This is a genomic window from Pedobacter sp. UYP30 (assembly GCF_040547165.1).
GTDB lineage: Bacteria > Bacteroidota > Bacteroidia > Sphingobacteriales > Sphingobacteriaceae > Pedobacter.
In genome coordinates, this window is the sequence record NZ_JBEPPD010000001.1 from 346,029 (window position 1) to 403,699 (window position 57,671).

Sequence of the window (57,671 nt, forward strand, 5' to 3'; positions counted from 1 at the left end):
CTGTTGCTTAGTAAAAATGTACGGTACTTTTCGCCCATCTTTAGCAGCACCCTGTGGTTCTCTTCGAATGAGCCAATAAGCAAATTGTTCCAAGCTTGGTCTATTTGCGCATCGCTTAGATTGGGCGTATTGGCTTTCTCTCTAATTCCCGCTCTAAATTCAGCAGGAGAAATTTTTGCTGTTTCTAAGTCGTCAAAAAGGGTTGTGTGACCTTTGTGCGCAAAAAAATCATCGACATTGGTTACTCCTAAATCAGCAAAAGATTGCTGTGCCTTTTTAAAATCTATCTCGAAGATAACGTTACCGAAATCGAATATTACGTTTTTTATTTTTTGCATTTAAAGCATTCTTACCTTAAATTATAGAGATTCAAACTTCACAGATTTAATTGATACTTTGGATTTATCAGCATTTATAGAAAGCTGCTTGAACACTATAAAAAGTGTATGGAATTTACCATCTGTTATTTTATTTATGTTAATGATATTTCCATTGGTACTGCCAACAACCGTTCCATTAACATCATCTAACCTAATTTCGGTTTGTATAGATCCATCTACAAAGTTCTCATAAGCTATGCTTAACGATTTAATATTTGTTAGATCAACATTTTTCAATTTTAGCCAACCTTCTGTTTTGCTGAGTTGAAGCACCTGGCTTTGTGCCATTTCTTTCAGGTCGAAATTATTAAATTCCTTTATGTCGCTTGACTCAATTGTGCTATTTCTTAAATTCAATACATAGGTACTGCTTAGAGGCGCTAATCCTGCGGCTCCATTATCGGTATAACTTGCTTTTAGGCTTAAAACCGTATTCTTCTTATTACTAGGAACTTTTGCCTCAAGCTGTCCTTTTAAAGGCAATGATGGCGCAACCGATTTTTGATCGTCCAAGCTTAATACCCATTTGGCTATTTCCTTTAAATCTGCGTCCTTCATTGTAGGATGTGCAGGCATAGGAACTTCTCCCCAAACACCAGCACCGCCTTTTTTAATTTTATTAGTTAAATACTCTACTGCCTTGGCATCACCCTTGTATTTTTGGGCTACCTTAATAAATGCTGGGCCTATAGATGTGGTGGTCTCTTTATGGCATGTACCACAATCTGATTTGAGCATTAATGCTTTTCCGATCATGGCTTTGGCCGCCTGCTGATGGCCTAATTGTGCACCGGCCATATCAAAACCGTCTACATAACTTTTAGATACAAATATTTTGCTTTTATCTACTGTAGCGCCCTTATCGGTAACTACTACGCTATAGTCTATTGGTTTATCGGCAAAATAAAAACTTTTGTTGCCAGCTAAATCTATCGCCACATTTGGATATTCGTTGCCAGCAAAAACCTTAATGGTGTTGCTTTTTGAACTTGCTTTTAATGGGTCCATTACCGTAACACTTACAGGGTATTCTCCAACCTTGGTGTAGCTGTACGTTAACGAAGGGGTTGTAGTGGTTTTCTTAATGCCATTGCCCAAATTCCATACATAGGTTAGTGCATCGCCATCGGGGTCTTTTGCTTTTACTGTAGCATTTAATTTGTAAGGCAACAAGCCGCCGGGCTTGGCAATTGTAAGATCGCCAACTACTGGCGGGCGATTGCCTTTTAAATAGTCTATACGAACAAGTGCTGCATCAGGATTGCTCGCAAACCATCCTTTTCCATATTCCAAAACGTATATTTTTCCGTCTGGACCTTGCTCCATATCTATTGGCGCAGATAACGACATATTGCCCATAAACGGCTCCATGCCAACATAATCACCGTTTGGCGCCATTGTTACCGCTTTAACCCATCCACGTACCCAATCGTAGATAAGCAGTTTGCCATTATAGTAGTTAGGGTAGGGAGAAGCGCCTGGTTTTGAATAATAAACCGGCCCAGCCATTGCTGTTCTGCCACCAGCGCCTAGCTCTGGAAACTCTTTAGAATCGCCGTAAGGATACCAGATAAAAGCAGGTTGTGCGGCGGGTAGTTCGGTAAGCCCGGTATTGTTAGGCGAATTGTTTATTGGCTTTGCGGGATCAAAGTAAGCTCCACTTTTGCCTGTGGTATAATCGAAAGCTCGATATGGATAGTTGTTCGCAATAATTAGTGGCCAACCAAAGTTCCCCGCTTTTCTTGCCTGGTTTACCTCATCATAACCCATTGGCCCACGTAAAGAATCGTTGGCATTGGCATCGGGTCCAACTTCTCCCCAGTACAAATAACCCGTGGTTTTGTCTACAGCTATCCTATATGGATTTCTGTCTCCCATTACATAGATTTCTGGACGTGTTTTCGCTGTTCCCTTCGGAAAAAGATTGCCTTCTGGTATGCTGTAGGTCCCATCAACGTTCATTTTTATTCGTAAAATTTTGCCTCTTAAATCATTGGTATTCCCGGCAGAGCGTCGGGAATCATATTGCTCGAAACCTTTTCTACTGTCTAATGGCGCGTAACCATTATTTTTATAAGTAGAATTTTCTTGATCGAAAGGAGTTGAATTGTCTCCGGCAGAAACAAATAGCACGTTGTCTTTACCGAACGCAATGGAACCACCGGTATGGCAACAAATATTTCGTTGAGAATAAAATTCTAATACAATTTTTTCTGATGATAAGTCTAATTTATCGTTTACCATTTTAAAGCGAGACAAACGATTAACCGACTTACTTTTTGGACTGTAGAAAAGATAAATGAAATGATTGGTCGAAAATTGAGGGTCTGCAGCTATGCCTAATAGCCCTTCTTCTGCGTTAACGTTTGGAACAGTTGCTTTCCAATAGACATCTAATTTTCCAACTTGGTTTAAAGCTTTAGTTTTGTTTTTATAAAGCAAAAGCTCACCTCTTCGCTGTGCCACCAACACATCGTAATTGGGCAAGACTGCAATCTCCGTCGGTTCTGTAAATTTTCCCTTTACCAATGTGGTTTTAACAAATCTATCTTGATCGGGGGTGTCTATCTTCAATTCTACTTTAGAATTATTTAAGCTATTCGCCGTGGCAGAATAATTAGACATGCGAAAAAACCACAGCAGGGTTAGTGTAATGATAGAGAACAGAAATATGGAAATATTTTTCATGTTTTGGATGGTTATGGTCGAACGGGCGTAAATATAGGATATAAAAAAGAAATCATAAAAATTTTTTGGTTAATTAACAGCAAGTTGCTAGTTCTGTTTAACGCGAAGTTTGCTAGTAATACGGAACTTGACGTTTTAGCAAAAGCTTAAATTTTGTTTCTGCTTTGGTAATTTTGTTAATTTTTAAACGCTATGCGAGCGCTAACGACTGTAACGGCATCTTTTTGGGCTCTGTTGCCCAAAAAACATAGTGGAAGGCGAGCCTGTCCCGATTTTGATTCGGGATTAAAGCGTCCAAATTCTTGCTAACATATTTTGAAGATATTACGCTATTTCTTTTGCGAAGCCAAAGCCAACCACTATTTACTGAGGCAATTTGAAAAGTCTATTAAAGACCTATTTACGTATATTTGGGCATGAGGGGTATTTACTTGTCTGCTTTATGTCTGATTGTTATTTCCATATCAGCGTTTTCACAAGAGAAAACAAGCGATTCAACGCTGCAAAATCCTGTTAAAACTTCTCAAGATTTTTTGTATGCCGCCCGAACGGGTGATTCTACGGCACAGTACATAACAACGCTAAAAAATTTAGATGAAGACATGCTTGCCGCTGATTTAGATACCGATGCGAAAAAGATTGCTTTTTGGCTGAATATTTACAACGGATTTACGCAAGTAATTCTTTCTAAAAATCCAGATCAATACAAAACTAGAGGTGCATTTTTTTCGAGCAAGCAAATAGAGATTGCAAGTAGCTTAATGAGTTTAGATTTTATAGAGCATGGCATTTTGCGGCACTCTAAAGTTAAGTGGGCAGAAGGTTATCTTGGCAAGCTCTTTCCATCTAAACTGGAGAAAAAATACCGGGTTAAAAAATTAGACTACCGCATCCATTTTGCTTTAAATTGCGGAGCGAAAAGTTGCCCGCCGATAGCTTTTTATGAACCAAACAATCTAAACAGCCAACTTAATGTCGCTGTAAAAACTTACCTTAACGGCGAGTGCGAGTACGATAAATCTACCAATACAGTTAAAGTACCTGCATTAATGGGTTGGTTTAGAGGAGATTTTGGAGGAAAGAGTGGAATTAGGAAAATTTTGGCTAAGAATGAAATCATCCCGCAAGGAACAAAGCCAAAAATTACGTTTAAAACTTACGACTGGACACTATATTTAAACAATTATAAATAACAACTTAAATGGCAAACCACTATTACAACTCAGAAGATTTAGGCAAGTTTGGTAACATTGGCGAATACCAAAAACCATTGGCAGATAAATTTTTTGATTATTATGGCGAAGTTTTTAAAGACGCTGAATTAACCGCTAAAGAAAAATCTTTAATTGCATTGGCGGTAGCACACGCCGTTCAATGCCCGTATTGCATAGACGCTTACAGCAGCGATGCGTATGAAAAAGGATATAGCGAAGGGCAAATGATGGAAGCCGTGCATGTTGCGGCTGCCATAAAGGGTGGTGCAGTATTGGTGCATGGCGTACAAATGATGAATAAGGTTAAAGAAATAGGAATGTAAATGATCAAATCTCTGAAAGTATTACAACACCATTTGTCAAAGTCTGAAAACCAGTTGGCTATTTTAGAAGACTCCGGTGAGCATCTCCACGAATCTTTTAAAAAGAAGGCTGACAATATTGGAATGTTACCTTTAAAAGCGACTGGAGTAGAAATTTTCCAGATAAATATGGGGAAAATGTGCAACCAAGTTTGCAAACATTGCCATGTAGACGCTGGGCCAGATCGTAAGGAGATTATGACAAGAGAAGTGATGGAACTTTGTTTGCAAGTTTTGGCACATGAAGACATTAAAATAGTAGACTTAACAGGCGGCGCGCCAGAACTTAACCCCAACTTTAGATGGTTTGTAGAGGAAATTAGAAAGTTGGGCAAACATATTATTGTTAGATGCAATTTGACCATCATTTTAGCCAATAAGCGTTTTCACGACTTGCCAGAATTTTTTAAACTCCATCAGATAGAAGTTGTCTCATCTCTACCAAGTTTTACCCAAGATCGTACCGATAGGCAACGTGGCGATGGTGTTTTTAAGGATTCTATCAAAGCTTTGCAAATGTTAAACGGAGTTGGTTACGGGAAACCAGATACCGATTTGACGCTAAACTTAGTTTATAATCCTGCGGGTGCTTTTTTACCTCCGTCGCAACTGGCGCTACAAAAGGAATTTAAAACAGAGCTATTAAAAACTTATGGAATTGTGTTTAACGAACTGTTTGCCATTACCAATCTGCCTATCAGCAGGTTTTTAGATTACTTGCTTTCCACAGGCAATTACGATGCGTATATGGAGAAATTGATAAACGCCTACAATCCTGCTACGGTTGCAAATGTAATGTGTAGAAATACTATATCAGTTGGTTGGGATGGATATTTGTTTGATTGTGATTTTAACCAAATGCTCGATTTAAAAGTTAATGCTAAAACCTCGCAACACTTAAAAGATTTTGATATAGAACTTTTAAATAATAGAGAAATTATTTTAGGTCAGCATTGTTATGGTTGCACAGCAGGCTCTGGGTCTAGTTGTGGAGGAACAGTTGCAGAATAGAATGGACAATTTATCTCAAAAATCCGTTGCCATAATTATTTTTGTTAGACACCCAGAATTGGGTAAGGTAAAAACTCGTTTGGCTAAATCTATCGGCAATGAGAAAGCGTTGCAAGTGTACACCAAACTGTTGCAACATACCTTAGAAATTACGAAATCCATTGATGCTGCAAAATTTGTTTTCTATACAGAAGAGATTCAAGAAAATGATTTATGGAGCGAAAAGGGTTATTGGAAGTGTAAGCAGAAAGGCACGGATTTGGGCGAGAGAATGAAAAATGCATTTTCTTTTCTGTTTGAGCAAGGTTTTAAACAAGTACTCATCATCGGCAGCGATTGCTATCAATTAACTAGCAAAGCAATAGAACAAGCAATTAAACTACTTGATGAAAGTGATTTAGTATTAGGCCCTGCGGTAGATGGCGGCTACTATTTATTGGGAATGAGTAAATTATACTCTGTATTATTTGAAAATAAAACTTGGAGTACAGACTCTGTTGCTGCGCAGACTTTACAGGATGCGGAGAAATTGGATTTAAAGGTTGTGCAATTACAAGCACTTTTTGATGTAGATGAGTTTGATGACTTAGTGGCGAGCGGAATGCAAATAGATTAGCGCTTTAGCATATTGCGATAAGTAGAAACAAGATCATCTTGCTTGGCTCCGGCTGCATACATTTTAAAAACCTTAAAATTTGCCTTTTGCACTGTTAACCAGCTGTTCTTTTCGTATTTCCTTGCCGAAATGGAAACCGCTTTCCGAATGATTTTATATTTGCCTTCCTTTCTTGCCCGCTTACAAAACTCGAACTCTTCCATAATTTTCATTTCTGAATTGAAGCCACCGCATGCATCAAAATGCTTTTTAGTAATAAATAAAGTCTGGTCACCACCCATTCCGGCAACAGTGTCGAAATTACTTAATAGCGCATTTAACTTTAATAGTAAACTTTTGCTTTGGTATGTCGAACAATATCTACCCAGGTCAAACCCATTTCTTACTGCTAAATAAATGTCGTTAATGAAAGTTTTTACAGGAAATGTATCAGCATGTACAAAATATAAAATTTCTCCTGTTGCTCTGGCCGCTCCATAATTCATTTGGATCGCACGGCCTTTTTGAGGACAGCGCAACAAAAGAACGCCGTAATCTGCTGCCAACTTATTCGTGCCATCTGTACTGCCAGCATCTACAACAATAACTTCTGCAAAATTTTCGGCACAGTTTTTCAGATGCTGCAACAATTTAGGTAGCTCGTTCTGCTCGTTATAAGTTGGAATGATGATACTAATCAACGCGTTTAGATCCTAACTGAAATTATTTACGTATGTTCCTTTAATATAAGATGTTGAAATTATGAAAAATAAATGGATTGCCCTTATGGCATTGATTCTTATGGGATTTGGAGCGAACGCTCAAGTAAAACTGATTAAATTATCTTCTCTAGAAAACAGGTTAAAAGCGGGTGGAGATACCACTTTTGTTATAAATTTTTGGGCGAGCTGGTGCAAACCCTGTGTTAAAGAGCTGCCGGCATTCGAGCAGTTAAAATCGGCTACATCCAGCAAAAAAGTAAAGGTGCTGCTTGTTAGCACCGACTTAAAATCTAAGGTAGAAAGTTCTGTAAAGCAATTTGTAAAAATCCATAATTTAACTGGAGAAATTTATGTGCTAGACGAAACACCCGGAAGTTTTGCCCAAAAAATAGATGCAAATTGGAGTGGAGCTTTACCAGCTACGCTCATTGTAAATACAAAGAAGGGGAGAAGGGATTTTCAAAACAAGCCTTTTACGTACGAGGAACTGCTTACGGCAACCAAATAGGTTAATTCTTATAAGCTTTTTGTTTCAAGCCATTCTAAGGTTTTCTTTAAGCCCGTTTTTAGGGGAGTGACCTTGTAATTGAGTTCGCTTTTTGCCTTTGATGAATCTACCATCCAGTGTTTGTTATACTTACGCACGAACGAAGGGGTAATAAGTGGCTGTTTATTAAAGCAATAGGCCATCATCAATTGCAGCCTGCTTACAAACAACATTACAAACATTGGCGCATTATAAAGCTTTCTCTTCGTGCCTGTAATCTCATCGACCATAATGAAGAAATCCTTGTAGCTAACATCAATTCCGCCAAGCAAATAACGTTGGCAAGGTTTAGCACTTTCCATTGCGCTAAGCATCCCATCAAGTACGTCATCTATAAACACATAATTGCCTATACTTTTTCCGCCAGCGGGATTTATTTTCCAACTGCCATTGATGTACATTTTTAACAGTCTTGTAAACCCATTGCTTTCTGTAAGAAGACCTGGTCCGTAAACCCTGCTTGGATTAACCATAACCGGGCTAAAATCTTCGCTCCAGTAAGATTTAAGCAAGGCTTCTGCTTTCAACTTGCTTTGCTCGTATAAGGTTTCTAGTTTTGGTTGAGTGTTGCTTGCTTCGGCGACTGGCTTTCCGTTCCACGAGTCGCCTATTACGCCTGCAGTAGAGGTAAATAGAAAATTCTTTATCTTTAATTTAATGGCGCATTCTATCACGTTTTTCAATCCGGTTACGTTTACTCGGTCAAACGCTTTTTTGTCTCTATTCCAAACAGAAGCCAAGGCGGCGAGATGATAGACTTCGCTACAATTTTTCATAGCCGATAAGATTGAATCGGTATCAAAAATATCGCCCTTAAATAACACAAGGTTTTTATGTAGAAGTAATTTTTTAGAAGTATCTATATTTCTAACCAGTGCGTGGACTAAAACACCACTTTCAGCTAGCTGTAACGCTAACCGTTGACCAATATAGCCTGATGCCCCTGTAATAAAAATCTGTTTTTTTTCCTCCAAAATGTAAGATGCTCTGTCTCCCAATCTACGTAAAAAAACAGCGATACAGCTAAAGGTAAACGTTTTTTTTTACGCAACAGATGTTAAAATCGGTGTTGACTAATTGCTTTTAGAAGGATATAATTTTAGAAAAGCAGGTAACCGAAAAAATAAGTATTGGATAATTTTAACTTCATCACAACAAAATCACAACGCTACCACCAACAATAAGCAGTCCGCCGAGCAAGGTTTTTCCATCTATGGGTTCTTTTAAAATCAAAAAAGCCAAACCCATTGCAATGGCAACGCTCAATTTGTCTATTGGCGCAACTTTAGAAACTTCTCCAGTTTCTAGGGCCTTGAAATAGAAAATCCAAGAAAGACCAGTCGCTACACCAGATAAACCTAAAAATATCAGGTTATTTTTGGTCAGCGTTTTTATTTGGGCCAGCTCCCCACTTGCCAACACAATACCCCATGCAATAAATAAAACCACTACAGTTCTTATTGCCGTGGCTAAATTCCCATCAATGCCCTTTATACCCAATTTAGCCAAAATGGCTGTTGCAGCTGCAAAAAAAGCCGCTAAAACGGCGTAGAGTTTCCACATGACGATGTATGCTTAAAAAATGAACTATTTTAAATCAAATGTAAAGATAAAAATCTCGTTAACTGTTTATTGCAATAGGCAGATTTTACTAAAAAAAGTAAAAACAAAATTGGCGAGATCAAGTAGAGCCCGCCAATAACAGTTTAAAAGATTTACATCAACTAACTAAAATAATTTAATCTTTTACTGCCTTAATAAATTTGCCCTCTGGCGTAAATAAGTAATCTTTTCCCTTCATTTCTGCCTCATACATAACAGTTCCGTCTGCTTTGGTAATTTTAGCTGCTTCTGCAATTTTAACATTTTTATAGTCTTTTGCTAAAGTTGCTTTAACAGCTGCAGGTAACATGTCTGCCTTCATATCCATTTCGGTTTCTTCTGCCATACCTTTGGCGTTATAAAGCACACTCATATCCATTTTGTCCTTTTTAAAACTAGCTTCGTACTTGCTACCTTCCTTATCCCAGTTTGCCTTAACACCAGGGTAAGCTTTGGCAAATGAACTTTTTACAACTGTTGGGATGTTTTTTTGAGCGCAAGCGCTGACCGTAATTCCTAGAAAAGCGATCAACATTAATAAGTTATTTTTCATACATCAAATGTAATGATGCTTTCTGTTGTAAAATTGAAGTGCTTTTAATTTATACGCTGGCACTGCTCGATAATTTGCAGTCTTTCTTTAAAGTCATTTTGACGAGGAAAAGCAAATAAATAACGTGGAGTTTATCAAAAAACGGCCGTTTTTTGATAGAAATTATGATGTAACTAATAAACGTATACGGTGTCTTAAAGACAAACAAAAGTTTATGAGCAAATATTATTACAGTGCTACACTCGTTTTTCTAATATGCTTTTTAATAGGCTCAAGGACATTTGCACAGAATGATAAAGCGGCATTAATAAATACTTTTTTAGATGAAGCAAATAAATCAGGCGTTTTCAATGGAAACATATTAATTGCAGATGGTGGGAAAGTAATAGTTAGAAAGGCTAAAGGATATGCGAATGCATCAAAAAAAATTCCTCTTACCATACAGTACCGCTTTCATATCGGGTCTGTGGCAAAAGAATTTGATGCAGTGGGGATCATGATACTTCAGGAACAAGGTAATCTAAGTACAAATGATAAGGTATCTAAATTTTTCCCAGAGTTACCTGCTTGGGCAAACAAAATAAGCATAAAGAATTTATTGCAGTATACTAGCGGATTACCCGATATAAAATACCAGACGGTTCATAGTGATGCGGATAACTGGAAAAACCTCCAATCCTTAAACAAACTGGATTTTGATCCCGGAAGTAGTTATGCTTATAATAATAACAACACTTTTTTGCGTAGACAAATAATTGCAAAAGTAACGAGTATTTCATTTAACCAATTTGTAAAACAAAACATACTCAAAGTAGCCGGTATCAAGAATGGTGTGGTTGATCCGACTGACAACGATTCTTTAGTAGCCAGATCTTTCAATAATGATTTCAAGCAGGACGGCCTTGAAGTCCCAATTTCGGGTTGGACTTGTTTAACCATCGATGATTTTTACAAATGGTCGCAATGCATCAATAACTTTTGCTTGATTAACCCAATATCTACAAGTGAAATTATTACTCCGGTTACCGCTGACAAGCAATCTGGCTTAGGTAGCGGTAGTATGAAATGCAACAAGGTTACAACACACATACACGATGGTACCGCTTTACATTACCAAGCACTAGAATTAACTGACGCTACCAAAGGAAGGACGATCATTATCCTCTCTAATCAGAGGCAGGGGAATGTTTACGACATTGCAGCTGCCATACAGGCAATTTTAGATAATAAGCCTTATCAAGCATTGTCCAAAATTGGCTCTAAATAGGTGGCATTCGTTTTCACAAGGTTTTCTCTTCATATTAAGACGAAAGTTTCTATTTCCCAAATGATTCAAAAAACCCCCGTTTCTTGAAAAACTAAATCGAAAAAAGCATACAGTATTTAACTCTCAGCCTAACATGCTCCAGAAGTTGCTAAAGTATAATTCGATGTTTACGGGATTATCAAAAACCCATTCCATTAATCAAATTAGATTTTCTATTTTTGATTAATGGAATGGGTTTTTGATAATTAAAAAGTTTGAAAATCGCTATGTTAAGATGCGTAATGGAGACCAAAATTTAGACTTGCAGTTAAACAAGCTGGCAATTATAGATTTTCCATTCCTTTTCACGAAAAGTTAACAAATCAATTAAGCAAGAATATGAATTAGAAATAAAACCTAGCCAAATAGGACTAAATCTGCAAAATAGACTTAATGCGTTTAATTAGTTCATTGATAGCGTTCACACATTTATCATTAATAGCAGAACTACAGTTTCTCTTCAGACTTTTTTAATAACATCGTAAAGAAAACTGAGAATAGGATTAAAATGAATTTCGTTAATTTAGGGTTTTCATGCCGAATTTTATTATTGGAAACGTTAGTTTTAGTTTATGAAATTATTAATTGTTGAAGACGAATTGCCACTTTTAAACAGCATACAAAGTTATTTTATGCAAGCTGGGAACATTTGCGAATCGGCAACTAGTTTTTCTATGGCATCAGAAAAAATTGCCCTTTATAATTACGATTGTATTCTGCTTGATTTAGGTTTGCCAGATGGCGATGGATTGACTTTGCTAAAGGAACTAAAATCTACAAATAATAAAACCGGTATACTCATTGTCTCCGCAAGAAACTCTCTCGACGATAAATTGGACGGCCTAAACTTGGGCGCTGACGATTATTTGGTAAAGCCTTTTCATCTTTCTGAATTGATGGCAAGGGTTAGCGCAATTGTTAGAAGAAAACATTTTGATGGAGATAATGTCATTCACTTTAACGAGATACACATAAATACCGCTGCAAAAACGGTAAACGTAAACGAAATTACCTTGACCTTAACTAAAAAAGAGTTTGATCTTTTGGTATATTTTTTGGCAAACAAAGGCAAAGTGGTAAGTAAGAATGCCATTGCAGAACATTTGTGGGGAGACGAAATGGACATTGCAGATAATTTTGATTTTATATACACGCACATCAAAAATCTTAGAAAGAAATTACTGGAAGCAGGCTCAGAAGATTATATGCATTCGGTTTACGGCGTCGGCTATAAATTCTCTGCCTTTTGAAACTCTCTAAAAAATATAATCAAGTAAATTTGCTTGTGTCTTTGGCTGTGCTGCTGATTACTGGCATTGTGTACTATGTAGTTATCAGCCTTATTTTAAGAAATAAATTAGATGCAGATTTATTAATAGAGGAACAAGAAATTTTTCAGTATGCCAAAAAATTCCAAGAGCTTCCGCTCAGTTCAAATTATATTGATGAAGAAATTAATTATCATAAAATCAGCTCAATTGAAAAACGACAGCGGATTTTTTCTGATACCGATATTTTCAATGTTAAAGAAGATGAAACGGAACCGGCTAGGAAACTTACCACCTTTTTAGCGATTAAAGATCAAGGTTATCAAGTAAGCATCATTCGGTCAAAGGTAGAGTCAGAAGATTTGTTACACATTATTTTATTGATAACCTTAGGTATTACCGGCGTTTTGCTTATCAGTTCTGCTTTCATCAACCGCTTAATTTTAAATAAGTTGTGGCAGCCCTTTTATACCTTATTAAGGCAACTTAAAGATTTTAATCTAAGCAATGCCGGTACATTATTGGTAGAGCCAACAAATATCTCAGAGTTTGAAGAGCTGGGACATTCTGCCAGCGAAATGGCACAACGCGTAAACCACGATTATAAAGAATTAAAATCTTTTACAGATAATGCTTCGCATGAAATGAATACGCCAATTGCGGTAGTGCTTTCCAAGTTAGATCTTTTGCTGCAAACAAACCCGATAAACGAAGAGCAGGGAATTATCTTAAACGATATTTACGATGCATTGGGCAAACTTTCAAAATTAAATCAGACGTTATTGTTGCTCACCAAAATAGAAAACAACTTAATGCCCGATGCGCAGTCGATTAGGCTAGACCAGGTTTTGGAAGCTAAAATAAGACAGTTTGAGGGGCTTTTAGAACAAAAGAAAGTTACGGTATCAGCTAGTTTAGTGCCAAAAGAGCTGGTAATGAGTAAATTTTTGATGGATATTTTGTTAAACAATCTGCTTAGCAATGCCATCAAACATAATGTTTCTAATGGTTTGTTAGAAATTTCGCTCACTTCATCAATGTTAACAATAGCCAATTCTGGCCAGGAAAGCGAAATTCCAGATTTCTTTTTCAACCGCTTTAGTAAATCGCAGTCATCAGATGGTTTAGGGCTTGGCTTGGCACTTATAAAACAGGTTTGTGCGCTATACCATTTTGATTTTTCATACTTTTATCAAAATAACAAACACTTTATTAAAATTGGTTTTGGCTTGTAGGGAAAAACAGATTTCCTACAGATTTCAAATTTAATTTAGAAACAAAAAAAACTTTTGAAAGAAAAACTCCTAGCCATCCTTTTTTTGTGTCTTGCCAGTGTTGCCAGTGCACAACAATTTAACAAGCCAAACAATAGCTATTTAGATTCTGTAACATTGTTGCACCCGGTAGCAAAACAAAAATTTAAGGTTGCTCCATTTATTTTGCCTACTATTTTTGTTACCTACGGCTTTATAGCGGCAAATACAAAAGGTGCGCTTAACAAGTTAGATCTTAGCACCAAAGCCGAATTACAAGAAGACCATCCACTTTTTGCAGCACATGTAGATGATTATTTGCAGTTTGCTCCTGTAGTTGCCTATTATGCGTTAAATTTTTCTGGTGTAAAAGGAAAACACAGCCTTGCCGATGCGAGCTTGCTTTATATTACTTCTGCCACAATTATGGGAGGGAGCTCTTTTTTGGTTAAAAAGCTAGAAGGTAGATTACGTCCAGATAGTTCGGGAAACAATTCTTTTCCTTCTGGCCATACGGCCTCTGCATTTGCGGCTGCAGAATTTCTGCACCAAGAATATAAAGACCAATCGCCGTTTATTGCTTATTCTGGTTTTGTAGTTGCCGCCGCCACCGGCGCATTGCGGCTGTATAACAACAAACATTGGTTAAGCGACACCGTTGCTGGCGCAGGATTTGGAATTGCCTCTACCAAAATAGCTTATCTAATCTATCCGTATATGAAAGAAATATTCGGCTCTAAGAAGCATGAAAACATAAGTTTTATGCCTTCTTATCAAAATGGAACTCCCAGTTTGTTTTTTGCGGCTCAATTTTAACGAATTTAGAATCATTTTAAAATTCGATAAAATAAAATTTCTATGGCCAACTCGGTGGGATTGGCATAGCAACTGTTTGGAGGAAAAAACGCCTTAAGCTGCTTGCAGAGACCTAGCGAGTTGCTGTCGCGAGGAGTATTCGCAGCCTTGCGCTGGGGAAAAGCAGGGCAAGGCCCAATGTCATTAACTTAAAGAAATCGTTTGTCAGTCAGAGCCTGTCGAAGACCTAAAAAAAAATCCAAAAACCAATAAAATGGTTGTCCTTCGACAAGCTCAGGATGACACCATTTTATTGGTTTTTCCTTAAGTTAATGACATTGGGGTAAGGCCTCGAATCATCGATAAAAAACAGCTTGGCGAATTTTTACCCAAAGAGGCGCCAACCTTGATTTTATTCATTGGCTTCTATTGTTTTATTTGCATTCATGAGCTCGCAAAAGTGCTCGGTTTGCTACTTTTTTATCAAAAAAAAAGTAGGACTCCCGTCCGGATAAGACAGCGCTGGATAAAGCCGCGTGCGTTTTTGGTAAAGAAAACAAAAATTGTAACTTTTAAAAAAGTTAAGTCCACAAGTTTACTCTTAATAGCTGAATGTTTTTATACTTTTGGGTGATGAAAAACTTATCGAACACCACTGATAACACACAAATTTTAATTGGTTTAACTTCGATAATTATTCTAATAAGAATTATTTTTATCTTTTTTATGGGGCCAATGCCTCAAGACGCTTATTATTTCCTTTACAGCCAACACCCAAGTTTATCGTATTTCGATCATCCCGCGGGCATAGCCGTAATTCTTAGATTTTTCACATCGGTTTTTGGGAACAATACAATTGCTATAAAACTTGCCGATTCTGTTACCACCCTCGGCACCGTTTGGGTTTTCTATTTACTCGCACAAAAATTCTATAAGAAAGAGGAAGCTAAAAAAGCGCTTTTGCTGCTGCTATCTACATTAATGGTAAGCATTCTTTCCTTAATTTCTACACCAGATAGTCCACTGTTATTTTTTTGGGCATTGTCTCTCTTAATGTTGCACGTTGCTATTTTCGAAGATAAGAAATGGTTTTGGGTTTTAACAGGCATTGCAATGGGGCTTGCTTTTGATAGTAAGTATACGGCTGTTTTTCTCCCTTCGGGAATGATTTTATTTTTGCTTTTAAGCAATAGCAAGCGAAAATATTTGGCCACTATTTGGCCATACTTGGTTTGCATCTTGTTTGTGCTTGTCGCGATGCCAGTTATTGTCTGGAATATCGACAATCATTTTGCCTCCTTTGTGTTTCAAGGAAAAGAGCGCATGCAGTCGGTTTCTAGTTTCCATTTAACACCTCGATTTTTCTTTGGTTTAGTTGGCACCCAGCTGTTTTTGTTGATTCCTATTTTATTTTTATCGCTTTTTTACGGCCTTTGGAAAATTTATAAAATCTACGGGCACTTTTGGAATAAATTACCTAGCAGTCTGCTGTTTTTACTTTGTTTTTTTCTCCCAGTATTTGTGGTGTTTATTGTTTTATCGCCCATTTATTGGATAAAAATAAACTGGTTGATGCCAAGTTATATTGCGGGAATTATTTTTGTAACCAGTTATGTATCTGCTAAATGGTTAAAGTGGCAAGTGGTTATTTCAGTAGTTTTACATGTGGCAATGGCCATAGAAATTATTTTTTATGTAGTACCCGTTAGAAGTGATGATACGTGGTTTGGTTGGAAAGATTTGGCAACGCAAACACAGGAGGTAGAAAAACAGCATGGCGCTAATTTTATTTTTTCTGCCGATGGATATAAAACCTCAGCAGAACTTAGCCTTTTTTGCAATCAGTTTATTTATGGACAGAATGTAATTGGAAATCCGGCGCTACAGTTTGATTATATTGGTACAGATTTAAAAGCGTTAAACGGCAAAACTGCTATTTTTATAGATTCGGAACCGCGGTTTTCAGATTTGAATAAAGCGCCGATCGTTCCAGAAAAATTAAGCGGTTATTTTAAAAGGGTGCAGCAACTGGAGCCTATTTTAATTTACAATAGTGGCAAAGTTGTTAGAAAGTTTAATGTGTTCTTATGCGAGGATTATCATTTTGTTCCTCCGAATGGAGAAATAATAAATATACCCTAAGCTTGTTGATCCTCGGAGACACTAATGCTGTTGGGAAAAAACTAACGAATGGTGTCATCCTGCGGTTTAATATATTTAATATAAATCAATATAAATGGCGTTTTGGTTTAAAGTTGCTCTAGCCCAACCAGTAGGAACGGCCTAGCAGGAGTTTGGAGGAAAAAACGCCTGAAGCTGCGTGCAGAGACCTGACGGATTATTGATGCGACGATGATTTGCAGCCGCGGGCGGGATTTAGCTATGGGTAAAGGCCTCAAAGCATCAATGTAAAACAGCTTTGCGAGTTTTTACCCAAAGAGGTGCCAGCCTTGAATTTATTCATTAGCGTTTATTGTTTTAATTGTATTAATGAGCTCGCAGAAATGCTGGGTTTTGCTACTTTTTTTTTCAAGAAAAAAGTAGGGCTTCCATCCGGATAGGACAGCGCAAGGTAGAGTGGTGGTCAGTTTTGTTAAGACTATAAGAATGAGGATTGAAAACAAGATGTTAATGTAATTATATAACAGTCAATGAATTATATAAAACCGTCAATGGTAGCTTGTCGAAGGAAAGTCATTTTGTTGATTTTAGACTTTTTTATGGTGTTCGACAGGCTCAGACTGACAAACGATTCGCTTAACTTAATAGCATTGTTGGAGACACGACTAAGGAGGATAAAAAAACAGTAATATTTCTAACCTAAAAACAGATTTTCTACAGAGTCTTGGTGTAGGTTTACAATCAGTGCTCCTTTTATAAGTATGATCAGATTAGAAAACTTAGCGAAAACAATAATTTTTATAGGATGTATTTCTTGTTTCAGCGTTAGCTTATATGCGCAAACGCCTGTTCGTAAGTTGGCTTACTTTATCGAGAACGCGCAACTAAATAGCCCAACATTGGCCGATTATCGAAACCAGGGTAAGGCGCTAAAATTTGATAGCGCATTGGTTTATGCAAAAGAGAAACCACAAGTAAATGGCACGGGTACAGGATATTATGCGCCCAGAGTTAAAGGTTATGGTTTTGATGAAGTGATTACCAACGGGCAGGCACTAGAAGGTCTTTTGCAGGTAGATTATAACCTTTTAAATGGAAATAGAACACGCAATGCCTTAGAACGCGTAAAGCTTAGCGCCGACTCTTTAACTTATGCTAAAAAATTTACTAGTTTAGATTTAGAAAGAACGATTACAGACCAATATTTAGTCGCATTTTCAAGTCAGCAGGAGGTAGATTTTAATGAGCAGTTGGTGCAGTTGCTCGCAAACGAAGATACATTATTGAGAAAACTTACCCGGAGTAACATTTATAAACAATCTGAATATTTAACTTTTTTGGTTACCTATCAGCAACAAAGATTAATACTTCAACAAGCCATATTAACACATAAAAGCGATTTTGCTACCTTAAATTATTTATCGGGCATAGGCGATACAGCTAGTAATATTTTAGAAAGACCTACAATAAATCTTGAAAAACTTGTTGAGGCGCCAACATTTTTTAATAAAAAATTTGAGGTGGACAGTTTAATTGGCCTAAACGAAAAAGCGCTTATTGCGTTGCGATATAGACCTAAACTTGGTGTTTATGCCAATGGCGGATATAATTCTTCGCTAATGCTTCAGCCTTATAAAAATTTTGGAGCAAGCGTGGGCTTCACATTCTCCATTCCTATTTATGATGGGCATCAGCGAAAGCTAGAATATAATAAAATAGATTTGAGCTTAAATACAGTTGCCAAGTATAGGAATTTCTTCACGCAACAGCGCAACCAGCAACTTAATTTAATTAGGCAGCAGCTAGAAAGTACCGAGCAGCTTTTTCCACAAATTGAAAAGCAGCTAAAATTTGCAAAAAGCTTGATGGAAGTAGATGCCCGGTTGATGCATACCGGAGACGTTAGGATTTCTGATTTTGTAATTGCAATAAACAATTATTTGAGCGCACAGAATTTGAAGATTCAAACAACGCTAAACCAACTAAAACTAATCAATCAACTTAATTACTGGGGAAAATAAAATGCGCAGATACAAACAACTTTTATACACTACCTTCGGGTTGGTTCTGATTTTCTCCTGCAAACAGCAAGACGCAACTACAGCAGATGAAGGTAGCGTAGCTACAACACCTGTAAAAGTTACGACCGTAAAAGATTCTACATTAACAGAAACTATCTCTCTTACAGCGGTTTCTGCTTACCTGCAAAAGAGTTTAATTAAAGCTAACATTAACGGTTATATACAAAAGGCCAATGCAACACCAGGAAAAAGTATATATGCCGGACAGGTTTTGTTTCGCATTATTACCAAAGAGGCTAAAGCAATTGGTAACGTTGTAAATAAGTTAGACCCAAGTTTTAAATTTTCTGGCATCTCTAATATTAAGGCTGCGCAGAGCGGAATGATTGTGCAAGTAGATAGGCAAAAAGGAGATTACGTACAAGATGGAGATTTGCTGGCTACGGTAATAAGTAAAAATAGCTTGGTTTTTTTGTTGGATTTACCTTTTGAATATAATAAAATCATCCAACAGAATAAAAAAATTCAAGTACTACTGCCAGATGGAGAGAAGCTAAACGGTGTATTATCGGGCAGTTTACCAGCGGTAGATTCTCTAGCGCAAACACAGCGATTAATTATTAAAGTTGCCAATGCAACAAACATACCCGAAGGTTTGGTAGCTAAGGTGGTGCTTGTAAAAACCAATCATCCAAATGCCCAGGTGCTTCCAAAATCGGCTGTGCTGAGCAACGAGACCGAAGATGAGTTTTGGGTAATGAAGTTAACCAACGACAGTACCGCGGTAAAAGTTGGAATAAAAAGGGGATTGGAAAACAATGGTCTTATCGAAATTGACTCGCCAAAATTTAAGCAAAACGACAAAATCATTACGCTTGGAAATTATGGTTTGGCAGATACCGCAAAAGTAAAAATCCAAAAATAGTATCGCCATGAAAAACTTTTTTGTTACGTATAAAAGTCCAATTCTGGCGGTATTGATCATCACTTTACTTGGTGGATTTTATTCTTTCGAGCGTTTGCAAACTTCTCTTTTTCCAGAGATTACGTTTCCGAAAATTAAGGTAATTGCCGATGGAGAATTGCAACCCGTTGATAAAATGGTGGTTACAGTAACCAGGCCTTTAGAAAACGCCATAAAACGCATCCCTGGGTTAAAAGTGGTAACAAGCACCACGAGTAGGGGAAGTACAGAATTGTCGGCCTATTTAAACGAGGGCGCCGACATAGATCTTAGCAAACAACAAATAGAATCAGAAATTGCAAGTATAAGCAACACCCTGCCAACGGGAGTAAATATTACCGTTGCAAAAATGAATCCCTCTATTTTGCCAGTAAGCGGCTACAGTTTAGAGAGCAATGAAAAATCGGCCGTAGAGTTGAAACAGATTGCCACTTATACCGTAAAACCGTTTTTATCTCAAGTAAAAGGCGTTTCAGAAATTCGCGTAATTGGCGGGAAGACCAAAGAATATTGGTTGGAGATGAACTTGCAAAAAATGCAGGCTTTGGCAATTTCGCCAGAAATGGTAACCACTGCGCTCGCTCAAAGCAACTTTATTAAATCTAACGGTTATCTGTCTAATTACAATTTCTTATACCTAAGCATAACAGATGCAACGGTTAAATCCAAAACCGATTTAGGAAATCTAGTCATAGGGAAACGCGGAAATTTGACCATCCAGCTAAAAGACATTGCAAAAATAGACATTCAACCAAGTGTAGAATACACGCGTATTAATGCCAATGGCAAGGATGGAGTTTTGATTGCCGTAATTAAACAGCCCAACGCCAATTTAATAGACCTTGCCAACGCGATGAGCGAAAAGATAAAGGGGCTAAAAGACATTCTTCCGCCAGGTGTACGCATAAAACCCTACTATGTACAGGCAGATTTTGTAAACGATTCCATTACAAGTGTACGAGATAGTTTGCTTATCGGTTTGTTTCTTGCGCTTGTGGTGGCGGTTATTTTTTTAAGGTCTGCAAAAGCGAGTGCCACCATCCTCATCACCATTCCAATAACGCTCTGCTTAACGGTAGTGGTGCTGGGCTTTGTATATTATTCTTTAAACATTATGACTTTGGGTGCTATTGCAGCGGCCATTGGTTTAATTATAGACGATGCCATTGTGGTGGTAGAGCAAATTCATCGCACACATGAAGAGCACCCAGAAGAACCCACCGTTAAATTACTGGGTAAGGCGATAAGGTTTCTTTTCCCGGCGATGCTAGGCTCATCTATCAGTACCATTGTAATTTTTATTCCCTTTGCATTGATGACTGGTGTTGCTGGCGCATATTTCCATGTGATGACCAATACCATGATCATAACCTTGGTTTGTTCATTTTTTGTTACTTGGATTGGCTTGCCCGTAATCTATCTTTTGCTCACAAAGAGTAGAAAAAAACCCAAGGATAAAACGGAAGAGATACAACAAGTAAAACTAAAAAAATGGGTCCCTTACTTTATCACCAGACCTTTTTTAAGTTTAGGTTTTGTAATTGTACTAATTGTTTCCATTGTATTGATATTTCCACATTTAAAAACGGGCTTTTTGCCTGAGATGGATGAAGGAAGTATTGTGTTGGATTACAATACGCCCCCGGGAACTTCGCTAGAAGAAACGGATAGGATGCTGAAAGAGGTGGAGAAAAATTTAGTTAAAATACCAGAAGTGCAAGCTTATAGTCGGCGAACAGGCACACAAATGGGATTCTTTATTACAGAGCCAAATCGGGGCGATTATCTGATTCAGTTAAAAAAAGACCGTACAAAAACCACCGATGAGGTTATTACCGAGATAAGAGATCAAATAGAAAAAACCCAACCTGCACTAACGGTAGATTTTGGGCAAGTAATTGGAGATATGCTTGGCGATTTGATGACCTCGACCCAGCCGATAGAAATTAAGATTTTTGGAAATGATCAAAAGCAGTTACAAGAATTATCTAAGCAAATAGCAGATGTTGTAGGTAAAGTGCAGGGTACTGCCGATGTATTTGACGGAATTTCATTATCTGGTCCAACGGTAAATATTACACCAAATTATGGCATGCTTGCTCAATATGGGGTAACTGTGGCGAGTTTTCAAAGCCAAGTTCAAAATGCCATGCAGGGCAATGTAATCGGCGATTTGTTCGACGGGCAAAAGCTATCGCCGATCAGGATAGTTTATCCTGGAAACAGAACGCTTGGCATTGCAGACATTAACCGACTAAAGATTTTTTTAACCAATGGAACTGCGATTCCGATAAATCAACTTGCCACAATTAAGCTAGAAAAAGGAAATGCAGAGGTAAATAGAGAAAATATTCAGAACATCGGGGTCGTTTCTGCCCGTTTGGATAATAGAGATCTGGGGAGTGTAATGAGTGATATACAAGCCAATATCAAAAAAAGTATTTCCATCCCAAAAGGCTATCACGTAGAATACGGAGGAGCTTATAAAGAACAGCAACAATCCTTTTCAGAACTTTTAACTATTTTAATTGCCTCAAGTCTATTGGTTTTCACCGTAATCTTGTTCTTGTTTAAAGATTTTAAAATTGCCTTTATCATTCTGTTTGTTTCCCTGTTGGGTATTTCTGGAAGTTACTTGGCGTTATTTTTTACAAACACGCCGCTAAATGTTGGTAGCTATACGGGGCTGATTATGATTGTGGGAATTATTGGCGAAAATTCTATTTTTACCTTTCTACAATTTAAAGAATCTTTGGCAGGCAGCACCGTAAATGATGCTGTTACCTACGCCATTTCTACCCGTCTGCGACCAAAATTAATGACCGCACTTGGCGCCATCATCGCGTTGATGCCGTTGGCTTTGGGGATAGGAGCAGGGGCACAATTGCATCAACCATTGGCCATTGCAGTAATTGGAGGATTTATTATCGCGTTGCCGCTTTTACTGATTGTGCTGCCTAGTATGATTGCGAGGTTTTATAAGGATTGAAGGTTTGTGTTTTAAGAAAACAATCCAGACTAGCCGACTTGCAGTCTTGCTAAGTTTACGAAGCATCTCACATATAGGAATTTAAACCTCCGCTGTTCGGGAGGTTAAGTTTGCGCATTCCGAAGCGAAGACACAGTGGATTCTAGATTCCGCAAAAGCGAATGGCGTTAACGCATTGGTTTAAGGGATTACAAATCCCCTTTTATCAATAGTTCGCCATGACCCCTGCGGAACATGTCGAATAGCAAATTAAGGCTTTTCCGTTTTTTAAGCAAGTTGAATATACTCGTTTTCAAGCTTAACGTTAAAATTAATATCGGCTTTTAATGCTTTAAAAACTTTTAGAATAGTGTCTATGGTCGCACTATTTGTACTGCTTTCTAGCTTAGAAATCTGCGATTTTTGAACGCCAATTAACATGCCCAATTGTTCCTGAGTCAAATTGCGTTCTTGCCTTGCAGTTTTAATCATCTTGCCCAAAACATCCATACGAAGTTCATACTCGTATTCATCCCGATCGATAGAGCCCACTTTGCCAATATATTTGTCTTTCATCTCGGCAAGCGAATAGGATTTCATTTCTTTAGTTGCCATAATTATTTTTTCTTTTTATTACTAAAATATTCTTGTCTAATTCTTTCTGCTTTATCAATTTCTTTAGTCGGAACTTTACTATCTTTCTTTACAAAACCTTGAGTTGCTAAAACCAAAGTTTCGGTTTGCTCCGTTTTGTCCCAGAAAGCAAGAATACGGTTCTGATTCCCAAAATATTGATTTCTAAACTCCCAAATTTCGTCCTTCAATTTTTTAAAGAGTTTTGGGTTGTTTGTATGTTCGGCCAACTCGATGTTGTAAAACACTTTACTGGCAGATTTTTTATCGAGTTTGACAATAAATTTATCAACTTCTTCTAAAAACCTTGTTTCAAAATACCTCACTCAATTAATTTTCAATAAAGTTACTGTTAGTTTCCAAAAATAGCAACTTTTTAAGAAACTTGTTTTATTGATAGTTATCCTCACACTTCCTGATGTTAAGCTTCCGCATCTCGAAGCGTAAATACCGCAGATTTCCGAATCCGTAAAAGCAAATGGTGGTAAAGTATTATTTTCAGCGATTGCTTCAAAGGAGCTATTTTGTAGAAGATCCCTGTTTATCAATAGTTCTACATGGCGTTGCGGAATATTTCGAATAACAAGTTTGTCTACTCAAAGATTCTTTTGTCAAATGGAAAGCCTTTTACATCTACTATTTTTATATTCTTAAATTGTATGTGGTATGGATTTATCAAATAGTTGTAATCTCCTTGCACTACAGCAGATGGAACTTTCAGAACACATAAATCCATTAAATCAATAAATTTATCTCCGATTTTTTGAGTATGGATATTTTGTGGATGGTCATTCCAATTATCAGGAAGGTCTTTTAATTTTAACTCTTTTATCAAAAGATCATTCGGTATATCAATTTCAATCATTACATAATCACTAGGCAAGGTAGCGATTGTCAAATGGACTGCAACTTCTGCCATAGCTAAAGCTCTACTTTCTGACGAGTAAATAATCTCGGTGCCTTTTGAATTCCATCTGTTTGCAGATTTAGATGCACCTTTGCCACTCAGTTCTTTGGCATATTTTTTCTTGGTCAACCTAAATACCCTCACTATGCGAAGATTCCTTGGTCAATTCTGTTTAATTCACCCATAACCAATTCTTTCCCATAAGAATCTTTTAAAAGTTCTGCCGGTTTTAAGTTATTTAAAGCGAACGATGGGGTGTTAAGCCATAAATAAAATTGTTCTGAAGAATCAAAGACTTCATTCCCAAAATTAGTGACTTCTGCAAGCTCAATTATTTTCTCTGTATGTATTGGTTTGAACAGAAAATCTTCGTCCACGCTGTGCCTTTGCAGGGTTTTTTTGGATAAGTGCAGATATTCAGCCCAATCGTCCTCAGAAAAAGGCAAAATGTTCTTTATCTCAATAAACAGCTTGTACGGAAAACCTTGTCTTATCGCCGAAATTATCAGCATTTTGTTTTCGAAAAAACTTGAATAGGTAACATCTTCTGTATCAGCGCTAAAGCTAAGAGGTTTAGCTATAGATTTTACATAAGTGCTGATAGCTTCGTTTACCACACTTAAATCCTCGCTGCGGTCAATTTGGTTTTGATTAATCATAACTTTGACAATTGTCTTCAAATATAAGACAATTGTCTGTCAAAGCGAAATTTTGAGTTGGTTTTTTAATTGGCAGATTTTCGAATCCCCAAAAGCGAATGGTGTTAAAGGATTGTTTTTAGGGATTGAAAATCCCTGTTTATCAATAGTTCGACATGATCCTGCGGAATACGTCGAACAGCCGGTTAGCTTTCGTCAATCAATAGCGAAAGTTCCGCGGTTAATAGGACTGCACTGTAGTTTTTCATTTTTAGGCCTTTGTAGAGTTGTTTGTCGCCAGTCCACAATGTGCCTTTTAACAAATCTGCTAGGGCAACAAACACTGTATCATCTTCATCGATATCTTGAAGTCTTTTTTGAGCTGCGCTTAATATATCCTCAGGAATAAGCCGTTCATCAATGAAAGTTATTTTCTGCGTAATAATTTCTTCAAGTTCAGTTAGGGCGACTTCCGAAAGCTTTGTTAACTTGAGTAATTTTACTCGATGATTTTTAATTTCGGCTCGCAAATAATTACAAGAATAGAACTGTATGTTTTCGTGTGAGCGCAATAAAATTTTTCCAATATTGCTTTTCGAATTTAAAATCGCGCTAAAGACAATGTTGGTATCAACAACAATTTTCACTTCGTCAGTTTACTTTTGTTTTTAGCCCACCATTTAGAATTTATTTCGACTGCAAGTTTATCCACTTCGGCTTGAGGAACATCAAAGCCAACAGTAAGTTCCTTATAACGGGCATAATTTAAGAAATCTTGCAAATCTTCCGCATCGACAGATGCCGGTAAGCGGATTATAACTTCTTTTGCTGTCCTTTCTACAACCATTTCCTTTTTTTTTATTTATCTAAGTTAAGGATTTTTTAAGTAATGATTTAAAACGATTATCGGCAAACAATGGTGCAAAAAGTCCTAGTTGTGAGACCTTTCGCAGGCTCAAGGTGACGACCGCTAGAAACAATGCGCCAACCTAGCCCGTGCGCACGTCATGCTGAGTTTACGAAGTATCTCACATATAGGAACGCAAATCTTGCTCTTGGGGAGATTACACTTGCGCATTCCGAAGCTTAGATAAGGCGCATTTCCCAATCCGCAAAAGTGAATTGCGTTAAGGTGTTGTTTTCAGGGATTGCTCAAAATGAGCTACTTTGTAGCAAATCTCTATTTATCAATAGGTCTACATGACCCTGTGGAACATGTCGAACAGCAGGTTAGATAATCAAAATTTACTGTAACGTTTATCAAATATCTCTATTTGAAATTCTTGTTGCATAACACCCTTTCTTGAGGAAACACTAAGTATATATACATATTTCTTACCAAGATGTACTGTTCGGATAGCGTTCTCAAATAAAGTTTCTTCTTTGTTTTCTGCATTTATCTTTTTCAGATAAGCTACGATATGATTGTAAAAATCTCTATCACTGGTTTTGGACATTATGGAAATAGCTTTATTGTCTTTATAAGTCGCAAAAATCCAATATTCAGCTAAATCTACGGTGTCCGCTGGTTGCTTAAAACTCCAACCCGCATACCCATATGTAGAGTCTGTCTGATTTTTATTTGAATAGAAATCCCAACCATTTTTGGATAAAAAACTATTTATATCCGAGATGCTTCTACCATTTAGACTTATAACTTCAGTTAATGTTTGAGCTCTTGAAGTGAGTGTAATGGTTAATAAAAACAAAAATGTGAGTAGGGTTTTAATCATTTATATTTATACTTAGAGTAAAATCAAAACTAAAATATTTATTTTAATATTTTTAAATTTGTTTGGTCGTAATGCGCATTAAGGGTTCAATATCTCGCTCTTCGGGATGTAAGCTTGCGCATCCCGACGCGAAGATATGGTGGATTTCCGAATCCGCAAAAGCGAACGGTGTTTAGGTCTTTGTTTTGAGGGATTGCTCCATAGGAGCTCCTTTGGAGCAAATCTTTGTTTTTCAATTGTTCGAAATGGCCCTGCGGAACATATCGAACAGCGAGGGAAGATTCGGTGCGTGAGCAGATAGTTCCTTTAGTTTATTCTTTCTTTTAATTTCGGGGTAAAGGATGATTTTTAGTTGATAACTTTTGAAGTTCCTTAGTGCTGCTTGAATCAAGTAGGTTAAAGAAGTAGTCCAAAAGGCTGTTAAAGTTGCTAAAATTCTGGTCTTCATATTGAATCTGATAAAGCTTGCAAAATATGCTGAGACCGACATTCATTACCCTGTCTAAACGAAACTCATCACCTTCACTAAAAGAGGTTCTTTCGCGGGAATTGAATATCCTCACATGAACACTCGGGTGGGTTAAAAAAACAAGCTGAGTACTAGCTTGCAATGCAAACATACTGGAGAGTCCTGCCATAATAATGCCCAGTTGTTTGTGGTATCTTGTCACTTCATCATCATTTGTGCTCAACATACACTCATAGGCAAAAGTATCTGCCTCCTGTTCCAGTTGCATGCAAAGGCCTTTCTCCTGATTATTTAATTTCTCACCCTTTTTTAATTTCAAACTGATTTCTTTATAACTTTCCCAATGCCCATTAACAATATGTGCAACTTCATGGAACATGATATAGCTTAATGCATCCATAAAGATTATGTTCGCTATTTTAATTTTGTCATTGGTCATCGCCGGATTGGGAAGAATTTTCGGCCATTCATCTTGACAGTCCGGAAGTTTTAAGGATAGTGCCCAATCAAGAAGTTGGTCTAGTTCCCTTACTTCTGCGTCCTCGCTATCCATTACCATAAAGGTATCAGTGACTTTGATTGCAGTCCTTGATTTATTTTCGGTGACTTCAAGGATTATATAATTGAGGCACCACATGAGACAAAGAAATCTTTTATTCAGCACAATCTCTTTAGTTTCATGATCCGAAAAAGGGGTTGAGAAATGGTCAGTTTCAATTCTTATGTAGCTGCTCAGCTGAGAATCCTTATATTTCCTGAGTCTTGTATTTGTTGCCTCACTCGTGTTCTCAAAAGTTTCTATAAGGCGGTCATAAAGTGTTTCTATTGGATGTCTATCGGTCATATATATAAAGGTAATACTTATAAACAAATGATTATGACGGGAGTTCAACAGGGATTTTGGAGGCTGTCAGATATCTTGTAATACTTGGAAATTGGTACGTATATTATTATTCATTCATCATGGCCTTAATTTTCATCAATGCAGCTGTGAGCGGCTGCTGCATACACAATTATTTTAGAGCAGTCGTAAAGCCAAAAGTAATCTTGTGCAATTTTGTTTTTAAGTTCTTCTTCTCTAATGTTTTGGTATTTCATTTGGGGTTTTAACTGCTATCTTTGTTTTAATTTTTAGGTTCTGCCAATGAAGAAGAAGATACATATTAAAGCACTAAACACTATTTGATTGTAAACGTAAGCCGCTAATGAGGTCTTTTTTGTATGCAGCATTCTTATTTTGTCAATTCGGATTTATTTTTCTTAACAGTTTCCTCGAAAAATCAGTTTCCGCATCTAGCGAAGCTATCATCTCTCCACCTGCATTCGAAAGTCTTGCCAAATCTTGTTTCGGCATCGCACCCAAGTCTGAAAAAATCAGTAGGCTATCGAAGTCTGCTTTAGCTCTTAAAAGTCTTTCTAAGATTATGGTTGTCAGCCTGGCTTTGTCCTTGTTTGGAATGCCGAATACAAATAGTGGCGCATACTTACCTTCAATTCTATAGTCAATAGGATAGTCTTTGGCGTTTTCCATGTCTTCAAAAAAATAATCTTTCTTCACTTTGTCAAGATCAACAATTTTGTAAAGTTGTTCTTGAAGGTCTTCATAAAAAGTGGATTCTGCTCTTGCGCGGTTTAAAAAAGTTAAATCATTTACCTTCGTCAACGCTTGCCCGAGTCGAAAAATATTAGACCCTAAATTTTCAACCGGTGTTTCAATGAAAAATTCACCGTTGTCTTCGTCAATATTTGTTTCGGCTTTTATTTGGTCTAAAATTTTGCCCCTTGTACCTTCTCTAAATTTATCGGTATCGTTCCCGTAACTTAAATGCATCATTGTATGCCCCATATCAGTCAATCTAATAATACCGCCAGGCATCTCCTTAATATAAATTTGGTATGAGTCTCCGTCAGCAAAATAGAAAGGCGTTTCAATAGAAAGTAAGGTTCCATTTTTAGGCCTTATTTTCACTTCTGCACACATTAATGAGCAAAGAGTTTCTTGTAGTTTATGTACGTCAAAATTCATTGTCGAATAATTTTGTTTGACTTTTATTGTCAGATGTAGTTGAAATTCCTGAGACATTACAATCGGTTACCAAACAATGTAATGCACCTTCAATAGTTGTGTATTTGTCTGTTGCCATAGCAAAACCTTCGGCTTTTCTATTTGCTTTGATATATTTTTCTGTCGCGATATGAATATGACAGGTGTATCCAAGTTTAATTTTTTCTAAGTGATTCGGATGGTTGTGATTCGGTCCGTTATATCTTTTAAGCGTTAAAGTTTCGCCATTCGGAGCAAGCCAACTTATTCCACAAGAAAAGTCATCCTCCATTTCATCACGCAGGTTTTGACGTTTATAAATTTCGAACTCATGGCCGGAATTATCTAACGCAATTACCTTGAAATTGACTTGCTCATGCCCTTCCTTATTTTTGCTTCTTGATTGAGGGTTCTTTAACCGCTTCTTGCAATTTAAAAGATCTGCAATTTTATCGTCCGTTAAACTTTCAAATGCCATATCAAATAGTCTGTTTATTAATTGCAATTTGATAAAAAATATTTATTTACAGGGTATTTTGCGTAAATCAGTCTTTTAAGCCAAGCAAAATCGGTTTAAAAATCTACAATCCCATCCAAAGTTCCGTTTTCGGAAGTAGCGTCGGGCTCTTATCCAAACTTGATAAATTTCTAACTCAACACCGCCTCAATCGCCTTCTCTCTTTCCTCCGTATGCTTATGCTTAAAAAAGACCATAAACAAAACCGCAACAATTAGGGCGTAGATGGTAAACGTAAGCCAAATGTCTCGCCAGTCTTTCATTAAAATTGGCTGACTAAAAAAGCCATTGTTTGCAATGGTTACGCCCTGTTGTTTGATAAAAGATTGCAGATGGTTGTTGCTAGGTTCGGAACCTACAAAGGTTGCAATGGATTGTAAACTGCCGAATGATTTTGTAAAAAACCGGTCGATCATCCACCCAGAAAGCAAACTGCCGAAAACGGCGCCGAACCCATTGGTCATCATCATAAACAAACCTTGGGCAGAAGATCTAATTTTTGGCGCCGTAGATGTTTCTACAAATAGAGAACCTGAAATGTTGAAAAAATCGAAAGCCATGCCATACACAATGCAGGAGAGCACAATCATCCACAAACCATTGCCCGGATTTCCGTAAGCAAACAACCCGAAGCGAAGCACCCAAGCAAACATCGCGATAAGCATTACATTTTTAATCCCGAAGCGTTTTAAGAAAAAGGGAATGGCCAAAATAAACAACGTCTCAGAAATTTGCGAAATAGACATGATGATGGTAGAATACTTTACCACAAAAGAATCTGCATATCTTGGGAAGTCTTTAAAGGCATCTAAAAAAACATCGCCATACATATTGGTAAGTTGCAGTGCGCCACCCAAAAACATAGAGAAAATAAAGAATAAAGCCATTTTATAATTGGCAAAAAGCCTAAAAGACTCCAATCCTAATTTCTGAACCAAGGTGCTTTTTTCTGCACTTAAATTTGCCGGTGGGCATTTAGGTAAGGTAAAGCTATAAATACCCAGTGCCGCCGCCGCTATACCAGCAATATAAAACTGGTTTGCGCCTGCTTTACTTCCTGTTAAATTGGTGATCCACATGGCAGCAATAAAGCCAATGGTTCCCCAAACACGAATGGGAGGGAAGTCTTTAACAACATCTAAGAGCCTAGATTTTAATGAATTATAAGAAATGGAGTTGCTTAAAGAAATGGTAGGCATGTAAAAACACATGGCCAAAAACATGATCCAAAAAAAGCCATGTGGCGTGCTTATTTGCGGAATGTAAAAAAGCACAGCTGCATAACAGAGGTGCAAAATTCCATAGAGGCGTTCTGCGTTTATCCATTTATCGGCCACAATGCCCATTAAGGTTGGCATAAATAAAGAGGCAAAACCCATGGTGGCAAAAATAGCTCCGAATTGCGTTCCGTCCCAACCATTTGTGTTGAACCAATAGTTTGCAATGGTAATCAGCCATGCGCCCCACACAAAGAATTGCATAAAGCTCATCACCGTTAGGCGAAACTTAACATTCATGTTTTGTTCGATTTTGAAATAAAAATTGAATATAGAATTAATTTGGAGCAAACTCTAAGGATTACAGAATTTTCGCTTATCGTCTGAATCAGGATTAAAGGATTTTAGGATTGGAGGATTTTTAGTGCCTATCTTATTCTTTCCCTACTGTCATGATGAACTTATTTCAGCATCTTTAATTAGTTGCGTAAAAAATGAATAATTTCGATGATTTGGGCGTCCCCCTCCGCCATCGCACTACCCACCGCTCGGGGCAGGCTTTCCATTGCAATAGCCCGGGCCCTTGCGCAGCTTGGTTAACGCCCAAAAAATTAATGCTTTAACCTATTGGCCAACCGAATTTAACTAGCAGACCCCGAAACGAGTTTAGGGTGAAGCCGCTTGGATTGAGCTAACAGAGCGAGTGAGATGTCTTCTTTTGTCGACATGACTATTGTTCTTGCTATTTCGCATTCCTTTTACTCAATTCATCTCTAAAACGCGCTGCCTTTTCATAAGCTTCTGCCGCAATGGCTTCGTGCAATTGCTGCTGCAATTCCTCTAAGGTTAAATGAGATAGACCTTGCTGTTTGCTTTTGGTGGGCAAGCTGTCGGCATCTGGTTCTTTGGCTATGTTATCCAAATTTTCTAGAAACAATAAATCGCTGCCTTCTATAAGCAAACCCGCCGAACCTAAAATAAATTCGTAGGTATAAATCATGGCATTAAACCGTACTGCAAGCGCTATCGCGTCTGATGTTCTGGCATCTATCTCCTTCACATTTTTACCATCGGTACAAATTAGCTTTGCAAAAAACACACCATCTACCAAATTGTAAATGATCACTTCTTGAATGTCTATGTGAAATGTTTCTGCAAACGATTTAAAAAGATCGTGCGTCAGCGGCCGTGTCGGCGTCATTTTTTCAATTTCGATGGCGATTGCTTGGGCTTCAAAAGCGCCGATAATAATGGGTAGCCTGCGCCTGCCATTTACCTCGCCTAAAACCAAAGCGTACGCGCCAGTTTGGGTTTGGCTATAAGACAAGCCAACAATATCAAGTTTTACTTTCTTCATTTTTTGGTGTGCTTAATAAACACAAATTGGGTTAAACGTTTGTGTTTTTTAAGATTGATTTTTTTTCAGCGTTTCGATCAAACGTGGAACAATATCAAATGCATCTCCAACAATGCCATAATCGGCCACTTTAAAGAATGGTGCTTCTGGATCTTTATTGATCACCACAATTACTTTTGATGAACTTACGCCCGCCAAATGCTGTATGGCGCCAGAAATGCCAATGGCAATGTATAAATTCGGACTGATGGAAATACCTGTTTGGCCAACGTGTTCAGCATGTGGTCTCCAATCTGCATCGCTTACAGGTTTTGAACATGCCGTTGCAGCGCCCAATAGTCCGGCCAATTCCTCAATCATGCCCCAATTTTCTGGCCCTTTTAAACCTCTACCCGCAGAAACCACAATTTCGGCATCGGGTAAAGAAACTTTATCTGTAGCCCTAACAATTTCTTTAATCACGGTATTCAAATCCGACTGGTTTACATCGGCAAAAAAATCTTCCACACTAATTTCGCCAGCGTTTTCTTTTATACCAAAAGCGTTCGGATTTAGTGCAATAACTTTATTTGCCGAAACAATTTCGGTAATGGCGAATGCTTTACCAGAAAATGCCGTTTTCTTCACGGTAAATTTGCCGCCATCAACTTTTGGAAGTTCCACAGCGCCATCTACCAAACCGGCTTTTAACTTAACCGCAATGCGCGGAGCCAGGCCTTTACCGGTAAAAGAGTTGGAAAGAACCACAACAGTTGCGTTTTCTTTGGCTGCAGCCGATGCTATGACACTTGCATAGGCCTGGTTTACAAAATTTTTTAACTGATCTGAGCAAACGTTTAACACTTTTGAAGCACCATATTTACCAAGTTCCTTTAATTCGCTTTCTGCAACATTGCCAATGGAAATGGCAGTTAAGTCGGCAGATTGCTGGTCTGCTATCGCTTTGGCATAAGATACGGCCTCAAAAACAGACTTCTTAAATTTCCCCTCCGCTTGTTCTACATAAACTAATACGCTCATATTTTCTTATTTATTTCGATGGATTTGTCGGTTTGCTCGTCACAATAAAATTAAGCTAAAAAATTGTCAGTCTGAGCTTGTCGAAGACCGCCTAACAATAGAATAACAGCTAGATGATTCCTTCAACTACTTGTCCCGACCATTCGGGAAACTCAGGATGACACCGCTATGTTGCTTTTTTTTAATTTAATAATATTTTACTCTCCGCGCTCCTACAAACTAATTTTACTTATAAATTTTATTTTTATTTCTGTTATCTAACCAACTAGATCACCTTCGCTTCGCTATGCAATAAGTCGATTAGTTTTTCTGCATCCTCAGCTGGTATCAGTTTTACAGCGCCTCTCGCTGCAGGTACGTCAAACTTAACAATTTCGCTCAGGGTTTCTATTTCTACTGGTTCAACCACATTTAAAGGTTTGCTTCTAGCGCTCATAATACCGCGCATATTTGGAATTTTCGGCTCTGCAACGCCTTCGGCACAGCTTGCTACAAATTTTCCGGTAACGTTTACCACCTCTTTTCCACCTTCAATTTCTCGCTCCAAAACTGCTGCGCCACCATCTATGGTTAATTTCTTTATAATGGAAATAGACGGAATATCTAAGAACTCCCCAATCATTGCTGCAACTTGGTTTCCATTGTAATCAATTGATTCTCTTCCCGTAAGGATAATATCAAAGTCTTTGTCTTTTGCATATTCTGCAATTTGCTTTGCCACGAAATAAGCATCGCGCGGAGCTGCATTAACCCTCACAGCATCATCTGCGCCAATGGCCAACGCTTTTCTAATGGTAGGCTCAGTAGCAACTTCGCCAACGTTTATAACGGTAACCGAACCGTTTCCACCTTCTGTAAGCGCAATGGCCTTTGCAAGGGCAATTTCATCATAAGGGTTAACAATAAATTGCACGCCCGCAGTGTTGAATACTGTATTATCGTTGGTAAATGTTATTTTTGTGGTCGTATCTGGTACGTTACTTATACAAACTAATATTTTCATCTGGATCTTATTTTTATATAAATGGCCTTGCCGCAAATTTAGTTAAAAAAGCAATTAAATAAAATGTCAGTTAGCCGATTAAGCAAGTTATTACAATTTATGGAGCAAGATCCTAAAGATCCTTTTATCCTTTATGCCCTCGCCACCGAGTACAATAACCTAGACAACACAGCCGAAGCCTTTAGGTTTTATCTAAAATTGGTTGCCGAGCACCCAAGCTATGTTGGAACTTACTACCATTTGGGTAAATTATACGAAAAACAAGATGAAACTGCGCAAGCAATAACCACATACCAACAAGGAATGGAAGCTGCCAGAAATAAAAGAGACATGCATGCATTTTCTGAACTGCAAGGCGCTTTTAACTCTGCCTCTGGTTTAGATTACGAGGATGATTAAAAACTAATGCAGTAGGATTCAGTGCAATTTTCGGCCAGATCAATTCCAGTTTGCCGAAAACAAAAAATCAACTACATTTGGACTAGGAACAAAATTTTTACCCTCGTAACAACGCATATTTTTCGATAATTAAATAACCTCGCAAACCTAAGATGCACTCGAAACCAATCGCTGTAAAAAAACAACTACTTTTTATCAAAAACGTGGTGTTGTTTACTTTCAGCTCTTTTGGTGGGGCGCAAGCCCATTTAGCCTTGCTGCTAAAGTACTTTGTTAACCAAACAAAATTTATTTCTGCCGAAGAACTGTTGGAGTTGAATGCATTAGCACAGGTATTGCCAGGGCCTGCAAGTACCCAAACATTAGTAGGCATCGCCTGGAAAGTAGGGCGTTTAAAACTTGCGCTCATTACCTTTGTAATATGGATTACGCCCACGGCAGCCGTTATGACTTTTGCCGCCATAAGTTATGCCATGCTTGGCCAAAAAGCGCATTTTGCAGATGTGTTAAAATATATCCAACCTGTTGCCTTGGGCATTGTTGGCTATGGCGCTTTTAAACTCGGAAAGAAAGTTCTAGTTGCTCGTATGCCAATTTTTCTTGCCGTGGCTGCAGTTATTGCAACCTTGGTTTTAAAAAATGCCTACGTTTTTCCTCTTGCCATTCTTATTGGTGGGATGATTTCTTCTGCCATTGAAACGCCGAAAGAAGAAACCGAGTTGAGGGTAAATCTTTTCTCTAACGTAAATCCGAAAAAGCTGGTGTACTTTTTAGGCGCTTTACTGCTTTTTGCGCTTATCGGTGCCATAATCAATAGAACTTCGCCTTTCAGTTTGCCCATACGTTTGCTAGAAAACTTTTACCGTAACGGTATTTTGGTATTTGGCGGCGGCCAAGTATTGGTTCCTTTAATGTTTACTGAGTTTGTGCAAATGAAGCATTATTTAAATGGCCCGGGCTTTTTGTCTGGCTTTGCCATTCAGCAAGCGTTGCCTGGCCCCACTTTTTCTTTTAGCAGTTATTTAGGTGCGCTTAGCATGAAAAATTTCGGTTACGGTATTCCAGGTCAGGTATTGGGAGGAGTTATTGGTGTTTTAGGTATTAATTTACCAGGCTTAATTTTGGTGCTTTTTATTGTGCCTTTTTGGGAAGATTTAAAGAAAATATCTAGAATTAGACATAGCCTATCTGGCATTAATGCAGTTAGCGTAGGGTTTATCATCGCAGCTTTTATTCTTCTATTGGCACCAATAGGCCTAAACTGGCTTTTTTTGGGGATTATGCTTGCCACATTTTTGCTACTAAATTACACCAAAATAAGCCCACCCATTATTGTTGTGTTAGCGATAGCAGTTGGTTATTTTTTTTAAAAAGACCTTTTGCATTAGCTCCAAAACTTTTTTTCAATCCGTAAAAAATCGACCCGCGCCTGATCAGTAAGTGTCTATCACGAAAATTCAGACAAAAAATACTTTAAAAAGGTGCACCGTCGTCGCTGTAATCATCCATTTTAGAAGGGCGAATAATCACATTGCTTTGCTTCTCAAAATCTTGCGACGGATACATACCAGACGATGGACTATCCATAGAAAAACTGTTTGGAGCGCTAAAATCTTCTTCAAGATCCATAAACTTAACAAATTTACCCACAAATTTTAGCGGCACAATTCCAGTTTCGCCGTTTCTGTGCTTCGCAATAATTACCTCGGCAATGCCTGCCTGAGAACGTCCTTGTTCATCTTCGGTGATGCCATAATATTCTGGTCTATACAAGAAAAGTACCATATCCGCATCTTGCTCTATAGATCCAGATTCACGTAAATCTGATAGCATCGGCCGTTTTCCGTTTGGCCCAGGCCTGCTTTCTACCGCTCTACTTAACTGAGAAAGCGCAAGTACAGGAACTTCCAACTCTTTTGCGACAGATTTAAGCGCCCTAGAAATACTACCAATCTCTTGTTCTCTGTTTCCACCGCCTTTTTGGTTTTCGCCTTTGCCGTGCATTAGTTGTAAATAATCTACAATAACCATTTGAATGTCGTACTGAGCTTTTAAACGTCTACATTTTGCTCTAAACTCAAAAATATTCAAAGCAGGGGTATCGTCAATAAGAAGAGAAGCCTCGCTCAGTTTTTTAATTTTACTGTGCATTTGTTGCCATTCCCATTCCGCCAAATTGCCTTTACGTATTTTTTCTTGCTCAATTTCGGCTTCGCCAGATATTAAACGATTAACCAACTGCACCGAAGACATTTCTAAAGAAAATACAACTACGGGCTTTTGAAAATCTACCGAGGCGTTACGGGCGCAGGTAAGTACAAAAGCCGTCTTTCCCATTGCTGGGCGAGCGGCAATAATTACCAAATCTGATTTTTGCCAGCCGCCAGTAATTCTGTCCAAACCCGTAAAACCCGATGGAACACCAGTCAAACCATCTGTTTTGGTGCGCAATTCTTCTAAAGTGGCAAGAGATTGTTTAATAATCTCATCCATTTTTTGGGTATCTCTACGAAGATTATTCTGAGCAATATCGAAAAGGTTTTTCTCTGCATGATCTAGCAGGTCGAAAATATCCGTCGTGTCCTCGTAAGCATTGCTGATAATTTCCGTAGAAATTCTAATCAGTTCTCTTTGGATGTATTTTTGCGAAATAATCCGCGCATGGTATTCTATATTTGCGGCAGACGCAACCCGATTGGTTAAATTGGTGATGTAATAAGCACCGCCAACCATTTCCAAACTTCCAATTTGTCTAAGCTCTGCGGTCACGGTTAAAATATCAACTGGTTTAGATTTTTGAAACAGCGAGTGGATGGCCTCAAAAATTTTTTGATGAGATTCTTGATAAAAAACTTCTGGTTTCAAAATATCGATAACCGAAGAAAGCGCATCTTTTTCTAGCATAAGTGCCCCTAAAACAGCTTCTTCCAAATCTAGCGCTTGTGGAGGTATTTTTCCATGTCCGCCTGTTTGCGGATTGCTTAACCTGCCTTTACGCGGACTGAAATTGACATTTCCAGATTGTTCCTTATCGATACTCATAATACAAAAGTAGTTAAAACTTTGCCGCCTTGTTTCAATAAGTTGTTAGTTGTTGTTAACAAATTGAATGCGAATTGAATTGATTTTTTGCGGGTACGAGGCAACGAAAAAATTTTAAACATACCTTTGTTGATAAGGTGGCATTTCTTAAAACTTATTCGTTTTTATTTAGATACTTTTGCCAAATATTTTTTACAATGGATAAATTTAGAAGACCGCAACGAGCGAAAGAAAACAACGAATTTGTTTTTGGGATACGGGCAGTTATAGAAGCCATAAAGGCTGGCAGAGATATAGAAACCATTTACGCGCAGCGTGGGTTAGGTGGCGATTTATTTTTAGAGCTTAAGGCAGAATTAGTCGACAGCACAATTCCTTTAAACACTGTTCCGGTAGAAAAATTAAACCGGATGTCTCAAAAAAATCACCAAGGAGTGATTGCTGTGATTTCGCCAATAACTTACCAAAACATTGAAGATATAATTCCGAGTGTTTTTGAAAAGGGAGAAGTGCCCTTTATTCTGGTGTTAGATAGCATTACAGATGTTAGAAATATGGGCGCAATTGCACGTACGGCAGTTTGTGCAGGTGTTCACGCCATTGTAGTGCCAATAAAAAATGCGGCACAAATAAATGGCGATGCCATTAAAACATCAGCAGGCGCGCTTTTTAACATTCCAATTTGCCGACATGGAAATTTGCATAAGACTTGTTTATTTCTGCAGGAAAGCGGATTACAGCTGGTTGCCTGTACAGAAAAAACCAACGATTTGATTTATACGCCGGATTATACCTTGCCAACAGCCGTAATTATGGGGTCAGAGGATGTGGGTATTTCTAATGAATTAATGAGAATAGCAGATAACCTTGCCAAAATACCGATGGTCGGCACCATTGAATCTTTAAATGTATCTGTTTCTGCCGCTATTATTTTATACGAGGCGGTTAGGCAGAGAGGGTAGAGGCGTTTAGTTGTTGAGGCCTTTTGGAGCGCCTACCTAATTTTCGGTAGACACTACGAATCAATTGGTTTTTTCGATTGTAAAATCTCCAAGGATTAAATTCGTTTTTTCCAACAGCAAATTGATCGCTTTCTCTAAAGAATAATGGGGAACAGGCTTTATTTTGTCAAACAGCTTATCTTTTTCGTTCACCGTAGAAAGTTCTTTTTTAAATTTTGAGGCAAAATGGACTCCCAAACGGTTAGTTTTATATATCTCACGAGATATTTTTTTGACTGATGTCATATATCTTTTTTCCTCGCTTCTTGCAATTCTAAACACAATATTTTCTCCATCAGCACAAACAATTCTAAATTGACTAGGAATGGCCCGTGTCCCTAACAAAAAAACAATATCATAATGTTGTCTCGAAATTGATTCGATGCTGTTGTGGGTAATAATTTGATTTATAAATTGAGAAGAGATTTCAAATCGATGTTCTGAAAATGTAAATCTTCCCCTTAAATCTGTCAGGTGTTTTTCTGAGAAATAAAGCGTAAACATCATGATAAGAAAAGACGCTGCCAACAAAGCCAAAGCTTTTGGGAATTCGTAATTCTGGAGAGAATAAAATACAGAAGCCAAAAATAGCACTACACAAACTACGTTCGCGATTAGATAGAAAACTGGCTTATGGTATTTAAAATACATGAATTCTTTCGTCATTTTTTTAACTAGAAACCACTTTCAATCCAATAACAGACACAATTAGGGTTGTTATAAAGAATAGCCTCCAAAAATCGGCAGGTTCTTTAAAAAGGAAGATTCCAACTAGCACGGTGCCGACAGCTCCAATACCGGTCCAAACGGCATAAGCGGTGCCGATGGGCAATGTTGAGGTAGCTTTTACCAACAAAAGCATACTGATTGTGAGGCAAAGCAAAAAACCAGCAAACCAATAATAACTCACGTTGCCAGTATTTTCTTTCGCTTTGCCAAGACAAGTTGCAAAGCCCACTTCAAAAAGTCCAGCGATAATTAATAAAATCCAGTTCACGTACTTATGGTATAAAATGTTAAATCCAAAGCTAGCTATTTTAATATCTATGGCAAATTATAGCTTTTTGTTTTTGATGTGAAACTAGTTCACAGAACAAATTCATAGCTTTGCTGACGAATTAAAAACATGAATTTACTATTGTGCGCTGTCATTTTGCAAAGATGCTAGCGCTTACGACTGAAATGACAGCCTTTTTTGGCCATTTCGGGCAAAAAAGATACAGTGTAAGGCGAGCCTGTCCCGATTTTGATTCGGGATTAAAACGCCCAAATATTTATTTTATTTATAACCATTTTACTTTGATGGCAGAAGATTTAACAATTTCAATTTCAGACAGTAAAGAAACCAACTATAAGTCAATCATCCCTCAAATAGAAGCTTTATTAGCCGGAGAGGATGATTTTGTGGCCAATATGGCCAATGTTTCGGCGGCCTTGAAAGAACAGTTCAGTTTTTTCTGGGTAGGCTTCTATTTGGTTAAAAACGAGGAATTGGTGCTAGGGCCTTTTCAAGGGCCGGTTGCTTGCACAAGAATTAAAAAGGGTAAAGGCGTTTGCGGAACAAGTTGGCAGAAAGGAGAAACCCTTATTGTTGATGACGTGGAGACTTTCCCCGGGCATATTGCATGTAGCTCTGGATCTAAATCAGAAATTGTTTTGCCGCTAATAAAAAACGGAGTTACTATTGGCGTTTTAGATGTAGATAGTGAACATTTAGCTCATTTCGATTCGGTTGATAAATCTAATTTAGAGACTATTACAAATATCTTGTTAAAACATTAGTTTAAGTTAACAATTCCTTTCTCTTTTTTTTTTCGGCTTTAAATTTAGCTTCATCTATCCTTAAAGATCCGTAGACCAGACAGCCAGCTTTCTTGACGTCGATTAGGTTGGCCTGCGCCATAGTTTATCTCGCTCTACAAAAATCAAAACTTTTTTCTATCGACTATGTTTTTTAACCAAACACTAAAATAGTATGAAAAACGAAAAAAATATAAAAAAGTTGAAAGAGATGGTTGAGGCCGTTCGTATTTGCATGTTCAATACCGTAAATGCTAAAGGAGAGATGGGCAGCAGGCCAATGGCGACTGCTAAAATTGAAGATGACGGCGGAATTTGGTTTTTTACCAATGAATATTCGCCAAAATCTAAAGAGATTTCAAAAGAAAACAATGTATTGCTGGCATATAGTGACCCATCTAATAACACCTACGTTACGGTGAGGGGCAAGGCTGCTTTTATAGATGATAGAGAAAAGAAAAAAGAACTTTGGTCGCCTTTTGTAAAAGCCTGGTTCCCCGATGGTGTGGACGATCCAAACCTTATTTTACTGAAAGTTGACGCTGATGAGGTAGAATATTGGGACAGTTCGGCATCTAAATTAGTGGTGTTATTTAGCACACTAAAAGCCATTGTAACCGGCGACCAACCCGATGTTGGAGAGCACGATAAAATAAAAATTTAAACAGAAAAGCAGGAACCTAGAAATTCCTGCTTTTTTTGTATCATTGATTTATGCAGTTTGAAAACACGCTCGACTTTGCCAAATCGCTAGACAAAGCTGATGATCTTGGTAGATTTAGAGAACAGTTTATTTTTCCCACACAAAATGAAAAGGAATTTATCTATTTGTGTGGCAATTCTTTAGGACTTCAACCTAAACGTACAAAGAAGATGCTTTCAGAGCAACTGAATAATTGGGGAGACAAAGCGGTAGAAGGTTGGTTTGAAGGCGAAGAAGCTTGGATGTATTACCACAAGGGTGTAAATGCGTTGATGGGCGAATTAGTTGGGGCGAAAGCAGCAGAAGTTTGTGCCATGAATACCTTGACTGTAAACCTGCACTTATTAATGGTGAGTTTTTACGCTCCAAAAGGTAAGCGCATCAAAATAATAATGGAAAAAGGCGCTTTCCCTTCAGATCAATATGCTATTGAAAGTCAAGTAAGGTTTAATGGTTATAATCCTGCCGAAACAATTATAGAGGTTGCGCCGAGGGCAGGAGAACATACTTTAAGAACGGAAGACATTGTTGCAGAGATTTTAGCACAGGGCGATGAATTAGCGCTGGTGCTGTTTGGAGGTGTTAATTATTTTACTGGTCAGCTGTTTAATATGGCTGCTATAACAAAAACAGGCCATAGTGTTGGCGCAACTGTTGGGTTTGACCTTGCGCACGCAGCGGGCAATGTTCCGCTAAGTCTGCACGATTGGAATGTAGATTTTGCATGTTGGTGTTCTTATAAATATCAAAATGCTGGTCCGGGTGGAATTGGTGGTGTTTTTGTGCATGAAAAACATTTTCTAAATACGGAACTTAATCGCTTTGCGGGTTGGTGGGGTTATCACGAAAATGGCCGGTTTTTAATGGAGAAAGGCTTCAAACCCGAAAAAGGTGCAGATGGTTGGCAAGTAAGTTGCACCCAAGTTTTTCCATTAACGATATACTTTTCAAGTCTGCAACAATTTGAAGAAGCAGGGTTTATGCAGCCGTTAAGAGAAAAAAGTAAAAAATTAACTGTCTACTTACAATTTATTATAAGTCAGATAAATAAGGAAATTAATCTTGAACAGTTCGAGATTATTACTCCACCTCATGAAGAAGACAGAGGGGCACAACTTTCTATCATTGCAAAGAATAAACCAAAAGAAATTTTTAATGCATTGGTAGCAAAAAACGTACTTGGAGACTGGCGTGAACCTAATGTAATTCGTTTTAGTCCGGTCCCTATGTACAACTCGTTCGAAGATGTCTTTAGGGCCGGAGCATTGTTGTTAGAAGTTACCCAACAACTACTGAAAGCCGAACATTGATGGACATTAAGATTGCTTGGAATCCTATCTATGCACATCCATTGCCGGAAGGACATCGATTCCCAATGTTGAAATATGAGTTAATTCCCGCTCAGCTGCTGCACGAGGGTGTTATAACGCAGAATAATCTCTTCAGTCCTGATTTATTGGATGAGGAATTTTTGCTGACTACTCATTGTAAATCTTATTGGGAAGACTTGAAAAATCTTACCCTGCCACCAAAGGAGCAGCGAAAAATTGGCTTTCCGCTTACCGAGAAGTTGGTAGAGCGCGAATTGAGAATTGCGCAAGGCACCATTGATGGGGCTTTGTCGGCTTTGGATAATGGAGTAGCTTTTAATGTTGCCGGTGGCACACATCATGCTGGCAGCGACTGGGGCGAAGGTTTTTGCATGCTGAACGATCAAGCAATATGCGCTAACTATTTACTAGACAAAAATTTAGCCTCAAAGATATTAATAATAGATTTAGATGTTCATCAAGGCAACGGAACAGCAGAAATATTTGAAAATGAGCCGAGGGTCTTCACTTTTTCTATGCACGGAGAAAATAATTTTCCGTTTAAAAAAGAAAAGTCAAGTCTGGACATTGCATTAAGAGACGGTGTTGCTGATGAAGAATATTTGGAGATTTTAGACAGAACGCTGCGTCAGCTCTTTGAGCAAGAGAAACCAGATTTTGTTTTTTATCTTGCGGGGGTAGATGTTTTAGATTCAGATAAACTGGGTAAGCTTTCTTTAACTAAACAGGGTTGTGCTTTGCGCGATAAACTGGTGTTGAGTGCTTGCAAGTCTAAAAAAATCCCAGTGCAAATAAGTATGGGGGGAGGATACTCAGAAGACGTTGAGCAGATTGTAGATGCGCATTGCAACACCTATCGTATTGCGTTTGATATGTTCAGTTAACCTTTTGTCTGGCTGATATTTAAAGTTTCGTAAAATTTATTACTATAGGATTTTAAGTTTCTACATTTTCTTAAAATCCGGGTCAACTATTTTCTGCATAAACTCAGGATTCTCAACTTCTACTTGAACTACCTGCCTATTTGATTTAAACTTCAGAGGAACATTTACTTTCTTTCTAATATACAGGAAAAGAGTGTCATTTTTAGCCTGATATAAAAATGGCTCAAGTCCGTCAAAAATAAAGTCTTTCGTTGAGTCTGCTATAAATCCTACACTTGGCCAGTTAGAAATAACAGATTTTTGTTTATCACCCGTGAATCCCCAATGTTCAGATTTTATATAGATTTTTGACGTTCCATTATCGGAAACTAATGTTATCTGTTGGTAGATTGGTTTCTCTAATCCTCCAAATAAACTATCTACAATAAAAATTAAAGCCCCTAGTGCGAACAAAATCGTCGCCAAAACTATTAGGATTTTTTTCATTTAAAAATAGAGTATAAAGTAGTGTACTATAAAATAAGACTTCTCTCCAACACCAATTTAATCGCCTTATCAATTATTTTTTGTGGTTCTTTAGCAAATGCCAACTTGGTCCTGCTTGCTAAAATGGCATTTATAGATATGGCCTGATGTCCTAATATATTCGACAAGGCATAAATTCCAGCCGTTTCCATCTCTAAATTTGTTATTCTAGTTCCGTTGTGATTAAAGCTGGTAATTCGCTCAATAAGATTGTCGATGGAATTATGTGCACGTAATTTACGGCCTTGTGGTCCATAAAAACCAGGAGCTGTTACCGTTATGCCATGAGTCAAATTTTTACCGATGGTACTCAGTAAGTGTTCGCTACCGGCAGTAATATATGGATTCAGTTTTGCAAAACCATTAAAGTGTTTGTTTATTTTAACAAGTATATCTATTTCTCCTATTGTATTTTGAGATTGATAGTAATTCATCAACGCATCCATTCCCAAACCAAAAGACGAGGCTATAATACTACCCAAAGGAATATCATCTTGAACCGCGCCTGAGGTTCCTATTCGAATAATATTTAATGACTTTAGGCTTTTCTTGATTTCCCTTGTGTGAAAATCTATGTTTACAAGCGCATCTAGCTCGTTCAAAACAATATCTATGTTGTCTGTGCCGATGCCTGTGCTAAGAACTGTAATTCTCTTACTACCCAACAGCCCGGTATGCGTCATAAATTCTCGTTTACCCTTTTTTAGCTCAATTTTATCAAAATGTTTGCTCACTTCCGCTACTCTGTCTGGATCGCCAACGGTAATAATTGTATCTGCAACATCTTCTGGTAATAAATTTAGGTGATAAATACTTCCATCGGGATTGATGATTAGGTCGCTTTCTGGTATGCTCATAAATTTATTTTTAATCCTTTGGTGTCATCGTTAATAATTGCTTTTAATTTGAGGTTTGGAATAGAGTCTAATTTATGACTAATCTGGTCTTCCAACGATTTCTTAACCCAAAATTTCAACTCGCAGGCCAAATCAAACTGCTGTTCATAAACTTCTAAACCTTCCTCTTTTAAAATTTGCATCACATCATTCATGTGTACATAATCAAAACTAACTTTTAGGTTTGTCTTTTGGAAATCGTCTATAATAATAGCTTCACTCAGTGACATTATACTTGCTGTTTTATAAGCGTTTATCAAACCAGGAACACCTAACAACTTCCCGCCAAAATACCTAACTACCACAATCATTACATTTTCTAACTCTGCCGATAGTAAGCAATTTAAGATAGGTTTCCCAGCAGAACCAGCGGGTTCTCCATCATCATTAGCCCTAAATAAGCCATCGGCATTAAGCCGATAAGCGTAGCAGAAATGCCTAGCCTTTTTGTGCTGCGATTTTAAACCCAACAGGATACTTTTTGTTTCTTCTTCGTTTTTTATAGGATAGGCACTGCCGATAAATTTACTTCCCTTATCGCTAAAAATTGCTTCGGCAACAGCTGCTATCGTTTTAAAATGATCAGTAGATTCCAAATTTAGCTTTTTGAGTTTTTATAGATAGACAATTTATCGTCGCCAAGATTTGTAGTTTCTACGATCTCTGCTCGAATTTGCGGTGCGCGTAGTCCATCTTTCCAAGCAGCACTAGCCTTAAAAACTCGAGCTTCATCCCAAAGGTTTCCGTCTAAAAATTGGTTTAACAAATTTAGGCCGCCCTCTACAATAACAGATTGAATGTCCATCAAATACAATTGGAAGCATATTTTTTGTGGGAGATAATACTGCATGTCTTCCATTTCTATGTAATGGACATTTCCGATTATATCGGTTTTAACCTCATTAAATATAAGCGTTTTGGCGGCATCATTAAATAGCAGATTGCTTGTTGGTACTTTCAAATCTTTATCAATCAACAATCGTACAGGATTATTTCCAACCCAATTTCTCACATTTAGCGCTGGATTATCTATTAGCGCTGTATTTTTACCAACAAGTATTGCATCTTCTTCTGCGCGCCATTTATGGGTTAGGCGTTTAGCTAAATCGCCGCTAATCCAACGTTGTTTCTCCTCTATTGGCCCAAAATAGCCATTGGCGGTTTCTGCCCATTTTAAAATAATGTATGGGCGTTGCTTTTCAATTCTTGTAAAAAACCTGATGTTCAAATCTCGGCATTCTTCTTCTAAAATATTCACAACAACCTCTATTCCGGCCTCTTTCAGCTTTTTAATTCCGAGTCCGTTTACACCAGAAAAAGGATCTGTATTTCCAATCATCACCTTTTTTACAGCGTGTTTTACCAATAAATGTGCACAGGGTGGCGTTTTACCAAAATGGGCGCATGGTTCTAGATTTACGTAAACGGTTGCTTCTCTCAGCATTTCGGTTGCTTTCTCTCCGTAGTGTTCAAATACAGCTAAAACAGCATTCGGCTCTGCGTGTGCCTCTCCAAATTTCTTGTGGTAGCCTTCTCCAATAATAACATCATCTAAAACAATTACGCAGCCAACCATTGGGTTTGGGCTTACTTCTGCAATTCCTAGTTTAGCCAAATCTAAACAACGGCTCATGTAAACTTCATCGTTCATTTAAGCAAAAATAAGGATTTAACGGTTAATGCTTCGGGTTTAAAAATCTTCAAACTATCATTCGCATAAATGTCTAATTTTGCAATAATGAATAAAACCCAATTAAATCAACTTTTTCAGCAAGAATTAGACCTTTTGTACACCACAAGCGAGGTGAAAATTTTATTAAGTCTAACTTTAGAAAAACATTCAAAAGAACTTGATATTAAATTAGTTAACGAAAATTATATTGAATTAAGCGTTAGCTTAATAGACAGATGTAAAAAGGTGTTGCCAGAATTAAAGAACCACCAACCGATACAATATATTCTAAATCAGGCGCATTTTTTCGGACTTGTTTTTCAAGTTAATGAGCACGTTTTAATTCCTCGACCAGAAACAGAGGAACTGGTATTTTGGGTACTGAAAGATTTAAAAGCTAAATCCCTAGAAAATGTCAAGCTACTGGATATAGGCACTGGCTCCGGCTGCATCGCCATTAGTTTAAAGAAAAACTTACCGTCTGTTCAAATGTCGGCAATTGATGTTTCTGACAAAGCACTTGAAGTAGCTACATTAAACGCATTGATAAATAAGGTAGATGTGAATTTTATAAAAGATGATATACTTAATTCCAAAAGCAATTTAGAGTGCGATGTGATTGTTAGTAATCCACCCTATGTGCGAAGATTGGAAATAAAGGAAATGCAAAAGAATGTATTAGATTTTGAACCTCATTTGGCCTTGTTTGTAGAAGACGACGATTCTTTGCTGTTTTATCGCGCCATCGCAGAATTTGCCTCAAAAAACTTAAGTAAAAACGGAATACTATTTCTGGAAATAAACGAATTTTTAGCTAAACAAACAGTTGATTTATTAAAGGATAAATTATTTAAAGACATAGAGGTACAAAAAGACATGCAGGGAAAAGATAGGATGATTAGAGCGCGTAAATCTTAATAATATTTTTACGCCCTCGGATGAAATTGCGTAATGACTTGCTTTAAATAATCTCTATCTAAATGCGTATAAATTTCTGTTGTGGTGATGCTTACATGTCCCAGCATTTCTTGCACCGCGCGCAAATCTGCACCACCTTCAATTAAATGCGTTGCGAAAGAGTGCCGCAACGTATGTGGGCTGATGACTTTATGTATTCCTGCAGAGATTGCCAAGGTTTTAATCAGGTTGAAGATAGAAATCCTAGAAAGTTTAGCGCCAAAACGGCTCAAGAAAAGATAATCTTCATGGCCCTTTTTAATATTGGCGTGCACCCTAACTTCATTTAAATAGATGGAAATGTATTTGAGTGCTGACTCGCCAATTGGCACTAGGCGCTCCTTGTTTCCTTTACCAATTACTTTAATAAATTCAATCGGAGCAAAAATATTTGAAATTCTTAGCTCAGTTAACTCCGATACCCTTAAACCACAACCATAAAGAACCTCAACAATAGCTTTATCTCGCATGCCCTGTGCCGAGGAAGCATCAATGGCAGCAAGCAGTGCATCAATTTCGAAAATATTTAATGTATCGGGAAGCTTTCTGGTAATATTTGGCGATTCTATCAGCGCACTTGGATCGTTAGTAATAATCTCCTCGACCAAGAGGTATGCAAAAAAAGCCTTAATGCCAGAAATGATTCTAGACTGTGTACTCGCCTGCATGCCCATTTCGTGTATCCAACTGATGAAATTCTTTAGATCAGCACTTTTAATTTCGGTTATTTTTGGCTGCTCATCTTTACTCAGAAAATATTGGATTAATTTTTCTACATCACCCAAATAGGCACTTATCGAATTTGCAGATAATGATCTTTCTAGCTTTAAATAGGTCTTAAATTCTTTTAAATAGGACTGCCACATTTGCAAAATTCGTTAATTCTCAAAAATACGATAATATTATTGGTGAAATTCTTCAACAGGTTTCAGATTGAGACGTAACTAGTTGAAAAAAAATTAACTTTGGGAGCAAAATCCACTTTATGAGACTACAGATTATCAACGGGCCTAACCTAAACCTACTTGGCTTAAGAGAGCCGACTATTTACGGGAATAAAAAAATGGAAGATTATATTATCGAACTGTCTAATCTGTATCCAACTATAGAAATAAGTTATTTTCAGAGTAATGTAGAGGGCGAAATTATAAACAAATTACACGAAGTTGGGTTTGATTATGAGGGAGTTATACTTAATGGCGGAGGTTTTACGCATACTTCGGTTGCTATAGCCGATGCAATTGCTGCCATAAATACACCAGTAGTGGAAGTGCATATCTCAAATATTTACGCCAGAGAAGAGTATAGACATATTTCATTAACCGGCAAAAATTGCAGAGGCGTATTAACCGGCTTTGGCATGCATGGCTATCGTTTGGCAATTGAAAGCTTTCTATTCAATCAATAATCAGCTTACCATAACTGTGAAAAGTATTTTATTTTTCTTACGAAGAAATCCCAAACAATACTTCCGCCGTAAACCCCGGTATTAGAGAGGTAGGGTTTTTGGTAATCTTTGCGCTTTTTATTTGTTTTTGCTATTGAGGTAAAAAAATGCCAATGTGCTTTGCTTACTGCCCAGGTAAATTTTGGTTTTCCGGTTAGTAGAAAGTGCCACCAAGCAATAAAATCGATAAAAATTCTTATCGTAATCCTCAAAATAGCTTCTAATGGAGGAAGGTTTTTCTGCATGATGATGAGGTTATTTCTAAAGTTAAGATAGGTTTTAAACGGATTTTCGGTCTGTAAAGTCCCTCCTCCAATATGGAAAACCTCTGAATCAGCACAATACATAATTTTGTGTCCTAAATTCTTTAACCTCCAGCACAGGTCTATTTCTTCCATGTGGGCAAATAAATCGGCATCTAACCCGACTGTCTCTTCCCAAAATTTACTTTTTATAAAAAACGCCGCGCCACTCGCCCAAAATATTTCTCGGGTATCATTGTATTGGCCATTATCGTCTTCATAAATATTAAAAAGTCTTCCCCTGCAAAAAGGAAAAGCAAAATGATCTAAAAACCCACCCGCAGCGCCTGCATACTCAAACTGATTTTTAAAGTTGTACGCTTTTATTTTTGGTTGGGCGGCAGCAATAGTTTTATCACTTTCCATTAGCCGTATTACAGGCTCAATCCAGTTCGGGGTAACTTCTACGTCAGAATTTAAGAGAATGAAATAATCTGCGGTAACACGCTCTAAAATTTTATTGTAACCACCTGCAAATCCATAGTTTACTGTGTTAGCTAAAACTTTTACTTCTGGAAATTTTTCTAACACCATAGCAACAGAATTATCTGTTGAAGCATTATCGCCAACAATAACTTGTAGATTTTGATAATTAGACGCTAAAATTCCTGGTAAAAACTTCTCCAGCAAAACTTTCCCATTCCAATTTAAAATAACTACGGCAACTGATGGAATTTTATTGAGCATTTTCTGGGTTAATTTTCCAACGGTTATGGCTCCAAAGCCAGTTTGCTGGGTTTTCGTTTATACACGCTTCTAAAAGCGCAAAGTGCTTTTTTGTAATCTCAAAATCTACGGTTTTCGATGGGTCTAGGCAAACCGGCAAAATGTCTCCTTCATAGTAGCCCCGTTTTATGCGCCTAACCTTAAAAAAGAAAACGGGTCTATTGGTCTGCTTGGCAATTTTTTCTATGCCGAGCATTACGGCGGTAGGCTGATTTAAAAAAGGGATAAAATATTTCGTCTCTGAACGGGCAGGAGCTTGATCACTAACGAAATTAAGCAGCGTTGCCTCATTTTTATACGTTACCAAGGCTCGTAAAGTCTGTTTCATGGCAATTAATACATTGCCATATCTGGACCTACATTTGTTCAGCCAATTCTCAAATACTTTGTTAGAGAGCGGCTTATAGATCATCAGTGTTTTGGTTTCGAGTTCTAAACCCAAAGACAAGCCGCCAAGTTCCCAATTGCCAAAATGGCCACCGCAGCCTAGAACGCTGACGCTGTTTTGAAGGTGAACACGCAACACATCAACATTCATAAATTTAAATCGTTTTAAGACTTCTTTTTTGGAGATGGTCGTCATTTTTATAATTTCGAACATTAGATCAGCCAAATATTTAAAAAAATCTTTCTCTACGGCAACGATTTCAGGCAAGGATTTTTTTGGAAAAGAAGCCAATAAATTTTTACGAACAATTTTTTTTCGGTAGCCGATTATATAATACAACAGATAATATGTTAATCTTGCAAAGAAAAACAAAATTGGCAGGGGCAAAAGTGATAGCAGGAATAAAAAAAACACGCCAAGCTGCGCTATTGCCTTTTTAATCATTATTTTTAAACATTTGGCTACAAACATAGATTTTCAAATGCAAAATACAGCAATACTTCCTCTGTTTTATCTTCCGCCGGTAGGCTATTTTAGCACGATAAATAAAGAAGACCATCAGATACTGATAGAAAAACAGGAAAATTTCCCTAAACAAACTTACAGAAATAGGGCTTGCATATACTCTCCGAATGGAAAGCTAGACATTACTGTTCCGATAGTTAAAGGCGCTAAAAACCACGTTACCGTTAAGGACGTGCGTATTAGCTACGATTTTTCCTGGCAACGCTTGCATTGGCTCAGTTTGCAAAGTTGCTACAGAAGCTCGGCCTATTTTGAATATTATGAAGATGAGTTTTCGAAATTTTACCATCAGAAATTTGATTTCTTGTTCGATTATAACCTGGAACTTTTTAACTGGGTTTGCAAAAAAATTAAACTCAAGAGAGATTTTGAGCTTACCTCAACTTACTTAGAGCCAGAAGAAGTACAAGTGGACTATAGAAAGTTAATGAGCCCAAAACAGCCCTTCGCCTTTGATGCAAATCCATATTATCAGGTATTTGAAGACCGGCACCAATTTATTCCAAATTTAAGTATAGTAGATTTATTGTTTAATCAGGGGCCACAAACCAGCTCTTATCTTTAGTTATGGCAAAGAACAAACTACACAATAAGAAAAAGAAGATTAATTTCTCGGAGCCAGGCACAAGCCCTGGGGCATATATAATAGATGAAAATGCTTTAAAGCCTGTCATCAGTTTTCATACATATAACACAGATACCCACAAGGTTGAGGTCTTAAAAACGCTAAAGAATATCGATATCTTAACAGCTGACCCGAATTTTAGCTACTGGTTTGACATTAAGGGAATAGGAGATGCAAGCTTGTTTGACGTTCTTAAAACAAAGTTAAACATAAGCCCCTTGGTGTTGGAAGACATTACGAGCTCTTACCAACGACCGAAATTAGATGAATATGACCACGAAAAATACCTTTTCGCTGTAAGTAGGCATTTGTATTTTAGCGCAGAGAACGAACTCATTAATGAACAGATCTCTTTTATCCTCACTTCAAACTGTCTCATAACTTTTCAAGAAACCTATGAGGATTGTTTCGATTCGGTAAGAAAACGCTTAGATATTGGCAAGGGAAACATCCGCATTGGCGGAAGCAGTTACTTGATGTACGCCTTGATGGATATGGTGGTAGACAGCTACTTAAAACTACTAAATGTTTGGGGCGAGCAACTAGACTCGATAGAAGATAGGCTTTACACTAATCCAGATAAAAGGATTATGTACGACACCCAAGCGATAAAAAGAGCCTTGCTTATAACAAGGAAGGTGGTTTGGCCAGAGCGCGATAAGTTGAGCGACATTCTAAGAAGCGAGAGTGTGCTAATTACCACGTTAACCAAAACTTATTTAAAAGATGCGTACGATCATTGCATCCAAACCATAGATTTTATGGAAGCGTTAAAGGAAATTGCAACCGCCAATATAGATTTAAACCTATCTATTGTAAGCAATAGAATGAATGAAATTATGAAGGTTTTAACCATTATGTCTTCTATTTTTATCCCACTAACCTTTATTGCGGGTATTTACGGAATGAATTTTAGTAGGGAAGACCCTGCTACGGGGAGAGTGCTACGCGATAATATGCCAGAGTTATACCTGCAACATGGTTATTTGTACACTTTGGGTATTATGATTGTTATTGCGCTTTTTCAGATTTTTTATTTTTATAAAAAAGGCTGGTTTAAGTAAAATGGTCCGCCTTAAATTTCTTTTAACAACTTGTAATTATTTCAAAAAATCATTTCCCAAGTAAATTATATGAGCTAAATTTACGGCTCATAATCCTCAAACAAACTTTACCGCATTTAACAGGCAAAATGCAATCGTTCGAAATAGACAAAAACGACATATTAAAGGTTAAGAATGCAATCTTAGCTGGAGACGAGGCTTTATTAAAAGTTCTGGAGGAATACCATGCCTCAGAAATCGCCATTCTTTTCGAAAGGCTTTCTATGGGAGAGCAGCAATACATCATAAACCTGCTCCCGTCTGATTTAGCATCTGAGGTAATTTCTGAAATGGATGAAGAATCTCACCCAGAAGACCTTTTGTTCCAGCTTCATCCAGATAAGCGTACCGAAATTGTAGAAGAGCTGGATTACGATGATGCAACAGACATTATTTCATACCTCGAAGACCACGAGCAAGATGAAATTCTGAAAGATCTTAGCGATGAAGATGCGAGCAATATTCGGGCACTTTTAACCTACGATGAAAAGACTGCAGGCGGGTTAATGAACACCGACCTGATTTGCGTGAATGTAAATTTTACCAAAAAAGATGCGATAGACGAAATCATCCGCCAGAGCGAAGAAATGGAAGAATTCTACACCATTTATGTGGTAGATGATGTAGAACGTTTTATGGGCATTGTGTCTCTTAAAGACATTATTAAAGCCAAACACAACGCCAAAATTATAGACCTTGTAAAGGTAGATGCCGTTTATGTAAGTCCAGAAACAGATCAGGAAGAGGTTGCTTATTTAATTTCTCAATACAATTTAACAAGTATACCTGTAATAGATAGAAATCATAAATTATTGGGCAGGGTTACGTTCGATGATGTGATAGACGTAATGGAGGAGGAAAGTACCGAGGATATTTTAAAAATATCTGGAGTGTCGGAGGATGAGGAACTTAGTGGTAATTGGGTAGAAGCGGTAAAATCTAGGCTTCCTTGGCTAATTATAAACTTGGCCACCGCTTTTTTGGCCTCGTCTGTGGTTCGCTATTTTGATCCAACCATTAAGCTAATACCAAGTTTGGCCGCTTATATGACCATAATTGCCGGGATGGGAGGGAATGCGGCAACCCAGGCCTTGGCGGTAACCGTTAGACGGATTTCATTGTACGATTTAACCGACAAGCAAGCCTACAATACGGTTCTAAAAGAACTTACAGTAGGGTTTATAAATGGCGCAGTAAATGGGCTGATTGTATTTGCATTTGCCTTTTTCTTTGATGACAATCCAATGCTGGGATTGGTTATTTTTTGCGCCATGACCGGAAATTTAGTGATTGCCGGAGTTACTGGCGCTGGTATTCCATTAATTTTAAAACGCGTTGGCATAGATCCAGCCATTGCATCCTCTATAATTATTACTACTTTTACCGATGTTTTTGGCTTTCTTCTAATCTTAGGTTTAGCTAGTAAATTGTTGCTTTAAGAGGAGTAAGGAGCAAAGAACAAATAGATTTGAGATATGAGACATCAGATATGAGACTGGAAATGGTCTTTCATCTCGGATGTCCTAAAATACTCCCAACTACTAAACGAACAGCCACTAAACGAAATAAAGGTTGAGACTAAGGTTGCGGTTGAGCAAAAGCATGGCGACTAAACGCCTTAACGAAAAACGAACAAGAACAAAGAAAAGATATGCAAGTAACTAAACACGACTGGACTGAGGAAGAAATAGCGGCCATTTATAACAAGCCATTTTTAGATTTGGTTTATGAGGCAGCAAGCATTCACCGGGCCAATCACGATTATAACGAAGTACAAGTTAGTTCTCTAATATCTATTAAAACTGGGGGCTGTCCAGAAGATTGCTCTTATTGTCCGCAGGCCGCTCGCTACCATACCGATTTAGAAGTTGAGCCTTTAATGAAGTTGGGAGAGGTTGTTAATGCCGCAGTTAGAGCAAAAGAGGGTGGAGCGTCTCGTTTATGTATGGGCGCCGCTTGGCGCGAGGTAAGAGATAACCGCGATTTTGATCGGGTGATAGACATGGTGAAAGCTGTAAACGAAATGGATATGGAGGTTTGCTGTACGCTTGGCATGTTGACCGAAAACCAGGCACAACGGCTTGCAGATGCAGGATTATATGCTTATAACCATAACATAGATACTTCTGAAGATGATTACAAACGCATCATTACCACCAGAAATTACGACGACAGATTAAGTACGATTAAAAATGTACGTAAAGCTAAATTAACCGTTTGTAGTGGCGGCATTATTGGCTTGGGCGAAACCGTAGAAGATCGTGTTTCTATGCTTAAAACGCTTTCGAATATGCCCAAGCATCCTGAATCTGTACCGATAAATGCCTTGGTTCCGGTAAAAGGAACACCTTTAGAAAATCAACCAAGAGTACCCATTTGGGATATGGTTAGGATGATTGCTACCGCACGGATTGTAATGCCAAATTCTGTTGTGCGTTTATCTGCCGGAAGAAATGAAATGAGTACCCTAGAACAAGCATTTTGCTTTATGGCAGGCACAAGTTCTATTTTTGCGGGAGATAAATTGCTTACTACGCCAAATCCGGCTTTTGTAGATGATATGGCGATGTTTGAATTATTGGGTCTAAAAACCCGGGCAGCATTTAAAAACGGAAGACCTGAAAACACAAGAAAGGAAGAGGAAATTGCCTAAGAATCGTTATTGCGAGCTTTAAAAATTTGAAGTAAGAAAATGATAAAGGTATTAGGAACTAGGTTTTGGGCGAATCGCTTAACCAGTTTAGTATATGCAAATGATATCGCCAACTCGGTGGGGGCAATGCCCTAGAGTTAAGCTAATTTACTGTCAGTCTGAGCTTCCCGAATGGTCGGGACAAGTAGTCGAAGACCTCTCAATAATCAAAAACCTACAACATAATTATCCTTCGACAGACTGCCATTGACGTTTTTACATAAGTTATTTACTATCAGTTAATTAAATTATATCTCATTTTTATTACTCCTTCCTTCAGTCTTATAAAAAATGGCCGCCAACTCTTCCTTACGTTCCCCTAGCCGGAGGGGCGTCTTACTTTTTTTTTGATAAAAAAGTAACAAAAAATCAAGGCTGGCATCTCTTTGGGTAAAAATTCGCCAAGCTGTTTAGTATCGATGCTTCGAGGCCTTTCCATAGGCTTATTCCCGCGCAAGGCTGTAAATCCTCTTCGTAGCTGAAAAGTGTCCGGTTTCTGCAAGCAGCTTTTGGCGTTTTTTCCTCCAAATTGCTGCTAGGCCGGGACTAGCGAGATGGCTATAGCGAGTTAAAAAAGTGTCACTTATATTGATTTATATGAAATATGTTAGACCTCTGGATGACATCATTTTATTGGTTTTTCATTAAGTTAATGACTTTGCCTCGGGCGGTAGGTCAGTATTTCTCTGGAAAGAAACCTAATTATCAGCATCTTATTGGCTGTGTTTTTATCAAGTTCGTTTTAATGTAAAATAAAAAAAGCCAAAACCTGTTAAAGTTTTGGCTTTTTCTATTTTTAGATAAGAGCCTTAAATAGCAGTAACTCTCACCTCTATATTTCCCCTTACCGCTTTGCTATAAGGACAACCTTTGTGTGCCTTGTCTGCCAAGTCTTGCGCTTCCTCTTGAGAGATGTTGGGAATATGCACATCAAGATCTGCAGAAAGCGCAAAAGCATTTCCATCTTTATTAAAAGATACCAATACATTTACGGTTGCCTCGCTTACATCTACACCAGCCCTAACGGCAACACTGCCCAAAGCACCCAAATAACACGGCCCCCATGCGGCGGCAAACAATTGCTCGGGATTAGTAGCTCCGCCTTGTCCGTCTAACTCTCGTGGTTTTCTAACCTCTAAATCTATCACTCCATCACTAGAATGTACGTGTCCGTCTCTTCCGCCTTTAGCGATAACTTCTGCGGTATATAATTTTTCCATGGTATCGTTTTTTTATTGTTTAACAAAAAAAGCGGTTCATTGTTTGGTTGAGCTCTCTTACAGTGCCTATGTTTTTAATAAGTACGGGATTCTCTAATGCTCAAATTTAAACTGCTTGCTTATTTTAAAAATATCATACGCCGCTTTCTGCAAGTTTTCGCACTGCGAAAGGCTTTGATTTTTTCTTACCTGACGCAATTCCGATTCAGAAAACCCCTCATCATCAACCTGTTCTACTTGTATAGAAGAATGCGCCAACTCGCTGACAGATAGATCTAAGTATTTTGTCACTTCTTTTTCAGCACAGATTAAATCAGCTAAACCTTCTTCAAGAATTTCTCTTTTATCAATCAAAGAAAGCGATGCAACATAAGAAGAGAATAGATGGTTCATCACCGTAAATTCATAGAGTTGAGACATGTAAATCTGTTTACTTTTAGGCTCAGAAAACATGCGTTGAAACATCGACGATAGATTTGCGCTGGCTACATAAACTTCTTTTCTTGCCAATTTGTACAAAGTTTTCCCTAAATCATCGTTGGCTTTGGTTTTAATAAGTTCTGTAAAATAGTTTCTATTAGCCTCGAGCATCTTTACCATGGCCTCTTTTACATAATCTTTTTCCCAGCTAGGGAACAGAAAATAACTCGCTGCAAAGGCAATTCCAGAACCAATAAGGGTATCGTAAATGCGTTCTCCTGCTAAAGTAATTGTACCTAGACCCAAAAACTTGTACAGCAAGAGTATGTAAGGCGTCATAAACACAACGCTAATTACATAGTTTTTCCGCTGAAAACTGTAGCAACCAACCATACACATCAACAAAATAACAAACAATGAATGTGTATCTGTTACGTAGGTAATCAAAATCATGCCGATGATAGCACCTACGATGGTACCAATTACCCGCTGATAATTTCTTTGTTTTGTGAGGCTAAAGCCGGGTTTACTGATCACCAAAATGGTAAGTAAAATCCAATAACTATGGTTAGAAGGAAGGATTAATGATACACAGAATCCAATAACCATCACCGTGGTAACCCTAAGGGCATGCTTAAAGGTGTTCGATTTTAAGGTAAGGTTTTGTGTAAAAACGGCAAGCCCAAATTGTTCTCGATCGATAAACTTTTGAGGCTCTACATCAGGTCTTTTTAAGGCGTTGTTCGTTCGCATATTAAAGTACTCGATCATCGTTTCCACTCGATAAAAGATCCGCTCTATGTTTTCTTCTATTTTGCCAAGACTTTTCAATGCAAACCTATCATCGCTATCAGTTCCGTTATCTGCTAGCGTTTGGTTTATTCGCAATTTTGTCGCTTCAAAATCTGTTAAAAGATGTCTAGATAATTTTGGTGGATTTCCATCTTTTATCGCAAAAGCAACGTTGTTTAAGGTAGCCGCAAGATGCTTAATAAAGCGTTCGTAATCTGCAAACACATCCGATTTTCCAAATTTTTCATGCAAAACCCTATAATCATAATGTGTGGCCATTGCCCTCTCGAAAATATCTACCATATCTATAAAT

The 57,671-nt window shown here is 37.8% G+C and carries 59 protein-coding genes (2 of these 59 cut by a window edge); 26 read left to right on the forward strand and 33 right to left on the reverse strand.

Going from position 1 to position 57,671, the window contains the following annotated elements:
- Window positions 1-338 carry the 5' portion of an HAD family hydrolase gene (locus ABIB40_RS01590; RefSeq protein ID WP_354355258.1) on the reverse strand. The gene continues 298 nt to the left of window position 1, outside the view, so only the first 338 of its 636 coding nucleotides appear in the window; the start codon lies at window positions 336-338; its stop codon lies off the left edge, out of view.
- Between the two features lie 21 nt (window positions 339-359).
- A complete protein-coding gene (locus tag ABIB40_RS01595) occupies window positions 360-3,068 on the reverse strand; it encodes a PQQ-dependent sugar dehydrogenase (protein ID WP_354355260.1) in 2,709 nt (902 codons plus the stop codon).
- A gap of 416 nt (window positions 3,069-3,484) precedes the next feature.
- Here ABIB40_RS01595 and ABIB40_RS01600 point away from each other — a divergent pair, with 416 nt between their 5' ends.
- The 4 genes from ABIB40_RS01600 to ABIB40_RS01615 are packed head-to-tail and all read left to right on the forward strand — an operon-like array spanning window position 3,485 to window position 6,271.
- Window positions 3,485-4,261 (forward strand): DUF547 domain-containing protein, encoded by a 777-nt coding sequence (locus ABIB40_RS01600; RefSeq protein ID WP_354355262.1) that lies wholly within the window; start codon window positions 3,485-3,487, stop codon window positions 4,259-4,261.
- 8 nt (window positions 4,262-4,269) lie between these two features.
- Entirely contained in the window at window positions 4,270-4,605 is a 336-nt protein-coding gene (locus tag ABIB40_RS01605) for an arsenosugar biosynthesis-associated peroxidase-like protein (protein WP_354355264.1), read from the forward strand.
- Window positions 4,606-5,655, forward strand: a complete 1,050-nt coding sequence (gene arsS, locus ABIB40_RS01610) for an arsenosugar biosynthesis radical SAM (seleno)protein ArsS (RefSeq protein WP_354355266.1) — start codon at window positions 4,606-4,608, stop codon at window positions 5,653-5,655.
- A 1-nt stretch (window position 5,656) separates the two neighbouring features.
- Window positions 5,657-6,271, forward strand: coding sequence for a TIGR04282 family arsenosugar biosynthesis glycosyltransferase (locus ABIB40_RS01615; RefSeq protein ID WP_354355268.1), 615 nt, complete (start codon window positions 5,657-5,659; stop codon window positions 6,269-6,271).
- On the opposite strand, the gene ABIB40_RS01620 is transcribed toward ABIB40_RS01615, so the two are convergent.
- Complete coding sequence (locus tag ABIB40_RS01620) at window positions 6,268-6,951, reverse strand: TIGR04283 family arsenosugar biosynthesis glycosyltransferase (RefSeq protein ID WP_354355270.1); 684 nt, start codon at window positions 6,949-6,951, stop codon at window positions 6,268-6,270. The genes ABIB40_RS01615 and ABIB40_RS01620 overlap by 4 nt on opposite strands.
- 61 nt (window positions 6,952-7,012) lie before the next feature.
- Between ABIB40_RS01620 and ABIB40_RS01625 the strand changes: the two genes are divergently transcribed.
- On the forward strand, window positions 7,013-7,480 hold the full coding sequence (locus ABIB40_RS01625; protein WP_354355272.1) for a TlpA disulfide reductase family protein: 468 nt from the start codon (window positions 7,013-7,015) through the stop codon (window positions 7,478-7,480).
- Window positions 7,481-7,488: 8 nt separating this feature from the next.
- On the opposite strand, the gene ABIB40_RS01630 is transcribed toward ABIB40_RS01625, so the two are convergent.
- The 3 genes from ABIB40_RS01630 to ABIB40_RS01640 all read right to left on the reverse strand — a co-directional run bounded on the left by ABIB40_RS01630 (window position 7,489) and on the right by ABIB40_RS01640 (window position 9,674).
- Complete coding sequence (locus tag ABIB40_RS01630) at window positions 7,489-8,493, reverse strand: NAD-dependent epimerase/dehydratase family protein (RefSeq protein WP_354355274.1); 1,005 nt, start codon at window positions 8,491-8,493, stop codon at window positions 7,489-7,491.
- A 175-nt stretch (window positions 8,494-8,668) separates the two neighbouring features.
- Complete coding sequence (locus ABIB40_RS01635) at window positions 8,669-9,082, reverse strand: EamA family transporter (protein ID WP_354355276.1); 414 nt, start codon at window positions 9,080-9,082, stop codon at window positions 8,669-8,671.
- Window positions 9,083-9,257: 175 nt separating this feature from the next.
- Entirely contained in the window at window positions 9,258-9,674 is a 417-nt protein-coding gene (locus ABIB40_RS01640; protein WP_354355278.1) for a hypothetical protein, read from the reverse strand.
- A 214-nt stretch (window positions 9,675-9,888) separates the two neighbouring features.
- Between ABIB40_RS01640 and ABIB40_RS01645 the strand changes: the two genes are divergently transcribed.
- The 8 genes from ABIB40_RS01645 (at window position 9,889) to ABIB40_RS01680 (ending at window position 22,391) form a co-directional block, all read left to right on the forward strand.
- A complete protein-coding gene (locus ABIB40_RS01645; protein WP_354355280.1) occupies window positions 9,889-10,941 on the forward strand; it encodes a serine hydrolase domain-containing protein in 1,053 nt (350 codons plus the stop codon).
- 611 nt (window positions 10,942-11,552) lie between these two features.
- Complete coding sequence (locus ABIB40_RS01650; protein WP_354355282.1) at window positions 11,553-12,230, forward strand: response regulator transcription factor; 678 nt, start codon at window positions 11,553-11,555, stop codon at window positions 12,228-12,230.
- On the forward strand, window positions 12,227-13,483 hold the full coding sequence (locus ABIB40_RS01655; RefSeq protein ID WP_354355284.1) for a sensor histidine kinase: 1,257 nt from the start codon (window positions 12,227-12,229) through the stop codon (window positions 13,481-13,483). The genes ABIB40_RS01650 and ABIB40_RS01655 overlap by 4 nt, the downstream gene beginning before the upstream one ends.
- Before the next feature lie 54 nt (window positions 13,484-13,537).
- Entirely contained in the window at window positions 13,538-14,317 is a 780-nt protein-coding gene (locus tag ABIB40_RS01660) for a phosphatase PAP2 family protein (RefSeq protein ID WP_354355286.1), read from the forward strand.
- A 612-nt stretch (window positions 14,318-14,929) separates the two neighbouring features.
- Entirely contained in the window at window positions 14,930-16,438 is a 1,509-nt protein-coding gene (locus ABIB40_RS01665) for an ArnT family glycosyltransferase (RefSeq protein ID WP_354355288.1), read from the forward strand.
- 740 nt (window positions 16,439-17,178) lie between these two features.
- Window positions 17,179-18,438 (forward strand): TolC family protein, encoded by a 1,260-nt coding sequence (locus ABIB40_RS01670; protein WP_354355290.1) that lies wholly within the window; start codon window positions 17,179-17,181, stop codon window positions 18,436-18,438.
- A gap of 1 nt (window position 18,439) precedes the next feature.
- Window positions 18,440-19,363 carry an efflux RND transporter periplasmic adaptor subunit gene (locus ABIB40_RS01675; protein ID WP_354355292.1) on the forward strand — a complete coding sequence of 308 codons (924 nt, stop codon included), beginning with the start codon at window positions 18,440-18,442 and terminating at the stop codon, window positions 19,361-19,363.
- 7 nt (window positions 19,364-19,370) lie between these two features.
- Window positions 19,371-22,391 carry an efflux RND transporter permease subunit gene (locus tag ABIB40_RS01680; protein ID WP_354355294.1) on the forward strand — a complete coding sequence of 1,007 codons (3,021 nt, stop codon included), beginning with the start codon at window positions 19,371-19,373 and terminating at the stop codon, window positions 22,389-22,391.
- A 267-nt stretch (window positions 22,392-22,658) separates the two neighbouring features.
- Here ABIB40_RS01680 and ABIB40_RS01685 read toward each other — a convergent pair whose 3' ends face one another.
- From ABIB40_RS01685 to ABIB40_RS01755, 15 genes are all read right to left on the reverse strand, one after another.
- Window positions 22,659-22,985 (reverse strand): helix-turn-helix domain-containing protein, encoded by a 327-nt coding sequence (locus tag ABIB40_RS01685; RefSeq protein WP_354355296.1) that lies wholly within the window; start codon window positions 22,983-22,985, stop codon window positions 22,659-22,661.
- A gap of 2 nt (window positions 22,986-22,987) precedes the next feature.
- Window positions 22,988-23,329: a type II toxin-antitoxin system RelE/ParE family toxin gene (locus tag ABIB40_RS01690; RefSeq protein WP_354355298.1), complete on the reverse strand. Its 342-nt coding sequence runs from the start codon at window positions 23,327-23,329 to the stop codon at window positions 22,988-22,990.
- Between the two features lie 266 nt (window positions 23,330-23,595).
- Window positions 23,596-24,039 (reverse strand): RES family NAD+ phosphorylase, encoded by a 444-nt coding sequence (locus ABIB40_RS01695; RefSeq protein WP_354355300.1) that lies wholly within the window; start codon window positions 24,037-24,039, stop codon window positions 23,596-23,598.
- Window positions 24,040-24,053: 14 nt separating this feature from the next.
- On the reverse strand, window positions 24,054-24,569 hold the full coding sequence (locus tag ABIB40_RS01700) for an Xre family toxin-antitoxin system antitoxin (protein WP_354355302.1): 516 nt from the start codon (window positions 24,567-24,569) through the stop codon (window positions 24,054-24,056).
- 185 nt (window positions 24,570-24,754) lie between these two features.
- Window positions 24,755-25,195 carry a PIN domain-containing protein gene (locus ABIB40_RS01705; RefSeq protein WP_354355304.1) on the reverse strand — a complete coding sequence of 147 codons (441 nt, stop codon included), beginning with the start codon at window positions 25,193-25,195 and terminating at the stop codon, window positions 24,755-24,757.
- The gene (locus ABIB40_RS01710) at window positions 25,192-25,395 is read right to left on the reverse strand and encodes a hypothetical protein (RefSeq protein ID WP_354355306.1); all 204 of its coding nucleotides are present in this window, start codon (window positions 25,393-25,395) and stop codon (window positions 25,192-25,194) included. Before ABIB40_RS01710 ends, ABIB40_RS01705 begins: the two co-directional genes overlap by 4 nt.
- Window positions 25,396-25,786: 391 nt before the next feature.
- Window positions 25,787-26,281: a hypothetical protein gene (locus ABIB40_RS01715; RefSeq protein ID WP_354355308.1), complete on the reverse strand. Its 495-nt coding sequence runs from the start codon at window positions 26,279-26,281 to the stop codon at window positions 25,787-25,789.
- Between the two features lie 323 nt (window positions 26,282-26,604).
- A complete protein-coding gene (locus tag ABIB40_RS01720) occupies window positions 26,605-27,594 on the reverse strand; it encodes a phage exclusion protein Lit family protein (RefSeq protein ID WP_354355310.1) in 990 nt (329 codons plus the stop codon).
- Window positions 27,595-27,719: 125 nt separating this feature from the next.
- Window positions 27,720-27,848, reverse strand: coding sequence for a hypothetical protein (locus tag ABIB40_RS01725; RefSeq protein ID WP_354355312.1), 129 nt, complete (start codon window positions 27,846-27,848; stop codon window positions 27,720-27,722).
- A gap of 142 nt (window positions 27,849-27,990) precedes the next feature.
- Complete coding sequence (locus ABIB40_RS01730; RefSeq protein ID WP_354355314.1) at window positions 27,991-28,833, reverse strand: DUF1828 domain-containing protein; 843 nt, start codon at window positions 28,831-28,833, stop codon at window positions 27,991-27,993.
- Window positions 28,766-29,272, reverse strand: a complete 507-nt coding sequence (locus tag ABIB40_RS01735; RefSeq protein WP_354355316.1) for a hypothetical protein — start codon at window positions 29,270-29,272, stop codon at window positions 28,766-28,768. The genes ABIB40_RS01730 and ABIB40_RS01735 overlap by 68 nt, the downstream gene beginning before the upstream one ends.
- 170 nt (window positions 29,273-29,442) lie before the next feature.
- Window positions 29,443-30,828, reverse strand: coding sequence for a nucleoside permease (locus ABIB40_RS01740; RefSeq protein WP_354355317.1), 1,386 nt, complete (start codon window positions 30,826-30,828; stop codon window positions 29,443-29,445).
- 442 nt (window positions 30,829-31,270) lie between these two features.
- On the reverse strand, window positions 31,271-31,885 hold the full coding sequence (locus ABIB40_RS01745) for a bifunctional nuclease family protein (protein WP_354355318.1): 615 nt from the start codon (window positions 31,883-31,885) through the stop codon (window positions 31,271-31,273).
- A 48-nt stretch (window positions 31,886-31,933) separates the two neighbouring features.
- Window positions 31,934-32,905, reverse strand: coding sequence for an electron transfer flavoprotein subunit alpha/FixB family protein (locus ABIB40_RS01750; RefSeq protein ID WP_354355319.1), 972 nt, complete (start codon window positions 32,903-32,905; stop codon window positions 31,934-31,936).
- Window positions 32,906-33,170: 265 nt separating this feature from the next.
- Complete coding sequence (locus ABIB40_RS01755) at window positions 33,171-33,908, reverse strand: electron transfer flavoprotein subunit beta/FixA family protein (RefSeq protein WP_354355320.1); 738 nt, start codon at window positions 33,906-33,908, stop codon at window positions 33,171-33,173.
- A gap of 63 nt (window positions 33,909-33,971) precedes the next feature.
- Here ABIB40_RS01755 and ABIB40_RS01760 point away from each other — a divergent pair, with 63 nt between their 5' ends.
- Window positions 33,972-34,307 carry a tetratricopeptide repeat protein gene (locus tag ABIB40_RS01760; RefSeq protein ID WP_354355322.1) on the forward strand — a complete coding sequence of 112 codons (336 nt, stop codon included), beginning with the start codon at window positions 33,972-33,974 and terminating at the stop codon, window positions 34,305-34,307.
- 152 nt (window positions 34,308-34,459) lie between these two features.
- Complete coding sequence (gene chrA, locus ABIB40_RS01765) at window positions 34,460-35,677, forward strand: chromate efflux transporter (RefSeq protein ID WP_354355324.1); 1,218 nt, start codon at window positions 34,460-34,462, stop codon at window positions 35,675-35,677.
- Between the two features lie 103 nt (window positions 35,678-35,780).
- Here the strand turns inward: chrA and dnaB are convergent, their stop codons facing one another.
- Window positions 35,781-37,349, reverse strand: a complete 1,569-nt coding sequence (dnaB, locus tag ABIB40_RS01770; RefSeq protein ID WP_354355326.1) for a replicative DNA helicase — start codon at window positions 37,347-37,349, stop codon at window positions 35,781-35,783.
- A 197-nt stretch (window positions 37,350-37,546) separates the two neighbouring features.
- Here dnaB and rlmB point away from each other — a divergent pair, with 197 nt between their 5' ends.
- Window positions 37,547-38,311 (forward strand): 23S rRNA (guanosine(2251)-2'-O)-methyltransferase RlmB, encoded by a 765-nt coding sequence (gene rlmB, locus ABIB40_RS01775; protein ID WP_354355328.1) that lies wholly within the window; start codon window positions 37,547-37,549, stop codon window positions 38,309-38,311.
- Between the two features lie 60 nt (window positions 38,312-38,371).
- Here rlmB and ABIB40_RS01780 read toward each other — a convergent pair whose 3' ends face one another.
- The gene (locus tag ABIB40_RS01780) at window positions 38,372-38,887 is read right to left on the reverse strand and encodes a hypothetical protein (protein ID WP_354355330.1); all 516 of its coding nucleotides are present in this window, start codon (window positions 38,885-38,887) and stop codon (window positions 38,372-38,374) included.
- Window positions 38,888-39,020: 133 nt separating this feature from the next.
- The gene (locus tag ABIB40_RS01785; RefSeq protein ID WP_354355332.1) at window positions 39,021-39,347 is read right to left on the reverse strand and encodes a DMT family transporter; all 327 of its coding nucleotides are present in this window, start codon (window positions 39,345-39,347) and stop codon (window positions 39,021-39,023) included.
- 305 nt (window positions 39,348-39,652) lie between these two features.
- Here ABIB40_RS01785 and msrC point away from each other — a divergent pair, with 305 nt between their 5' ends.
- The 4 genes from msrC to ABIB40_RS01805 all read left to right on the forward strand — a co-directional run bounded on the left by msrC (window position 39,653) and on the right by ABIB40_RS01805 (window position 43,068).
- A complete protein-coding gene (gene msrC, locus ABIB40_RS01790) occupies window positions 39,653-40,132 on the forward strand; it encodes a free L-methionine (R)-S-oxide reductase MsrC (protein WP_354355334.1) in 480 nt (159 codons plus the stop codon).
- Between the two features lie 193 nt (window positions 40,133-40,325).
- On the forward strand, window positions 40,326-40,814 hold the full coding sequence (locus ABIB40_RS01795; RefSeq protein WP_354355336.1) for a pyridoxamine 5'-phosphate oxidase family protein: 489 nt from the start codon (window positions 40,326-40,328) through the stop codon (window positions 40,812-40,814).
- A 50-nt stretch (window positions 40,815-40,864) separates the two neighbouring features.
- Window positions 40,865-42,163 (forward strand): kynureninase, encoded by a 1,299-nt coding sequence (gene kynU, locus ABIB40_RS01800; RefSeq protein ID WP_354355338.1) that lies wholly within the window; start codon window positions 40,865-40,867, stop codon window positions 42,161-42,163.
- Entirely contained in the window at window positions 42,163-43,068 is a 906-nt protein-coding gene (locus tag ABIB40_RS01805) for a histone deacetylase family protein (protein ID WP_354355340.1), read from the forward strand. Before kynU ends, ABIB40_RS01805 begins: the two co-directional genes overlap by 1 nt.
- Before the next feature lie 60 nt (window positions 43,069-43,128).
- Here the strand turns inward: ABIB40_RS01805 and ABIB40_RS01810 are convergent, their stop codons facing one another.
- Genes ABIB40_RS01810 through ribD form a run of 4 tightly spaced genes read right to left on the reverse strand, consistent with a single transcriptional unit; the run spans window position 43,129 to window position 46,140 of the window.
- On the reverse strand, window positions 43,129-43,554 hold the full coding sequence (locus tag ABIB40_RS01810) for a hypothetical protein (RefSeq protein WP_354355342.1): 426 nt from the start codon (window positions 43,552-43,554) through the stop codon (window positions 43,129-43,131).
- A 26-nt stretch (window positions 43,555-43,580) separates the two neighbouring features.
- Complete coding sequence (locus ABIB40_RS01815) at window positions 43,581-44,450, reverse strand: nucleoside phosphorylase (RefSeq protein WP_354355344.1); 870 nt, start codon at window positions 44,448-44,450, stop codon at window positions 43,581-43,583.
- A complete protein-coding gene (locus tag ABIB40_RS01820; protein ID WP_354355346.1) occupies window positions 44,447-45,085 on the reverse strand; it encodes an IMPACT family protein in 639 nt (212 codons plus the stop codon). The genes ABIB40_RS01815 and ABIB40_RS01820 overlap by 4 nt, the downstream gene beginning before the upstream one ends.
- A 2-nt stretch (window positions 45,086-45,087) precedes the next feature.
- Window positions 45,088-46,140 (reverse strand): bifunctional diaminohydroxyphosphoribosylaminopyrimidine deaminase/5-amino-6-(5-phosphoribosylamino)uracil reductase RibD, encoded by a 1,053-nt coding sequence (gene ribD / locus ABIB40_RS01825; RefSeq protein ID WP_354355348.1) that lies wholly within the window; start codon window positions 46,138-46,140, stop codon window positions 45,088-45,090.
- Between the two features lie 87 nt (window positions 46,141-46,227).
- Between ribD and prmC the strand changes: the two genes are divergently transcribed.
- On the forward strand, window positions 46,228-47,079 hold the full coding sequence (gene prmC / locus ABIB40_RS01830) for a peptide chain release factor N(5)-glutamine methyltransferase (RefSeq protein ID WP_354355350.1): 852 nt from the start codon (window positions 46,228-46,230) through the stop codon (window positions 47,077-47,079).
- 8 nt (window positions 47,080-47,087) lie between these two features.
- On the opposite strand, the gene xerD is transcribed toward prmC, so the two are convergent.
- Complete coding sequence (xerD, locus tag ABIB40_RS01835) at window positions 47,088-47,984, reverse strand: site-specific tyrosine recombinase XerD (RefSeq protein WP_354355352.1); 897 nt, start codon at window positions 47,982-47,984, stop codon at window positions 47,088-47,090.
- Window positions 47,985-48,103: 119 nt separating this feature from the next.
- On the opposite strand from xerD, the gene aroQ reads away from it, so the two are divergent.
- On the forward strand, window positions 48,104-48,526 hold the full coding sequence (gene aroQ, locus ABIB40_RS01840) for a type II 3-dehydroquinate dehydratase (RefSeq protein ID WP_354355354.1): 423 nt from the start codon (window positions 48,104-48,106) through the stop codon (window positions 48,524-48,526).
- A gap of 5 nt (window positions 48,527-48,531) precedes the next feature.
- Here aroQ and ABIB40_RS01845 read toward each other — a convergent pair whose 3' ends face one another.
- Window positions 48,532-49,554: a glycosyltransferase family 2 protein gene (locus ABIB40_RS01845; RefSeq protein ID WP_354355355.1), complete on the reverse strand. Its 1,023-nt coding sequence runs from the start codon at window positions 49,552-49,554 to the stop codon at window positions 48,532-48,534.
- Complete coding sequence (locus ABIB40_RS01850; protein ID WP_354355357.1) at window positions 49,544-50,425, reverse strand: lysophospholipid acyltransferase family protein; 882 nt, start codon at window positions 50,423-50,425, stop codon at window positions 49,544-49,546. Before ABIB40_RS01850 ends, ABIB40_RS01845 begins: the two co-directional genes overlap by 11 nt.
- Window positions 50,426-50,462: 37 nt before the next feature.
- On the opposite strand from ABIB40_RS01850, the gene ABIB40_RS01855 reads away from it, so the two are divergent.
- From ABIB40_RS01855 to bioB, 4 genes are all read left to right on the forward strand, one after another.
- On the forward strand, window positions 50,463-51,071 hold the full coding sequence (locus ABIB40_RS01855) for a WbqC family protein (RefSeq protein WP_354355359.1): 609 nt from the start codon (window positions 50,463-50,465) through the stop codon (window positions 51,069-51,071).
- Window positions 51,072-51,073: 2 nt separating this feature from the next.
- Window positions 51,074-52,195, forward strand: coding sequence for a magnesium/cobalt transporter CorA (corA, locus tag ABIB40_RS01860; RefSeq protein WP_354355361.1), 1,122 nt, complete (start codon window positions 51,074-51,076; stop codon window positions 52,193-52,195).
- A 128-nt stretch (window positions 52,196-52,323) separates the two neighbouring features.
- Entirely contained in the window at window positions 52,324-53,673 is a 1,350-nt protein-coding gene (gene mgtE / locus ABIB40_RS01865; RefSeq protein ID WP_354355363.1) for a magnesium transporter, read from the forward strand.
- Window positions 53,674-53,885: 212 nt separating this feature from the next.
- Window positions 53,886-54,887 carry a biotin synthase BioB gene (gene bioB, locus ABIB40_RS01870; RefSeq protein WP_354355365.1) on the forward strand — a complete coding sequence of 334 codons (1,002 nt, stop codon included), beginning with the start codon at window positions 53,886-53,888 and terminating at the stop codon, window positions 54,885-54,887.
- Window positions 54,888-55,735: 848 nt separating this feature from the next.
- On the opposite strand, the gene ABIB40_RS01875 is transcribed toward bioB, so the two are convergent.
- Both ABIB40_RS01875 and ABIB40_RS01880 read right to left on the reverse strand, forming a co-directional pair.
- On the reverse strand, window positions 55,736-56,146 hold the full coding sequence (locus tag ABIB40_RS01875; RefSeq protein ID WP_354355367.1) for an organic hydroperoxide resistance protein: 411 nt from the start codon (window positions 56,144-56,146) through the stop codon (window positions 55,736-55,738).
- A gap of 93 nt (window positions 56,147-56,239) precedes the next feature.
- A protein-coding gene (locus ABIB40_RS01880; RefSeq protein WP_354355369.1) for an FUSC family membrane protein crosses the window boundary here: on the reverse strand, window positions 56,240-57,671 show its 3' portion. It continues 728 nt past the right edge of the window; 1,432 of the gene's 2,160 nt are visible here — the last part of the coding sequence; the start codon falls outside the window, past its right edge; it ends in the stop codon at window positions 56,240-56,242.

Bases quoted from the DNA above. Each gene is read 5' to 3' on its own strand.
- ABIB40_RS01875 (WP_354355367.1), bottom strand. From the start codon at position 56,146: ATGGAAAAATTATATACCGCAGAAGTTATCGCTAAAGGCGGAAGAGAC.
- ABIB40_RS01750 (WP_354355319.1), bottom strand. From the start codon at position 32,905: ATGAGCGTATTAGTTTATGTAGAACAAGCGGAGGGGAAATTTAAGAAG.
- ABIB40_RS01640 (WP_354355278.1), bottom strand. From the start codon at position 9,674: ATGAAAAATAACTTATTAATGTTGATCGCTTTTCTAGGAATTACGGTC.
- ABIB40_RS01715 (WP_354355308.1), bottom strand. From the start codon at position 26,281: ATGATTAAAACCCTACTCACATTTTTGTTTTTATTAACCATTACACTC.
- ABIB40_RS01625 (WP_354355272.1), top strand. From the start codon at position 7,013: ATGAAAAATAAATGGATTGCCCTTATGGCATTGATTCTTATGGGATTT.
- xerD (WP_354355352.1), bottom strand. From the start codon at position 47,984: ATGTGGCAGTCCTATTTAAAAGAATTTAAGACCTATTTAAAGCTAGAA.
- ABIB40_RS01815 (WP_354355344.1), bottom strand. From the start codon at position 44,450: ATGAGCATACCAGAAAGCGACCTAATCATCAATCCCGATGGAAGTATT.
- ABIB40_RS01735 (WP_354355316.1), bottom strand. From the start codon at position 29,272: ATGGCATTTGAAAGTTTAACGGACGATAAAATTGCAGATCTTTTAAAT.
- ABIB40_RS01670 (WP_354355290.1), top strand. From the start codon at position 17,179: ATGATCAGATTAGAAAACTTAGCGAAAACAATAATTTTTATAGGATGT.
- dnaB (WP_354355326.1), bottom strand. From the start codon at position 37,349: ATGAGTATCGATAAGGAACAATCTGGAAATGTCAATTTCAGTCCGCGT.
- ABIB40_RS01805 (WP_354355340.1), top strand. From the start codon at position 42,163: ATGGACATTAAGATTGCTTGGAATCCTATCTATGCACATCCATTGCCG.
- ABIB40_RS01720 (WP_354355310.1), bottom strand. From the start codon at position 27,594: ATGACCGATAGACATCCAATAGAAACACTTTATGACCGCCTTATAGAA.
- ABIB40_RS01675 (WP_354355292.1), top strand. From the start codon at position 18,440: ATGCGCAGATACAAACAACTTTTATACACTACCTTCGGGTTGGTTCTG.
- chrA (WP_354355324.1), top strand. From the start codon at position 34,460: ATGCACTCGAAACCAATCGCTGTAAAAAAACAACTACTTTTTATCAAA.
- ABIB40_RS01595 (WP_354355260.1), bottom strand. From the start codon at position 3,068: ATGAAAAATATTTCCATATTTCTGTTCTCTATCATTACACTAACCCTG.
- ABIB40_RS01685 (WP_354355296.1), bottom strand. From the start codon at position 22,985: ATGGCAACTAAAGAAATGAAATCCTATTCGCTTGCCGAGATGAAAGAC.
- msrC (WP_354355334.1), top strand. From the start codon at position 39,653: ATGGCAGAAGATTTAACAATTTCAATTTCAGACAGTAAAGAAACCAAC.
- kynU (WP_354355338.1), top strand. From the start codon at position 40,865: ATGCAGTTTGAAAACACGCTCGACTTTGCCAAATCGCTAGACAAAGCT.
- ABIB40_RS01700 (WP_354355302.1), bottom strand. From the start codon at position 24,569: ATGATTAATCAAAACCAAATTGACCGCAGCGAGGATTTAAGTGTGGTA.
- ABIB40_RS01810 (WP_354355342.1), bottom strand. From the start codon at position 43,554: ATGAAAAAAATCCTAATAGTTTTGGCGACGATTTTGTTCGCACTAGGG.
- ribD (WP_354355348.1), bottom strand. From the start codon at position 46,140: ATGAACGATGAAGTTTACATGAGCCGTTGTTTAGATTTGGCTAAACTA.
- ABIB40_RS01650 (WP_354355282.1), top strand. From the start codon at position 11,553: ATGAAATTATTAATTGTTGAAGACGAATTGCCACTTTTAAACAGCATA.
- ABIB40_RS01600 (WP_354355262.1), top strand. From the start codon at position 3,485: ATGAGGGGTATTTACTTGTCTGCTTTATGTCTGATTGTTATTTCCATA.
- ABIB40_RS01850 (WP_354355357.1), bottom strand. From the start codon at position 50,425: ATGATTAAAAAGGCAATAGCGCAGCTTGGCGTGTTTTTTTTATTCCTG.
- rlmB (WP_354355328.1), top strand. From the start codon at position 37,547: ATGGATAAATTTAGAAGACCGCAACGAGCGAAAGAAAACAACGAATTT.
- ABIB40_RS01760 (WP_354355322.1), top strand. From the start codon at position 33,972: ATGTCAGTTAGCCGATTAAGCAAGTTATTACAATTTATGGAGCAAGAT.
- ABIB40_RS01635 (WP_354355276.1), bottom strand. From the start codon at position 9,082: ATGTGGAAACTCTACGCCGTTTTAGCGGCTTTTTTTGCAGCTGCAACA.
- corA (WP_354355361.1), top strand. From the start codon at position 51,074: ATGGCAAAGAACAAACTACACAATAAGAAAAAGAAGATTAATTTCTCG.
- ABIB40_RS01730 (WP_354355314.1), bottom strand. From the start codon at position 28,833: ATGTCTCAGGAATTTCAACTACATCTGACAATAAAAGTCAAACAAAAT.
- ABIB40_RS01645 (WP_354355280.1), top strand. From the start codon at position 9,889: ATGAGCAAATATTATTACAGTGCTACACTCGTTTTTCTAATATGCTTT.
- bioB (WP_354355365.1), top strand. From the start codon at position 53,886: ATGCAAGTAACTAAACACGACTGGACTGAGGAAGAAATAGCGGCCATT.
- arsS (WP_354355266.1), top strand. From the start codon at position 4,606: ATGATCAAATCTCTGAAAGTATTACAACACCATTTGTCAAAGTCTGAA.
- prmC (WP_354355350.1), top strand. From the start codon at position 46,228: ATGAATAAAACCCAATTAAATCAACTTTTTCAGCAAGAATTAGACCTT.
- ABIB40_RS01605 (WP_354355264.1), top strand. From the start codon at position 4,270: ATGGCAAACCACTATTACAACTCAGAAGATTTAGGCAAGTTTGGTAAC.
- ABIB40_RS01725 (WP_354355312.1), bottom strand. From the start codon at position 27,848: ATGAAATACCAAAACATTAGAGAAGAAGAACTTAAAAACAAAATTGCA.
- ABIB40_RS01710 (WP_354355306.1), bottom strand. From the start codon at position 25,395: ATGGTTGTAGAAAGGACAGCAAAAGAAGTTATAATCCGCTTACCGGCA.
- ABIB40_RS01845 (WP_354355355.1), bottom strand. From the start codon at position 49,554: ATGCTCAATAAAATTCCATCAGTTGCCGTAGTTATTTTAAATTGGAAT.
- ABIB40_RS01855 (WP_354355359.1), top strand. From the start codon at position 50,463: ATGCAAAATACAGCAATACTTCCTCTGTTTTATCTTCCGCCGGTAGGC.
- mgtE (WP_354355363.1), top strand. From the start codon at position 52,324: ATGCAATCGTTCGAAATAGACAAAAACGACATATTAAAGGTTAAGAAT.
- ABIB40_RS01615 (WP_354355268.1), top strand. From the start codon at position 5,657: ATGGACAATTTATCTCAAAAATCCGTTGCCATAATTATTTTTGTTAGA.
- ABIB40_RS01745 (WP_354355318.1), bottom strand. From the start codon at position 31,885: ATGAAGAAAGTAAAACTTGATATTGTTGGCTTGTCTTATAGCCAAACC.
- ABIB40_RS01740 (WP_354355317.1), bottom strand. From the start codon at position 30,828: ATGAATGTTAAGTTTCGCCTAACGGTGATGAGCTTTATGCAATTCTTT.
- ABIB40_RS01795 (WP_354355336.1), top strand. From the start codon at position 40,326: ATGAAAAACGAAAAAAATATAAAAAAGTTGAAAGAGATGGTTGAGGCC.
- aroQ (WP_354355354.1), top strand. From the start codon at position 48,104: ATGAGACTACAGATTATCAACGGGCCTAACCTAAACCTACTTGGCTTA.
- ABIB40_RS01665 (WP_354355288.1), top strand. From the start codon at position 14,930: ATGAAAAACTTATCGAACACCACTGATAACACACAAATTTTAATTGGT.
- ABIB40_RS01755 (WP_354355320.1), bottom strand. From the start codon at position 33,908: ATGAAAATATTAGTTTGTATAAGTAACGTACCAGATACGACCACAAAA.
- ABIB40_RS01680 (WP_354355294.1), top strand. From the start codon at position 19,371: ATGAAAAACTTTTTTGTTACGTATAAAAGTCCAATTCTGGCGGTATTG.